Here is a 57,671-nt window from a genome sequence, read left to right on the forward strand (position 1 = left end):
TTGTTGATGTTGGCGTAAAAACTCACATCTGAGCCATACACAGGCTCTGCTAATGTATAACTCAGTGAAAGGTCTAAACGGGTTTGTGCAGCCCAATATTCACCCATGCTGTCGTTTTCTGTGGTTGATAACCAATCATCACGATACTGATAATTTAATCGCGCAGAGAATAGGTCGTTTTCATAGTAAACAGAGCTGTTGAAAATCATGTCTGATGTGCCCGGTAAACTAAAGCTACTACCTGAAAGCGTGGTAAATTCACTGTCTAAGAGGGTTAGATTGGCAGAGAAACCAAAACCATCCCAACTTTCAGAAATAAAATCTCCGGCTTGGCCAATGAAGTTAAGCTCGATACCTTGGAAGTGACCTTCGTCACCATTAATAAACCCTGTGTATTTCCATTGTTCACCGGCAAATTCACTTCTGTAGTTACCTGCATCTACATAGGTCGTATCCGCGTAAATGACATCATCAATGTGTCGGTAGAAAGCGCCTACTGCAACAAGACTTGCATCGCCTGCATACCACTCTAATGTCATATCAGCACCATATGAAGACTCTGCCTCTAAGAACGGATTACCCCCCGAGATGGTTTGCTCTGTGGTATCAATCGATGCTGATGCGCGCCATTCATTGTAAGTAGGGCGGCTCATACCCGTTGAAAGTGCGGCTCTGAATTTAACTTGATCAGATAAATCAATATTTAAATTCACACTCGGTAATACTTCGGTGAAGGTATCAGAATGTTCTCCTTCTGGACCACTGCTGGTGTAGTCAGTACTTTCGATACGTACCCCACTGACTAAAGAACCCCATTTGAATTGGTTGGTCACCATGGCATAGGCGGTAGTGATGTTTTCATCAATATTAATTTTGCTGGCGTTATCGGGGGTGACCGTAAGACCACCTGATGCGCTTTCTAAATCTGCTCTAAGCTGTTTATTGTCGAAGTAAGTGCCGTTAATACTGTTTGTGAAATCCGTATGCCACGCTTGATTAGTTACATAGTTACTTGGGTCAATACCATAAAGTGATCCCATGCCACCATTTGTACCATAACCCTGTGCTTCACGCTGGTCATGGCCGAGGCCCATTTTAAAGGTGTTATTAAGCCCTGCGAAAGCAAAGTCAATTTCTGCGTCTAGTTTAAATTGCAGGCTATCAATCGATAACGCACTGCCGTAAACCAGCAGCATTTCGTAGCCATAGTCTATATCGTTAAGTGAAGTGCCTGGTGCAAGTGTGACAAGAGGGTCGTTAATATCTGTTACATCATAGCTTGCGACCGCCGTGCCATATAAACTGTAAGGTAGGGGTAAAAACACATCGTTTTCGGTTTTTGTGAAGTTTGTACGCGCTTCTAAAAACCAATCACCTAACTGGAGATCAGCACCGAGTGTGTTGGTCCATGTTGAGTTCTCATACAAACCATACTCTAAAGATCGGCTTACCATAGCAAGGCCTGTGCCTGTTTCACCAGCAGCTAGGTTGCTGCCCGCAGCTTCTGCTCCGCCTGCAAAATCAAATACATATTGGTTGCGCTCTTCATGATCTTGGAATTTACTGTATAGTGTGCTGAAGAAAAAACGGTTCATTGAATCGCTCGGACGATATTCAAATCGGCCACCATAGGCTTCGTCTTCACGTTTTACTTTATAGCTACGCATATCAAGTTCGTTAACAAGTAGCTCTGAATCCACTTGTTCTAAGTCGAATTCCCGGTTATCCGTGATTTGTTCTCGGCTGTTTTGTGATGCGAATAAACTAATGCCTACATTTTCGCCTGACCATGACGTTCGCACTGAAAACTTACTAATATCACCATCCCCTAATGCTTGATTACCTAAACCTACATCAGTGGCTAGTGAGAAACCTTCAACATCAAACGGGTTAAAAGTTTCGATATTAATAAAACCAGCAATCGATTCGCCTGGCATATCAGGCATAATTGCTTTATTGGCAGATAAACGACTAGTAATAACAGACGGGAAGCTATCAAAACGCGGAATACGGCCATTTTCAGCGCCAGGAATGGTCATGCCATCTATGGCAATTGTGGTGTAACGAAATGGTGCACCGCGAAAGTTTATATAGCGTGCTTGGCCTTGATCGCGTTCAATAGCAAGGCCTGGAACGCGACCTAATGAATCCGCTAAGTTTTGGTCAGGAAAGCGGCCAATGGTATCAGCAGCAACAATATCAACAAAGTTAGAGGCAGATTGCTTTGCCATAATAGCTGCTTTTTGGCTGTCTTTGATAGGGGATGCAACAGCAACGACTTCTTCTATTTCGTTATAGTCGTTTGTTTGTGCTGCATAGCTATACGACGATGAACAGGCAAGTACTACGCAAGCCGCTAATCGATTTCGAGCAAATGGTGTCACTTGAATACTCCGGGTTATTTTGGATGTTTTAAAAAGTTGGGCAAAGAATGGAATAGAAATATTGCAGTTTGGTTAAACCAGCTGCGATATAAAAAACAGGGATATCTTTTAAATTTTTGTATTTATTAAACAATGGGTTGGTAATTTTTAGAGATGTCTTTTTGGTTAATTTACTTAACCAAATAAGGGGACATGAAAAGTTAAATTTGATGTTTTTATGACAAATAAACTAACCTAATCGCTTTTCATAAGTTTGTAATACAAATGCTATAAATTAGTCATTTAAAAGACGCCTTTAACAATAAAAAATGCCACGTAATTTTGTTTTCACTATTTTAAGATTGCTTATTGCCTCACTGGTTTTACTGCCTGCCATGGTGTTTTTAAGCCAGCAAACAATTGAGCCTGTGGTTTTAAAAGAGCAATACAGTTACAGCTGCAAAGTAAAAAATACGAGTGGTAAAAAGCATTTTCATATTTATATGCCTACTAATTGGCAGGTTGAAGAGTTTGCGCAGACTTTATGCGACTCATTGCTAGCAAAGCAGAGTTTTGAAATAGTCACTGTGTCTTGGCAGCCTAGAGAAATGCTCAGTACAGAACAGTTACTCAGTGACAATTATGCGCTTTTTCTAAATCGTGATTATGCCTTAAGTGGTCTTCTGCCAAATTGGGATGATTTTTATACAGCAATATTAAGCTTGCCAAGTTATCAGATTTCGTGGTTTTCACATCAAGACAATATGCAGCTTTCAGCAAATTCATTAAAGAATAAACGAATAGGTTTACTCGAAGACAAGCGCAGTGAGTCTGGTTATTTAGCACCAATGAGTGAATTAAAACAGTTTGGTCATGGGCTTGATAATGCACAATTGGTTTTTTACCCCAATAGAGAAAGTTTGGTTAATGATTTCTTGGCAGAAAAACTCGATATTATTCCCAGTGTCGGTCACCATGGGCAATTAAAGCGTTGGCCAGCTTCAAAAACACAGCCTTTAAAGCATGTTTCATCAACCTTATCTTGGTACCTTAATGATCAATATGCTGATTTAGCGCCGCCCCTTGTAACCTACTTACAGCAATATCAGTCAAGGTTGTTAAAGGTTCATACCACGCATCCTTATAGTCTCGATAAGGGGCTAAGATGAATTACTTAAAAGTCCTTGTATTATTTTTAATTATTTTTGTTGGGCTGATTTATTTATCTGGGCAAAATGCTAAGCAGCAACTAATGATGACACTTGCAGAGCAGCTTCCTCAGGTTGTTAACCCTTCACTCAATAATGCCATAGATGAAAACCAAGAACTTTCGCGCATGAGTCACTCACTATTAGATGATTTGCATGACATTACTTTTGTATCAAAGCTACCGGGTGATTTAGTTGCTTCTTTGACTGTGACTGAATTAAACCTAAGTAAAATACAGCTCTCAGGAAGTAACACACTTAACTGGCAATTTGGTAATCACGCACTCTATGCAAGCATTGATAGCTCAGTTAACTTTAACTATTGGCTGGTGGCTTTTTGGGCAGGCGCATTTACTGCAGTAGGTCTACTTATTGATTATATGTTCAAGCTTATATTTATGCTCCAGACTAACAGGCAAAAAGTACCTATACCCGATCAAGTAATGACTGCGGAATATAAGTTAAGCACAGCTATTGAAGAGTCGCGCTGGTTTGATGCTTTAGAGCAACAGGGTTTAATAAAGGGTTTAACGGCACAGCAAGAATTACAATTGGCATCGCTTAAAGAGCAGCAACAATGTTGGTTTAGCATAGCGCTAAAGCAAGGTTTAAACATTAAACAAGCACTACAAGCAGCAGAGGCTGATGATGCGTTATGCTTTGACTTAGCAAATCAACAAGTGATTATCCATGGAGTACCTATCCGGCTTTCAAAGACACCTTTACTTTATTATTTTTGGTATGCAAAAAGAAAGTTTGAAGCCGAGCTAGCTTATTTAAATCCGCCACAGGGTAAGCCTGATCATAAAAATGGCCAGCAGCTAGCCAAATTAATGCGGCAGTATGGTGGTCACCAAAAAGCGATACGTGATCTTGATGAAGGCTTAAAAGGCAAAACCTTAGATCAAAACCGCAATAAAATTAAAACTGAGCTGCAACGCGTGCTTGAAGGATTGGCATGTGATTATCTTTTTGATAGTGAAAGGGACGAGCGAACTGCTCGCTATCGTTATAGCTTGAAGTTACCAGCGTCTAAATTAAAGCTTGGCCCGTAGTTTTAACCTAGTAATTTGTTTTCTAACTCATAACTATTGCGCGAAATGAAATATTAGTTAGCCTTTAATGATTCATTGAAGGAGTGAAACTATGTTTAAGCGTAAAATAATAACAACAACGGGTGCTTTGTTTAGCTCATCGCTGTTATTGATCTCGGCAGCTCATGCCACAACACCTCAACATAAAGATCAACAAGCTTTGCATGATATTGCAAATGCCGTTTCTAAAAAACGTATAGAGCAAGATATTCAAACGCTGGTTGATTTTGGCACTCGCCATACTCTATCTGAGACGAAATCAAATACGCGTGGTATTGGTGCTGCAAGACGTTGGATCAAGTCTGAGTTTGAGGCGATTTCTAAAGCCTGCGGTAACTGCCTAGAAATCATTGAAGTAAAAGACACTATTTCCGGTGAAAAGCGTATTCCAAACCCTGTTGAAGTTGTCAATATTGTGGCTATTCAGCGCGGTCAAGTTGATGCGGATCGTATGGTTATGATGTCGGGTGATATTGACTCGAGAGTGTCTGATGTAATGGACTTTACCTCAGATGCGCCAGGGGCTAACGATAATGCATCTGGTGTGGCTGGCGTGCTGGAATCGGCGCGAGTTTTATCGAAGTATAAATTTAATGGCTCAATTGTTTATGCAGCTTTATCTGGTGAAGAGCAAGGCTTGTTTGGCGGTAAAATATTAGCTAAATATGCACAAGAGCATAACTGGCGTGTTCATGGTGTTTTAAACAACGACATGATTGGTAATACAACCGGCATTAATGGGGTCACAGATAACACAACTGCACGTATCTTTTCTGAAGGTACACGCGTTATTGAAACCAAAGAGCAAGCCCATAAACGCCGTTTTACAGGTGGTGAAGTTGACTCTGCAAGTCGTAACCTAGCGCGTTACATAGATACAATTGCAGATCGCTACATTGAGAATCTGGATACCATGTTGGTATATCGACTCGATCGTTTTGGTCGAGGAGGGCATCACCGTCCATTTAACGATGTTGGCTTTGCAGCTGTGCGTATAATGGAAACCAACGAAAACTATAATCAACAGCATCAAGACTTGCGTACTGAAAATGGTATTACCTACGGTGACACCATTGACCATGTAGATTTTGCCTATGCGGCAAAGTTAACGTCACTTAATGCAGTGACAATGGCTTCAATGGCATGGGCTCCAGCGCCACCAACGGGCGTTAGTATTTCAGGTGCAGTAAAGCCAAGTACAACATTAGCGTGGCATAAAAGTGATGATCCGACGGTGGTCAGTTATAAAGTCTATTGGTGTTACACGAGTGAACCACAATGGCAATTTAGCCGCGATGTTGGTACTGTAACCGAAGCAACCCTAAAAAATGTTGTTATCGATAACTACTATTTTGGTGTTGCCGCTGTAAACAAAGACGGTATTGAATCACCGGTTGTATTTCCTGGTGATGTTGGCGCGTTTGAATGGCCAGACAAATCAACTAAATAGGAATTGTAAGGTCATAGCGGACACCACCCAGTTCGCTATGAGCTGCAGTAATATGCCAGTTATGGGCTTCGACAATTTGTTTTACTATCGCAAGCCCAATTCCTGAACCTGACTGTTTCACTGTTTTTAAGTCTGGCACTCTATAAAGGTGGTCAAAAATTTTTGCTAAGCCCTCATCGCTGACGCCAGGGGCTGAATCTTTATAGCAGATTAAGAGCTGAGTTTGGTTTTGGCTAATCCTCAAATTAATCTTACCAGGGTGATTTGTGTACTTAAGCGAATTACTGATTAAGTTTGCAAATAACTGTGAAAGCCGTGTTGCATCGCACTCAAAGTTTAATTCATCAGCCACATTTTGTGTAAACCCCACTTCAAATTTATCAAGCTGGATTGCCATATCTGCGTGTAAGCTTTGGAAGTACTCCGCCGCATTAATTGTTGTTACGTTGAGCTGAAAGCTGCTTTGTTCTAAAAGTGAAATTTTATTTAAATCAGTCACTAAAGTTGCCATATCAGTGATTTTTTGGTTGAGCTTTTCGTATGTAAGCTCATTAAATTGAGTTAAGCCTGCTTGGAGCGTTTCAAGGTTTAAGCGCAACCCGGTTAATGGACCACTTAACTCGTGAGCAACTTGTGATAATAACTTACTACGTTGGCTGATTTGTTTATCCAGATAATTTCGGCGCTGTTCAATAAGCTGTTTTCTTTGTCTTATTCGCAATAAAGCAATGCCCATTACAGCTAAAAGCAGGCTAAATAATAAAATGCTGTATAAGATAGTTTGGCGTTGTGAGGCAATTGCTTGGCTTTTTTCATTGTCTTGGAGTTTTAAATCTTGAATGGCCAAATCGCGGTCGCGCATCGCAATGGAATTTTGCAGCTCCGCTAAACGCTGGTTGTAGTTGTTGCGGGCAAAGCCTTTTTCAAGCTGTGTAATAGCACGTTGATACGACAATGCTTGTTTGTAATCACCTTGTTGTTCTGCCACAGTGATCAAATGTTCTAGGGCTGTGATTTGCTTTTGCAGTTTATTTTTTTGGTTGCTTAACTTGTAGGCTTGCTCAGCATAATGTTTAGCTTGTTCGTGCTCAGTAGAGCCAATGTATAGCTTTGCTAATGTGAGTAATACATCAATATATAAGTGATCGTCTTGCTTGAGTTCAGTGATCACTTGTTTTTCAATGGTTAATGCTTGAGTTGCTTTATCTATTTCGAGCAAATTTATCGCAATATTATGGTTTGCCCAGGCAGTATTTCGTGTGCTGTTATAACTTGCGAACACCTGTTGAGCCTCTTGTGCGTATTCAAGTGCTGCATTATATTTTTTTAGGCCATATTCGCATTGGGAAAGCTTAACTAAACTATGTCCGATATCAGAAAGTGAACCCGTTTGCCTATCAAAACTAAGGGCAGTAATAAACTCGCTCTTTGCTTTTTTGTATTGTTCTAAATCTAAATAACTTTGAGCAATTGAATAACTTATGCCTGCTTGTAATGAGATAGACGGCGACATCTGTTGAATAACTTCACGGCGTTTTAGCTTATATTCGAGTGCAAGCGTTAAGCGGTCTAACTGTTCAAGGTTACGCGAATAACCATGATAGAGCATTTCTTTTTGTTTTAAGGTTAATTCGCGATTGTTGTCGTGAATATACACTTCAAGCAAGTTTAGGGCTGCTTGATACTCGCCAGCATTATGATAAGCACTGACAAGACTCGCCACGGCATCAATTTCATAATGGGTAAGTTGTAAGCGCTGAAATAGGGCGACATTTTGTTGCGATAAATAAATTGCGGTTTCTAAGTCACTTTTTCTATATGCCAACCGCGCTTTCGCTAGATACAACTCGCTGTAAGTGGGGGAGTCATTTTTGTATTTTGAGCCCGCTTCAAGTTCATCAATGATAGTTTGCGCTTGTTGAAATTGGCCGAGGTGTATATGAACGTGAATTAATCTAACGTTAAAACTTACTTGTTCTATAAGGCTTGCAGACTCAATAAGCTTTTTATCGATGGCTTTTAAATAGTCATATCGTTTTTGGTAGTCACTGATTGTTCTGGCTTCATCAATGTTTTGTTGCAGTGTTGATGCAAAAGCACTGTTCATTGATAAGGCAAAGTACAGAATTACAGAGGCTTTAAGTTTCATAGTGGGGTTTATTATTATTTTTATTCCTAACTAGTCTAGCATGCCATTCTTTTAAGTGGGAATGATTTGCTTTTATAGCTAAAAAGAATTGCATTATGCAACTATGCCTCTTGCATCTTGCAAATACTCAGTCTGATTTTTCATAACACCTTGTTATAGCGTGAGTTATATTTTGGAATGGTTACTGCTTTGAGTAATAACACATCCACAGGAGAGTGTAATTATGAAAAGTAACATACCCGCTTATCTAATAACCGCACTTGCAACAGGCTTTGTAAGTGCTGCACCATTTGAACAGTGCCCAAGTAAAGCATTTTTGATTCAAGGTTCGCCTGCGCAAATGTTTGGCGTTGACCTAGTTTCTGCCAAAACCACCGTGCTTGCAGCGTCAATGGATTTTACAACAGAGGCGAATAACGACAGCGTAAATGCGGTTGGCTTTAATTATCAAGACCAGTACATGTATGGCTTTAGCAAACAAGCCCCGAGAAGTGTTGTACGTATTGGTGACGATTATGTTTTACAACGTTTAATTGTAAATGGTCTACCAGATACCAATTTTTATGTTGGTGATATTCATGTGAATAGTGAAACTAATCAGGCGGTTTACTATTTATACCACCCTAAATTTGGTTTATATGGCATTGATTTAACTGAAGAGGCCGACGAGTACCAGGCTCAATTAGTTGCAGGCTCAGCAAGCTGGAATTTAGCTATTTATGATTTTGCTTTTCATCCACATAGCAATCTTTTGTATGCGGTTGAGTCAAACGGCGACCTGTATGAAATCAACTTAGATAATCAGACACCCACTTTTATAGCAAACCTCGACATAGCCGGCGATACTGGCGCTAATGGTGCTGGTTATTTTGATGTACAAGGTCAGTTTTATTTTAGTAATAACCGCAGCGGTAAAATCCATAAAGTAGATTTAAGCACCAGCCCTGTGGTTGGTTATACACCTACCGCAGCAGTTTTCACCTTAGGGCCAACATCGAATCAAAATGATGGTGCACGCTGTGCTATTGCGGAAGTAAAAGTAACTGATAACTCAATCGACTTTGGCGATGCACCTATGCCATATAAAACAGCGCTTGCTGATAGTGGTGCCCGCCATCTGTTTGACCCTAATGAAGACCAATCAAATTTAGTTTATTTAGGGGCCGTTGTTGATGGTGAAAATATTAACACTCCGGCAGATTTACAGGCTTCACCCGTCGATAGCTCAGATGATGGTGTTAAATTTGTAACTGATTTTGTTGCAGGCTCTACCAGCCAGATAATTGTGACCGCTCCTAATGATAATGGTTATTTATATGCTTGGTTCGATTGGGATCAAAATTTTCAGTTTGATCCAGACGAAATCACAGTGAGCAAATACCGCTTAAATCAAGGTGATAACAGTGTGCTGGTTGATGTACCGAGTGATGCAGTGATGGGAGCAACATGGGCACGCTTTCGTGTCACAGATGGCAGCGAGTCTAACCCAATTACCGCAAGTGGTGGGGTAACAGGCGGCGAAGTCGAGGATTACCCGGTAACAACATATGGCAGCTTGGCATATCCAAGTGAGAACGGCTGGGTAACCCTTGCCTATGAAGATCAATGGCCTTTTGCTGGTGATTATGACTTTAACGATTTAGTTGTAAATTACCGTACTACATTGATTGATAAAGAAGGCCAGGCCATTGGCTACAAAATAGAAGGTGAGTTGGTTGGAATTGGTGCTGATTTTCATAATGGCTTTGCAGTTCGGTTGTATCAAACGATAGCCGATGATGTTGATAAAAGAATATTAAGAAGTCAGATAGATACAAATTCAATTAATTTAACGATAAATGGCGAAACACAATCACATTCTATATTAGAACAAGGGGTTGAAGATGCTATTTTCATTATCATGCCAGACACTTGGGATTATGCAGATAAGCAGTCAAGTTGTAGTTATTTTAGAACTGAAACAGGCTGTGATACCAACAGCAAAGTTTCGTTTAGTTTAACCGTTTCACTTCAAAGTGGAGTGACCACAATTGAAGCGCCAAAATATACTTTAGACCCATTTATTTTCGCGGCTCAAGATCACTACCATGGTGAGTTTTTAGTTGGACAAAACCCACGTGGTTGGGAAGTTCATATTAAGAATCAACAACCAACCGAAAAATTTAATTCACAGTTATTTTCAATCACTGACTCTGATGATGCCAGTAATAGTGCTCAAAGTTATTATTTCCAAACTGAAACTGGTCTACCTTGGGCAATGGAGATTGGCAGTGCATGGGCGCATCCAAAAGAGAGTGTTGATATAACACATGCGTATAGTGACTTTAGAGCATTTGCTGAATCAGAGGGACGGGAAAAGCCGCTTTGGTTTAATAATGCAAAACTTGCAAATGTTATTCTACGAGGAGAATAGTCATGAAACATTATACTTTATTAATCATTAGCTTAATGTTAACTGCGTGTGGTGGCGGTGGAGAAGGTAGCTCTTCAACTGAAGCGGTAAGCACAACTGCTACACAGACACCCACCACAAGCACGCCGCCACCAGAAACAACACCTCCTGACACGAGTGTGGAAACAGAGACAATGGCTGACCTAACGATTGCTCCTCAATTTGATTTAAGTAGTAAGATAGAACTAAACATAGATGTTGATTTGAACATGGGTGATAGCAGAGCGTATTTAAATATCTGCTTGAAAGGCGATGATAATAAGGCTGATTACAATCAATGCTTATTGCGGGCACCTCTAAAACAAAGCAAATTAACGTCGACTGTGATGCTGGCAAATAGTGCCTTAGAGCTTGTGGCAGAAGTTTGGTTTTATGATTCTCAAAATGAACCACTGCGTTTTGAGTGGCAATATGATGGGGAGCAATCAGCGGTGTTCACTATTCGTTAAACATGAGTGATCGATATTATGTCTTAGTCAGTTTAATTCTAATAGACTGAATATTTTCAACAGCTTGAAAGAGGATTTTGTAATGCAATATATCGAAGAGGTACTGCAATCAGTTAAAGAGTCTAATCCAAATGAGCCTGAGTTTTATCAAGCTGTTGAAGAAGTGCTTTCATCAATAAATCAGGTAGTAGAAGGGAATAATGAATATCAACAGCAGGCAATTCTAGAGCGGTTAGTTGAGCCTGAAAGGCAAGCAATATTCAGGGTTCCTTGGCTTGATGATGACGGCAAAGTGCAAGTTAACCGTGGTTTTAGAATCGAATTCAGCTCGGCGCTTGGCCCTTATAAGGGGGGCTTGAGGTTCCATCCGAGTGTCAATCAAAGTGTGGTGAAGTTCTTAGGCTTTGAGCAAGTTTTGAAAAATGCACTCACAGGTTTGCCATTAGGAGGCGCTAAAGGCGGTGCTGACTTTAATCCTAAAGGAAAAAGTGACAATGAAATTATGCGTTTCTGTCAGTCATATATGACTGAACTCTATCGTCACATAGGTGCTAACACAGATGTTCCTGCTGGTGATATTGGCGTTGGGGCGAGAGAAATTGGTTATTTATTTGGTCAATATAAACGGATAACTAATCAATTTGAAGGGGTGTTAACTGGCAAGCCTGAGATTATGGGGGGGTCTTCACTGAGAACCGAAGCTACTGGCTATGGTGTTGCATATTTTTTAAGTGCCATGCTAGATGCTGAAGGCGATTCTTTAAGAGGTAAGCGATGCCTAGTTTCTGGTGCTGGTAACGTAGCATTGTATTTGATGGAAAAGCTTGACCAATACGATGCTGTTATTCTTAGCTGTAGTGATTCAAAAGGGACCTTGTATTGTAAAGATGGGCTTGATGTGGCTCTCGTAAAACACTTAAAAAATGAACAAGGTGCTGAGCTTAGGGATTATTTGAATGAGCACAAAGATGCTGAGTTTACGCCAGTGAATCAATATCCTAACGAAGGACATCAAGTGTGGCGATATGAGGCAGATATTGCACTTCCTTGTGCAACTCAAAATGAAATTACCGAAAAAGATGCTGAAGCTTTGGTTGAAAATGGCTGCTCTGTTGTATGCGAGGGTGCAAACATGCCGACCACAGCTGATGCGTTAAAAGTGTTTAAAGACAACGATGTATTTTTAGGGCCAAGTAAGGCTGCAAATGCTGGTGGAGTTGCTACCAGTCAATTTGAAATGGCTCAAAATGCCAGTATGCAAAAGTGGCGAGCTGAGCAAGTTGATGAGAAACTTCAACAAGTTATGAAGTCTATTTTCGATACAATTTCAGTTACTGCCAAGCAGTACTCTCATGAACACGACTTGGTACTTGGTGCGAATATAGCGGGGTTTGAACGAGTTGCAGATGCTATGTTAAAACAGGGTGTAGTGTAACGTTTCGAATTAAAGAGACATCCATTTTTATAAAAAGACACCCAATTTAGTAGTTAAAAGCTAGATAGCCACAGCTTTTGGTTGAGTTCATTTTGTATTTAAATGATGTTTGGTTCTTTTACATTACTTAGATTTAAAGGTAGGTTATTTAGTTTTAGATAAAGTTATTTTCAGAACGTAGACGTTTTCTATTTATTTAAAATAGATAAATAAAAGTAGTAAATGAAATGTTTAAGTGTTTAGCAAAACAGAGCTTGGCATTTAGTTATTGAGCTTCTTCTCTTTCGTTTCAGGTGTTTTGCATACTCAGTTATAGCTTGCTCTTTACCCGCTGTATTTTTAAACGAGCGGGTAAAGGAAGTGGTGAGTGTGAGCCAGTTTTCAGTACAGATGTTTAATCTTTCAAGTATTGGTAATGCCTCTTTTGGGATTTTCCCAGGTTTATCTATTCGCATAGAGCGCCCAGTCCAATCTACAAGTTGCAGGTATGTTTTAAGCTCAAATGGTAGTCCCTTAGGCATATGTTTTCGTGGTTTACCTGCAAAGCGCATAAGTGATTTCGGTTGCTTATTATTTTGAGTTAACTGAATTCGGGCTTTAATACTGGTGTAGTCAGATTCTTCTGGTAAATCAGCCGCTTTTGCTCTAACAGGATTTAAATCTACATAAGCGAGGCAAGCTGCAAGTGCTGCTTCATCAAGTAAAGCCTGTGATTTAAAGCGACCTTCCCAAAATCGACCTTTACATTCATCCTCTAGATTCGCTTTTCGTGCAATACTTTCATTAAGCACGCGCATAAACCAACTAATGCTGCTGAGCCGTTCTCGATATAAATTTACTCTGGTATTAACCGCAGCGTGTTCAGGTTGTGTTAGCAATTCGCCATTTAAGAACCGTTGGCAAAGGAATGTACTTTTAAATAACTTGTGCCACCTAATCAGAATCGCTTTATTATTTAGACGCTTAGCTTTTGCTATATCAATGTGCAGGACTAAATGAGTGTGATTACTCATTACAGCGTAGGCACAAATATCAATACAAAATATCCTGCCAAGTTGAAGTAGTTTCTTTTCAACCCAATCCCGCCGGTGTTCATACGAACGACCCGTCAGTGGGTCTTGCCCGCACAAATAAGCGCGACGAACGCAGCGTGAAATACAATGATAGTAAGGCGTGTTTGAAACGCTAATCAAGTTTCTACGTGGGGTTGCCATGCTCTTCTCCTCCATGAGTTGAACAATTTAAGTTTAGTCATAATTTTGTGAAGTGAGAAATATTAAGTTGGGTGTCTAGTTAAATTTATTCTTAATATATGAAGCTCGGTTAACTCCTTAAATAAATATGGGCGTCTTAATTTAAAATGGGTGTCTTAATATCTTTTCATAATATGGGTGTCTGAATAATTTCAACCAAGCTCCGCGGTGCTGAGCTTGGTTGAAATTTGGGTGTATTTTTGCAAGTAAATGATTACGAGAAGGCTTTTTCGCTTAGGAGTTCTTGCATTTGTTCGCGCATTTTAAATTTTTGAAGTTTGCCTGTCACTGTCATAGGGTATTCTTCAACAAAGCGGATGTGCTTTGGTACTTTGAAGTAGGCTAGTTTATCTTTTAAGAAATCACGAATGTCATTTTCATCAAGCACTGCATCATCTTTAGGTTGGATCCAGGCACATACTTCTTCGCCGTATTTGTCATCGCTAATACCAAATATAGCCGCATCTTGAATACCAGAGTAGGTGTAGAGAACTTCTTCTATTTCTCTTGGGTAGATGTTTTCACCACCGCGGATGATCATGTCTTTTATTCGACCAACAATAGCAACAAAGCCATCTTCGTCCATCACACCTAAGTCACCAGAATGTAACCAACCGTCTTGATCAATTGTTGCTTTCGTTTTCTCTTCATCATTCCAATAGCAGCGCATAATTCCAGCACCACGACTACATACTTCACCCGGTATGCCAACTTTTTGAATATTACCCAGCTCGTCGATAATTTTCACTTCAGTATGGGCTAATGCACGGCCCACTGTGGTAACTTGTTTTTCGAGAGGCGAGTCTGTTTCGGTCACGTTATTGATAGGGCTACACTCAGTTTGGCCATAACCAATTACAACTTCTTTCATATGCATTAATGAGTGAACTTTACGCATAACTTGCTCAGGGCAGGTTGAGCCGGCCATTACGCCTGTTCGTAGGCTAGATAAGTCATAGTTTGCAAAATCTTTAAGCTCTAACTCGGCGATAAACATCGTTGGAACACCATGTAGGCCTGTACAGCGTTCTTTTTCAACAACTTCAAGGGTTGTTTTTGGGTCGAATGAATCACTCGGGAAAACTGCGGTAGCACCTTTACTTATACATACTAAATTGCCAAGCACCATACCAAAGCAGTGATATAGCGGTACCGGTATACAGAGTTTATCTTCATGTGTCAGCTTCATCGCTTGCGCCATCAAAAATCCGTTATTGAGAATGTTTTTATGGGATAAGGTGGCACCTTTTGGGTTACCCGTAGTACCAGAAGTAAATTGAATATTGATATCTTGGTCACAGCTTAAAGTAGCAGCAATTGCATCAAGTTCGAGTTTATGGGCATCTGTAGCGCGCTGCATGATATCGCTAAAGCTAAACATGCCAGCAGCAGGCTCATCTCCAATACGAATTATATTTTTTAGGTGTGGCAGGGCGTTTAAATTTAATTTACCTGCATGTGAATCTTTAAGTTCCGGTGCGAGCTCATTGAGCATGCTTATATAATTACTAGCTTTAAATTCACTTGCTGTGATAAGTGTTGAACACTCAACACTATTGAGGGCGTATTTCAATTCGCTTGGTCGATATGCAGGGTTAATGCACACCATGATTGCACCAATTTTAGCTGTAGCAAATTGAGTTAAACACCATTCGATATTATTAGGTGACCAAATACCAACCCGATCGCCAGGTTTTACGCCAAGTGATAATAACCCCATTGCTAACTGGTTAATCTGCTGCTGGTATTGTCTATAGGTTAATCGGATCTGTTGATGATGAACCACAATTGCGGGGTGATCAGGGTGATTGTCGACAATGTTATCAAGGTATTGTCCAATTGTTTGTTCTATCAATGGAATGTCTGTACGGCCTTGATAATAGCTTTGAGTAAGTGGAAGCGCATTACAGTGTGTGTTCTTTGTCTGCATTGTATTCTCCGTGTCCGGTTAATTTGTTGTCATGGACTTGATGCAAAAGAATTGAAACAATCATTTAGGATGATTTCAAAACATGCGTACCTGATTAACTAAACATAGATTGTCGACAAAGAAAAGCTTTATAAGACTAATGTACAGAGTGTAATTTTAATAAAGCAGAATAAAGAATGGGTTTTGAGGTATAAAAAAACGTGCCGTAGCACGTTCTTTTAAGAATAAGCAGCAATTAAGCTTTTGGCTCATCTTGCTTATAAGTTTTACGCATGATGTACACGTAAGCACTAATGAATGCGTTTTCTTGGAATTTTTTCAGGCCTGTGTCTTCAAAATCAATAGGTACTGGGTTGCGCTTAAGCTGCTCTTTGATTTCAGTTGCAGATAAAACTTGCACATCTAAGCGCTCAATTAACTGAATAGCCGTTTCCATTTTGAAACCTTTCGCACTACCAGCGAACTTACCTTTAGCTTGGCGCTCTTTGATTGCTACAGAGTCAATTTGGTAATCTTCCATTAATTTTTTGAAATCAAATTGGAATTTACGCATTACTTCTGTGTCATTACCGTTACCTAAGGTAAAACGTGTTTGTCTGACATCACGGATATCAAATACGTCATTGTCTTTGGTTAAAATACACAGTAGTACGTCGCTACCTGTAATTTCTACACCGCATGTTCTCATGGTCATTCTCTAAATAACTTAATTTGCGCAATTATAGCAAGTAACGTTATGAAAAACAGTTGCTTTAAAAATGAATTTTTATAGCGATAACACTATGGTCACTTACACTAATGTCTTCGGTCAGTTGTGTAGGGGAAATATGCTTGTCATAACTTTCATAGTCGAGCGCTTTCACCTTTGAAACTTGGCAATCGGGATTAAAATGTGCAGAAGCTAGAATATAATCTAGTACATTACCTTTACCTTGGTAATAATGGCTAAAGGGTTTGTTTTTCTTATCATAAAACGATCGGCTAAACTCGTAGCTGTCGGTTAAGCCAACAACGGGTTCGTTATGTTCTATGCACGGCTCACAGCGAGTAGGATGAAACCCTTGAGTCATAAACGATAAAGTAGGGCTAGTAAGTACATCGTTAAAGTCACCCATAACGAGCGTTGCACATTGCTTTTCGCGTTGGGTTTTTAGTGCATCATAATAAACAATAGATGCTTCCAATGAACGCGATATTTGAGACTGCATGGTACCCACAGTCTGGTGCAATAACTGCAGCAACGGATCTTCAAGGTTATGAATATTAAGAATATGCGCCATTGATTGCACACGTTGTGACTTAAAGTGAACAACATAAAAGCAGACTTCACCAAAATCAGGTAAATCAATCATGCATTTAATTGGGGTGCGGTTAAATTTGAATTCATTTTGATTGTTTAAGTACTCAAGTAATTCAGGGCATGGTGTCAATGCATCGGCCGATTTAAACGGGTATTTACTGGCAATGGCAACCACAGGATTGAATAACACTTGCGGATAAAGGCTATCATGGGACGGGCTATCGACCGTTTTAAAATAATCATAGCCTGCTTCTTTGCATTGCACTTCTAGAGCATGCTGACTAAACACTTCTTGAAACGCCACCACATCAGGGTTTGCCTCATTTAAGAAATTAGCTACAAACAATTGTTTTTGCTGCCATTGCGTATTGTTATAGCGTTCATGTAATTGGTAAAACGAATAGGGTGGCGCGGTATAATTTAATAAGTTAAACGTTGCAAATTTGAACGTACGCGTGTTTGGCATCTTCATCACCCTAAAAGTACTGACTCACTAAGTATGAAATGACTTAACTAATTGTCAATTTAGTCTTCTAACTACTTGTATTTGAGAACGTGAGCGGCGACAATGGTCGCTTGTATTTGCGAAGACTCAGTAAATACAAGCTTAAATAGCAATGCTTATTCGTAAAAGCGTTGCAGAGTTACATAAAATTTTTTTAAAAATATTACATGTGATGCATTGTAGGCATCACCACTGTATTAAGGATTTATAATGCCAGTTATTACCCTCCCTGACGGCAGTCAGCGTAGTTTTGAAAACCCAGTAAGCACATATGACGTAGCAAGCGATATCGGTCCAGGCCTTGCCAAGGCAACGATTGCAGGCCGTGTTAATGGTACCCGTGTTGATGCATGTGACTTAATCACTGAAGATGCGCGTTTAGAAATTATCACAGCAAAAGATGATGATGGTTTAGAGATTATCCGTCACTCATGTGCGCACCTTATTGGTCATGCAGTTAAGCAGCTTTTCCCTGAAGCAAAAATGGCAATCGGTCCGACCATCGATAACGGTTTCTATTACGATATCGATATGGAACACTCTTTAAGCCAAGATGATTTAGATGCTATCGAAAAGCGCATGCTTGAGCTTGCAAAAACAAACTACGACGTTGTTAAAAAGACCGTAAGCTGGCAAGAAGCACGCGATACTTTTGAAGCGCGTGGTGAAACATATAAAATGGAAATCCTAGACGAGAACATCGCGAAAGATGATCGTCCAGGCTTATACCATCACGAAGAATACATCGACATGTGTCGTGGTCCACACGTTCCAAACATGAAATTCTGCCAACATTTCAAAATCATGAAAGTGGCAGGTGCTTATTGGCGTGGTGATTCTGAAAACAAAATGCTGCAACGTATCTACGGCACAGCATGGGCAGATAAAAAGCAACTTAAAGCGTATTTAAAACGCTTAGAAGAAGCTGAAAAACGTGATCACCGTCGTATTGGTAAAGCGCTTGATTTATGGCACTGGCAAGAAGAAGCACCAGGCATGGTGTTTTGGCACAACGATGGTTGGAGCATTTACCGTGAACTAGAAGACTTCGTTCGTGAAAAACTACGTGAGTACGATTACGAAGAAGTTAAAGGCCCATTAATGATGGACCGTGGGTTATGGGAAAAATCAGGTCACTGGGACAAATACGCAGATGCGATGTTCACAACTGAATCTGAAAAGCGTGAATACGCAATCAAACCAATGAACTGCCCAGGTCACGTACAAATCTTTAACCAAGGTTTAAAATCATACCGTGATCTTCCATTACGTATGGCAGAGTTTGGTTGTTGTCACCGTAACGAACCATCAGGTGCATTACACGGCTTAATGCGTGTACGTGGCTTTACTCAAGATGATGCGCATATCTTCTGTACTGAAGAGCAAATCATGGATGAAGTTTCTGCATGTATCAAAATGGTTTACGACACATACGAAACGTTTGGCTTTGAGAAGATCGTTGTAAAACTATCTACTCGTCCAGAAAAACGTATCGGTGAAGACGAAATGTGGGATAAAGCTGAGCTTGCACTAGCTGATGCATTAAAATCAAACGACATTGAGTTTGATTACCTACCAGGTGAAGGTGCATTCTACGGTCCTAAGATTGAGTTTACACTTTATGACTGTTTAGACCGTGCATGGCAATGTGGTACTGTACAGCTAGACTTCGCATTACCAGGTCGTTTAGGTGCAACTTATGTTGCTGAAAATAACGAACGTCGTACACCGGTTATGATCCACCGCGCAATTTTAGGTTCAATTGAGCGTTTCATCGGTATTTTAACTGAAGAATACGCTGGCTTGTTCCCAACGTGGCTTGCTCCTAAGCAAGTCGTGATCATGAACATCACGGATAAACAAGCAGATTATGTGCAAGAAATTGTACAAAAATTAAATAAACTTGGAATTAGAGCCGCTGCTGACTTGAGAAATGAGAAGATTGGCTTTAAAATCCGTGAACATACGTTAAAACGTATTCCATATTTACTTGTTGTTGGCGATAAAGAAGTTGAACAACAAGAAGTGGCAGTACGCACTCGCACAGGTGAAGACCTAGGCAAATTTAGTGTTGATGATTTCGTTGCAAAAGTAAGCGATGAAATTAAAAATCGACAATAAATCATGAGCGTGTAGGGCAAAACAAACAGCCAACTACACGCTTTTTATTTTATATTCTTGGAGGATCGTACCATTAGAGGCGGCAAGAAAGGGCAACAAACAGCTCAAAAAAATCGTATCAACGAAGATATTACAGCTAAAGAAGTTCGTTTAATTGGCATCGACGGCGAGCAAGCTGGCATCGTGTCATTAAAAGAGGCGCAAGCTATCGCTGATGATGCGGGTGTAGATCTTGTAGAAATCAGTCCTAATGCTGAGCCACCTGTTTGTAAGGTTATGGACTACGGTAAGTTCATCTTTGAAAAAAGCAAAGAACTAAAAGAACAAAAGAAAAAGCAAAAGCAAATCCAGGTTAAAGAAATCAAATTCCGTCCAGGTACGGATGAAGGTGACTACCAGGTTAAGCTACGCAACTTACGCAAGTTCTTAGAAGCGGGTGATAAAGCTAAAATCACTATCCGTTTCCGTGGTCGTGAAATGGCTCACCAAGAAATTGGTATCGAATTATTAAACCGTGTTAAAACTGATTTGGAAGATGTTTCACAAGTTGAATCATTCCCTAATCGTGTTGAAGGTCGCCAGATGGTTATGATGATGGCACCTATTGCTAAAAAGCAATAAACAGGGTATATTACGCACCGATTTTATTTCAGGTCTGCAAGTAACAGTTTACTGTTCACCTGAAATAACCGGTTATAAGTAAGGTTGCACTGCTTTTGTAGTGAGCCTTCACCGGATTATGGCAGTAAGTTAGGCCTTAAAAGTAGAGCTATTTTTATATCTCTCGCCTGCTTGCTAATTTTTAAGCAATACATTTGGAGTTATTGCAATGGCTTACAAGCTAAAAACTCACAGAGGCGCGGCTAAGCGTTTCAAGAAAACTGCTTCTGGCGGTTTCAAGCGTAAACAAGCGCATCTTCGTCACATTCTGACTAAGAAAACTTCTAAGCGTAAATTACACTTACGTCCTAAGATGATGGTTCATAAGAATGACCATGGTCTAGTTTCACGTATGTTACCATTCGCTTAATAGGAGTCTTCAGAAATGGCAAGAGTTAAACGCGGTGTTATCGCACGTGCACGTCACAAAAAAGTTTTAAAGCAAGCTAAAGGTTACTACGGAGCACGTTCACGTGTTTACCGCGTAGCTTTCCAGGCAGTTACTAAAGCGGGTCAATACGCTTACCGTGACCGTCGTGCTAAGAAACGTACTTTCCGTCAACTTTGGATTGCACGTATCAATGCAGCAGCTCGTCAAAACGGTCTTTCATACAGCCGTTTTATCAATGGTCTTAAAAAGACTTCTGTAGAAATCGATCGTAAGATCCTTGCAGATATCGCTGTTTATGACCAAGTTGCATTCGCAGCGCTTGTTGCAAAAGCAAAAGAAGGCCTAGCGGCTTAATTTCGCTTTTCATAAAGTTTAAAAAGGAGCCTAGTGCTCCTTTTTTTGATCTTAGTTAATATTCATTACTAACAACGATTTTGCATAGCGTATGTCGTTTGCTCCATTTTTTTGTTGAATCACCGCAGTTTACGCAATCCATTCAGATTAGTTGTTATAATTTCCCCAATATAGAATAAGTACCGCACTTGAGAGTGATATGTTTGCGAGTTTAGTGTTTTTATCTGCTGCAGTAACTTTAGACAGCCACTTACCCCCATTGTTGCCATGGCAAGGCGATAGTGTGTCTTTAATGCAAGAAAAAGGACCTTTAACCACAGATTTTGAATTAAGCGAAGGCACTTTATCGCCTGATTATGCAGACACTATGGCGTTCGTAGATCGCCTTGTTGCCGCAAACCCAACACAATTCAAAGTAACGACAATTTCAACAAGCAGTGCGGGTCGTGCGGTTAAGATGTTAGTGGCGAATGAGCAAGGTTTGTTTGATGCCAAACAACTTGTTGCTGATACAAAACCAACCATCTTTATTCAAGCAGGCATTCACAGTGGTGAAATTGATGGCAAAGACGCCATGTTTATGTTGCTACGCGACATTGCAACAGGTAAACGCCGCGATATTCTTAGCAAAGTCAATATTCTGTTTATTCCTATTTTAAACGTTGATGGTCACGAGCGTAGTAGCCAGTACAACCGTATTAATCAGCGTGGCCCAGTAGAAATGGGCTTTCGAACGAATGGTCTAAATTTAAATTTAAATCGAGATTACACTAAGCTGGATACACCCGAAGTACGTGGTGTAATGCAGGTTATTAATCAATTTAAGCCAGATTTATACGTGGATGTCCATGTAACCGATGGCGCTGATTACCAATATGATGTGACCTACGGTTATAATCCGGTTTTTTCGAGTGAATCACCAAGTGTGTCACAAGCGTTAGATAATCTGTTTAAACCTGTTATTGATGCCAAACTTGAAAAAGCAGGGCATATTCCTGGTCCATTGGTGTTTGTAATGGACAAGCGCGAATTTAAAAAAGGTTTAGCGGGTTGGGTGGCAACACCACGTTTTTCAAATGGCTGGGGTGATTTACGTTCATTACCAACAATATTAGTTGAGAACCACTCTTTAAAACCTTATAAGCAGCGCGTATTAGGTACTTATGTATTTATTGATGGTGCCATTGACGCTTTAGCTGCAAACGATAAAGCCCTTAATGAAGCGGTTCAAAAAGAGCTCGATTTCAAACCGACGCAATTAGTTGTTGAACGTGGTTATGCAAAAGAGCCAGACACCATCGAATTTAAAGGGATCGCCTATTCAAGAACTGAAAGTGCATTGTCAGGGCAACCTGAAGTTAAATATTTAGGTGAAGCTAAAAACTATGACGCATTACCGGTTTTTTGGCAAAAAGAGGTTAAAAAGACCGTTAACGTTCCTGCAGCGTTTTATATTCCGCCGGCGTACAGCCAATTGGTAAGTAAGCTTAAATTACATGGCGTAGAGGTTACGACTTTGAATGGCTCTGTATCTGAGCCATTAACGCAAGCAAGCGTTGCTGATTACTCATTTGCAAAAGCACCTTTTGAAGGACGTTTTCGTGTAGAGGCGACATTTGATTACAACACCGTAGAAAATGTCGATATGACAGGCTGGTATAAAGTCTCAACTGAGCAGCCATACTCAGAACTGGCTACACACTTACTACACCCAGAAGCGCCAGATTCATTCTTTGCTTGGGGCGAGTTTAATACTATTTTTCAGCGCACTGAATACGTTGAGAATTACGCTTTAATGCCTTATGCACGACAAATGCTTAAAGAAAAACCTGCATTGGCTTTAGAGTTTGATAAAAAAATTCGTGAAGATAAAAACTTTGCAAAAGATGCTGATGCTCGCTTGCATTGGCTCTATGAGCGTACACCGTTTTATGATCAAGGCTATTTAAAATACCCAATTTTAATGGCGTTTGAGCAGTTACAAAAAGGACAATAACATGAAAGTGATTGCTGTTCCTGTTACTGGCTTTGCGCAAAATTGCCGAATTATTATTTGTGAGCAAACGAATAAAGCGGCCTTGGTTGACCCAGGTGGCGATGCAGACAAACTTCAAGCAGAACTTGCTGCTTTAAATTGCCAATTAGAGGCAATTTATTTAACACATGGCCACTTAGACCACGTGGGCGCTGCAAAGCAACTCGCAGAGCATTTTAGTGTTGATATCATTGGCCCACATTTAGATGATAAATTTTGGTTTGATGCCTTGCCAATGCAAGCGCAAATGTTTGGTTTTGCACCAATTACACCATTTTATCCAACGAAGTGGCTAAATCATGGCGATACAATCGTAGTGGGTGAACTTGAATTATCTGTACGGCATTGCCCTGGGCATACGCCTGGTCATGTTGTTTTTTACCACCAAGGTTCAGAACAGGTGATAGTGGGTGACGTGATTTTCCAAGGCTCTGTTGGTCGTACTGACTTCCCGAAAGGGGATAGTGCGCAATTACTCGAATCAATTAAGTCTGAGATTTTATCATTCTCTGATGAAGTTGCTATTTTGCCAGGCCACGGTCCGAATACCACCGTAGGGCATGAGCGAAAAACCAATCCATTTATTAGCGGACGTTTTGGTTAATGCCAACGCGTAACAATAGTTAAGTAGTTTGTAAGTGGATCGGTATAAAATTGCAATTTTTTTGCATAAATAGTAGAAAATAGGCAGACTGATTTTTAAATCAGTTATATAATTTAACCAGTATTTTTACAGAAAAAGAAATAAAATGTCTCTGAACCAAGTAGATCGCCAAATTTTGGCATTATTACAGCAGGATGCTAGCTTATCTACGGCAGAAATTGCCGATAAAGTTGGTTTATCTCAATCTCCATGTTGGCGTCGTATTGCTAAGCTTGAGCAAGATGGCTATATCAAAGGTAAAGTTGCTTTGCTTGATGAGAAAAAGCTTGGCTTTGATATGTTGGTCTATGCCCATGTTCGTCTTTCTAACCACGGTAGAACGAACCTAGCTGAGTTTGAGCGTTTAATTATGAGCTATGATGAAGTAACCGAGTGTTACAGCATGGCGGGTACCATGGACTTCATGCTTCGAATTATTTCTAAAGGTATTGAAGGTTATGAGCAGTTTGTTCGTGATAACCTACTAAACCTTGAGTTTGTTCAAGAAGTTCACTCAAACGTGACCATGACATGCGTTAAGCGTAGTACGTCTTTACCTCTTTAATCTTTTTCTACTACGTTTTATTTTTTCGAAAACGGTTAGTGCTTTTAGGTACTAGCCGTTTTGTTGTTAATAATTGTTAACTTTTGCGGATTTTGCTAGAATTCTGCGCCTTGCCGAAATGCATTCACTATAAAGAGGATCTTAATGTTTAACTTACTCAGCAAAGCGCCAAGCTCTGCTAAAAACGATATTCTATCAGGCTTGACCGTTGCGTTGGCATTGGTACCAGAAGCGGTTGCGTTTGCTTTTGTTGCTAATGTTGAGCCTTTGGTTGGTTTATATGCCGCATTTATTGTTGGCTTAATTACGGCTATTTTTGGTGGTCGTCCAGGTATGATTTCTGGTGCTACCGGTGCACTAGCCGTTGTAATGGTAAGTTTAGTTTTAGATCATGGTGTAGAGTATTTATTTGCTACCGTCTTATTGATGGGGATACTGCAAGTACTCGCAGGTATCTTCAAGCTCGGCAAGTTTATTCGCATGGTTCCGCACCCGGTAATGTTGGGCTTTGTAAATGGTCTTGCGATTGTTATTTTCTTAGCTCAACTTGGGCAATTTAAAGTACCAGACGGTATGGGCGGCCAACAGTGGATGGAAGGGCAAGCACTATATATTATGCTTGGCTTAGTAGCGTTAACTATGGCTATTATTCATTTCTTACCTAAGCTAACCACTGCTGTACCTTCATCGTTAGCTGCCATTGTTACTGTAACAGCGATTGTGATTGGTTTTGATTTAGAAGCTCGCACTGTACTTGATTTCTTAAAAGGAATGACAGGCAATGAGCAAGCGACCATTGCCGGTGGCTTGCCGGAGTTCCATATTCCTATGGTGCCATTTAATCTTGAAACATTAAAAATTATCTTCCCTTACGCTTTAGTTTTAGCGGCGATTGGTTTAATTGAATCGCTATTAACACTGACCTTAATTGACGAAATTACTGAAACCCGTGGTCACAGTAACAAAGAATGTATTGGTCAAGGCGCTGCAAATATTACCTGTGGTTTCTTCGGTGCAATGGGTGGCTGTGCGATGATTGGTCAATCTATGATCAATATTAATTCAGGTGGTCGCTCACGTTTATCTGGTATTAGTGCAGCATTAATACTGCTAGCATTCATTATTTTTGCAGCCAGCCTCATTGAGATGATCCCACTTGCTGCCTTAGTTGGCGTTATGTTCATGGTTGTACTTGGTACATTCGAGTGGGCAAGCTTCAAAATGATGAAGCGTGTGCCTAAGTCTGATGCTTTTGTTATCGTGCTTGTTTCAGGCGTAACCGTAGCAACAGATCTTGCGATCGCGGTATGTGTGGGTGTGATTGTTTCGGCTTTAGTTTTTGCTTGGCAGCATGCGAAACACATTTACACAAGCAATTACATCGATGAGCAAGGCTCTAAAGTGTATGAGCTTCATGGTCCTTTATTCTTTGGTTCGGTTAAGAACTTTGCCGAGTTATTTGATGTTAAAAATGACCCAGAAGACGTGATCATTGAATTCAAACATAGCCGTGTTGCTGATCACAGTGCGATTGAAGCGATTGACAGTCTCGCAGAAAAATACGCAAAAGTGGGTAAGAAACTGCATTTGCGTCATTTAAGCCCTGATTGTATTCAACTATTACACAATGCGCGTGATTTAGTTGAAGTGAACGTAATTGAAGATCCAAATTATAAAGTGGCTTCAGATAAACTAGCTTAAAAATAAAGCAGAGAAAAAGCGGAGGCTGTTGTGGCCTTCGCTTTTTTAATGTCTGAAGAATGCGGTAAGGCTATAAAAAATTAAGATAGGCGGCAGTGCTTTGTTCTCGTGACTATCGGTATAATAAAAATAATTATGAAAGGTAATCTGATATTTTGAATTGGCAATCATTAGTTGATAATCGACAACGCTTTTTCTGGGTTTTGCAAATTGCAGGCTGGATAGGTTATGCGTTAGTTAATTATATCGGCTCAAAAGTCTTTGAAATGCGTGATATTTACGTATTTGTTATTGTATTAAACGCTTATGCAGGCTGTTTAATGACAGTACCTTTACGTTATATGTATCGTAAAGTTTGGAATGCCTCACCTTGGGTATTAATGCTTGTCGTTTTTGGTGCTTCCTATGTCACAGGCACATTATGGGCCGTTGTACAAAAATTCAATTTATGGGAAATCTACCGTCACGGTTACCGTCCAAATGAATGGTTTTATTACTTTCAACAAGGTTTAGATTCGGTTTATATCATTCTTTGTTGGAGTGGTTTGTATTTTGGTATTAAGTATTACCAGCTATTGCAAAGTGAGCGACAAAAGGCTCTAAAAGCAACCACTATGGCTCACGAAGCTCAGTTGAAAATGCTGCGCTATCAACTTAATCCTCACTTTTTGTTTAATACCTTAAATGCAATCTCGACCTTAATTTTGGTAAAAGAGAACAAAGATGCAAATTTAATGGTGTCAAAATTGAGTGACTTCTTACGATACACACTCAATACCGACCCAATAAAAAAGGTGCCATTAGAGCAAGAAATTCATGCCCTCATGCTGTACTTAGAAATTGAAAAAGTACGCTTTGATGAACGTTTACAAGTTAATGTAGATGTAAGCGAGCAGGCAAAAGAAGCCTTGGTACCAAGCTTGATCCTCCAACCCATTATCGAAAACTCGATAAAGTATGCGATAGCGCAACTAAATGAAGGTGGTGTGATTGATATTAAAGCACAAGTTTTTGCAAATGAACTATTATTGGAAGTAGGCGATAATGGTCCTGGCACTGAGCTTAAAAATGGCCAACTGGTTAATTCTCAAGGCGTTGGCATAGCTAATACACAGGACCGCTTAAAAACACTTTATGAGAACAACTACTCGTTTGTTCTCTCTGACAATACGCCAAGTGGATTAAAAGTTAATCTGCGCGTTCCGTTTGAAAAGGCTGTTAAGAAATGAGCAAAATTAGAACTTTGATCGTTGATGATGAACCGCTAGCAAGAAAAGGCTTAGCAGTTCGACTTTCTGAGTTTGACGATTTAGAAGTCATTCGTTTATGTAGCAATGGTCAAGAGGCAATTGATGAATGCTTATCGGGCAATATTCAATTGGTTTTCTTAGATATTCAAATGCCAAATATGAACGGTTTTGAAGTTGCAAGAGCACTTAGTGAGAGCGTAAATCCATTACCCGCTATTGTGTTTGTAACGGCTTTTGACCAGTTTGCAGTTAAAGCATTCGAGATTCATGCGTTGGATTATATTCTTAAACCAGTCGATGACAACAGACTAAAACAGGCGGTAGAAAAAGTGCATACCTATTTAAAAACGCAACAAGATAACGCCCATAAGAAAAAACTAGCGAGCTTTGTTGCAGGTATTACAGGCAATAATTGCGAAGAAATTTTAAAGAAGTTAGCAACGGGCGATAGCCTTGCTGACCGTCGTTATCCAGAATCATTAGCTGTAAAAGAGCAGGGCGAGATTGTTCGTGTGCCTGTTATTACAATTCAATGGGTTGATGCGGCTGGTGATTATATGTGCCTTCATTGCCAAGATGGGCAAACGCATATCCTTCGTAAAACAATGAAAGAGCTTGAACAAGAGCTTGATCCACAACTATTTGTGCGAGTTCATCGCAGTGCCATTGTGAATACTAAGCAAATTAGCAAACTTGTAACTCAAGTAAGCGGTGAGTATCTTTTAGTGCTAGATAACGGCCAAGAACTAAAAGTAAGCCGTAGCTATCGCGATAAAGTGAAAGCAGCGCTCGCGAGCTAATACCAACCCGCAATAATACTTAATCATTTTGAGGGATCAAACCTGTCGCTAACTGCGTTAAAAATTTCTCATTTAGAACAACTAAATAACGAAATTTTTGCCTTGTAATCAACGAGGTTTTATTGCCTCAAAATAGACTACTTAATTAAGCGGATTGGTATAATAGCTGTTCAAAATTTAATAAGTTAAAAAAAGGCGCAATTATTAATTGCGCCTTTTTTAATGAAAATTTGTAACAGATTAAACAGTTACAATCTTCATAGTGTTTGTTGCACCAATAGTTTCCATTGCATCACCGTGAGTTAAAATCACAGTATCACCTGCTACTAGTGAGCCTTGCTCAACAAGTGTGTTTAATGCATCACGTACCATGCTTTCGTCTTCACACTTCGTTGAATCGAAAAATACAGGATAAACACCACGGTAAAGTGCTGTTTGACCCAGCGTGCTTGGATGACGTGATAATGAATAAATTGGTAAACCAGAGCTGATGCGCGACATCAATTTAGCTGTACTACCTGATTCAGTCAGAGTCACAATAGCTTTAACAGAATCTAAGTGGTTAGCTGCATACATCGCAGATAATGCAATTGATTCAGCATTTGATGAAAAACGGCTGTCTAAACGGTGCTTAGAAACGTGAGTTTCTTTTTGTGATTCAGCGCCTAAACAAACGCGAGCCATAGTCGCTACTGTTTCTTCAGGGTAATCACCAGCGGCTGTTTCTGCAGATAACATAACTGCATCAGTACCATCTAATACGGCGTTTGCTACGTCCATAACCTCTGCACGTGTTGGCATAGGGTTATCGATCATAGACTCCATCATTTGTGTTGCAGTAACAACAGTACGGTTAAGTGAACGAGCACGGCTAATGATAAGCTTTTGCTTACCAACTAGGGCTGCATCACCAATTTCAACACCTAAGTCACCACGCGCAACCATTACAGCGTCAGAAGCAAGTACGATATCGTCAATTGCTTCAACGTTCTCAACTGCTTCTGCACGTTCGATTTTTGCTAATAGTTGTGCGTTTGAGCCAGCAGCTTCTGCTAAAGAGCGAACATAACGCATGTCATCACCACTGCGTGGGAATGAAACAGCAATATAATCAACACCAATCTCAGTAGCAGTGATTAAATCTTCTTTATCTTTATCAGTGAAAGCAGGGGCTGTTAAACCACCGCCTAAACGGTTGATACCTTTGTTATTTGAAAGTACGCCACCAACAGTAACAGTCGTGTGAACTAGGTCACCGTCAACGCTATCTACCGTTAATTGAATTAAACCGTCGTTTAATAACAGTAAGTCGCCTGTTTTAACGTCGTTAGGTAGCTCTTTATAGTCGATACCTACTGCATTAACGTCGCCTTGGCCTTTTTCCATTTTTGCATCAAGGGTAAATTTTGCGCCAACTTCTAGGTTTACTTTACCGTCTTTAAACGTTGATACACGAATTTTAGGACCTTGTAAGTCTGCAAGGATAGCAACGTGTTTGCCTAAACGCTTAGCAATGCTGCGTACCGCTTCAGCGCGGTCTTTGTGATCTTGTGCTACGCCATGTGAGAAGTTCAAACGAACCACATTTGCACCTGCACGAATAATTTTTTCTAGGTTGTTATCGCGATCGGTTGCCGGTCCAAGGGTCGCAACAATTTTTGTGCGTCTTAGCATCAAATTCTCCTGTGCGCTCAAATATATTAAGCGAATTGATGGTTATCTATTAAAATGTCGTGCTATAAACCTTTAATATAGGCTTATACATAAGCACAATGTAGAACTCATAAGTAAAAAATGATTGTTTTTACTTATGAGAATCTGGCTCTTTGTATTAATTATAGAGTATACAAAGGGTGAATGACGTTATTATGACACCGGTGTCAGGTAGCGTCAATACACATACCTTTTTAAAGGGTATTATAAAAATCTGGTCCGATGCCTTGGTTATTTTGATATACTGGGGGCAACGTCGCTTCATGATTTCGATGATTTATCTCAAGTTGGCTGTCAAGCTCGCATTTTTGGGCTGCTTGGGTATAATGCGCGCGTAATTATTTTGATTAACTAACCAATAGTTGTTACCGAGGAGGACACTAAATGCAAGTTGCATTAGTAGGGTTAGGCGTTATGGGTAAAAATCTTGCCCTCAACCTGATTGAAAAAGGGCTGACATTAGTAGCTTATGATAAAAACCCAGATGCGGGTGCCGAGTTACTAAGCTGTGCGAAAGCACTAGGTTTGGCAGACCGTTTACATATTGTGTCTGATTTAAATGATATGGTTAGACGCTTAGAGCCGCCTCGTTCGATTCTTCTTTTAGTTCCTGCTGGTGAATTGGTTGATAAAGTATGTACAGAGCTTGCAGAAGCTGGTGTTGACTGTGATGACATTATCGTAGATTGCGGCAACAGTAACTACAAAGATGGCATTAGCCGTAAACTTAAATATCAAAACAAATTTGAATTTGCCACTATGGGGATTTCTGGCGGTGCAGAAGGCGCACGTCACGGTCCTGCAATGATGGCAAGTGGTTCAGAAGGCGGCTGGGAGCGTGTTGAGCCGTGGTTTGAAAAAGTAGCGGCAAGCTACAAAGGTGAGTCGTGTTTTGCACGTGTAGGCCAATCTGCAAGTGGTCACTTTGTGAAAATGGTTCACAACGGTATTGAATATGCGTTAATGCAATTAATTGCAGAAATGTATCAATTATTACGTTTAGGTACTAATCGTTCACCAAAAGAAGTGGCTGACATTTTCAATGAATGGTCTGAAGGCACTTTAAATAGCTACTTATTGTCAATTTCAAGCCATATCTTAAGCCTTGAAACGACAGAAGGTGAGCCGCTAGTTGATTTAATCGACAATAAAGTTGGCGCGAAAGGCACGGGTTTATGGACTGCACAAAATGCCTTAGAGCTTGGTATTGCAGTGCCATCACTAGTTGCAGCTGTTCAAGCACGTCACTTAACAAATACTTGTGATACGCATGCTGCTAAAGAAATGACTTATGCTGCTAAAGCAACTGATACCGTTGATTTAGACTTAGCAGAGCTAAAAGACGCGTTCACATTGGCAAGTTTACTTGCTTACCGTCAAGGTTTAGCCCTTATCAAAGGTGCGTCTCGTGCGCATCAGTGGAAAGTAGATCTTTCTAAAACGCTACAAACGTGGCGCGCAGGTTGTATCATCCGTGCTGATTACTTAGACAATGTAGCTGAAGGTGTAGAATTTATTGATTCTATGCAGCGTGAATCAGCAGCATTACGTAAGGTAACGGGTGCAGCAGTTTCATCTGGTCTTGCATTCCCAGTGTTAACAGCAACGCAAACTTACATTGCGACGTTAACAACACCAAGTAATGGTCACCTTGTTCAAGCACAACGTGACTACTTCGGTGAGCATGGTATTAAAACTCACAGTGGTGAGATTTGCCATTTAACTGACTTAGTTGAGATTGACGAAAAAGTTCGTTAATTATCAAAAAGCATAAAAAAGGCACCAATTGGTGCCTTTTTTGTATTTGCTGTATTAACGACTTAGCTCACCGCGCAGGTTGTCTTGCATCAAATGACGAATTGTTTCTACTTCAAGCTTTTGACTAAATAAGTAGTGTAACTTGGTCAAACACGCTTCTAATGTCATATCGTAGCCACTGATCACACCACAATTTAATAAGGCATTACCGGTTGCATAACCGCCCATATTAACTTGGCCTTTTAAGCACTGTGTTAGATTAACAATCACCATACCGCGTTTACTTGCATCATTAAGAATATCTAAGAACGCCGGATCTTGCGGGGCATTACCGACGCCAAAACTTAATAAAACAAGTGCTTTGATGTCGTCATTAACTAAACTTTTAACCACTTTTGGGCTGATCCCAGGATAGAGATAAAGCACACCAATTGGCTGTGGCGTGATATTTGACACCTGTAGTTCGTTATCAACATAAGGGCTAAGTTGCCCTTTTATCAGTTGAATATTAATGCCTGATAGTGCTAATGGTTCAAGGTTCGGTGATGCAAAGGCATCAAAGCCATCAGCATGGGCTTTTGTTGCACGGTTACCGCGGAATAATTGGTTATTAAAAAACAGGCTTACTTCAGCAATTGGGTAATTAGCGGCTAAATACATGGCATTAAGTAAGTTTACTTGGCCATCAGAACGAAGTTGCGACAATGGAATTTGTGAGCCTGTCACAATCACAGGTTTTGTTAGGTTTTCGAACATGAAAGACAAAGCAGAAGCTGTGTAGGCCATAGTATCGGTACCATGCAAAACCACAAAGCCATCATAGTCTTGGTATTTACTCTTAATATCGTCAGCAATTAATTGCCAGTGGGCAGGGGACATATCTGAAGAATCAATGAGCGGGCAATATTCGTGAATATCAAACAAAGGCATTTCATCACGATTAAACTCTGCATTATTGACCACTGTTTCGGTTAAAAAACCTTCCGCTGGAACATAGCCACGGCTCGATTTTTTCATACCGATAGTACCACCCGTATAGGCGATATATATACGTTTACGTTTCATAAAAAAAGCCCAGTTAAATAACTGGGCTTAGTATACCTAAAATCGCTTAGCTAAGTAACTTATTGAATTACATTACACACTAAACAACGAGCGTAAACGCCTTGTGGATCGTTGTAATCTTTTAGGTTATCAATTTCACTACTTAACTGATTAATAAGGCTTTGTAAGTTGGCTTGTGTTGCTAGTACTGATTGTGATGAATCAGACTTAGCAAAGAAGCTCTTAACAGCCGCTGTACCAAAGATATCTTGTAGCATTTGCTCTTGTGGTGTGAGCGATTGCTTGATGGTTTTAACATCATAATGATTAAGCTTAGCAAGCTCAGCTGCCGCCTTAATTGCATCTTGCTTATCACCAAGTTTATCAACTAAACCTAGTTCTTTTGCTTGAGTTGCAATCCATACACGGCCTTGGGCAATTTTATCAACTTGCTCAGGGGTCATGTTACGCGCTTCAGCGACTACATTTAAGAAACGTTTGTATGCATTTTCAACGCTCATTTGAATGATATCAGACATCTTCTCGTCAAGTGGGCGTGCAATAGAGAAGCCAGCAAGGTCTGTTGTAGCAACGCCATCTGAGTAAATACCTAATTCAGCCATAGTATTTTCAAACGTCATGAAAGTACCGAATACACCGATTGAACCTGTAATTGTGCTAGGGGCTGCCCAAATTTCATTGGCTGCAGATGCAATCCAGTAACCACCTGATGCTGCCACTGAGCTCATTGAAGCGATAACCGGTTTACCCGCTGCTTTAAGAGCTAATACTTCAGCACGGATAACTTCAGAAGCAAACATACTACCTCCACCTGAATCGATGCGTAGTACAACGGCTTTAACTTTGTCATCAAGACGCGCTTTTCGAAGTAGGGCTGCTGTAGAGTCGCCACCAATTTCACCTGCTTTACGCTCGCCATCAACAATGGTGCCTTTTGCAACAACCACAGCTACTTTTTCAGTGATTGGGTTATCGAACTCAACAGGAGGTTTTACCAGCGATAAATACTCACGGAAGCTTACTTGCTTAAAGGTTTTGCCTGTTTCTTCTGCACCAACTAACTCAATAAGCTGTTGGCGAATTTGTTGTGAGGTTTTTAAAGAATCAACCCACTGATTATTTAACGCGTACTGGCCTGAGTTACCATCAACTGCTTGCATTTTTGCAAGGTAAACATCCATATCTTCATCGAAATTACTTTCATCGAATGGACGACTCGCAGCAACGTCAGTCTTATACTCGTTCCACAGTGCAGTTAACCAAACGCTATTCGCTTCTTTTGCCGCATCTGACATGTCATTACGAATAAAAGGCTCAACCGCTGACTTATAAGTACCAACACGGAAAATATGTTGAGTTACTTTTAATTTTTCAAGCGCATCTTTGAAGTAAAGCGGGAACATACCGTAGCCTTCAATGCTCACACCACCATAAGGGTGCATAGACACCTCATTGGCATGGGCTGCAATATAGTATTGAGCTTGTGTATAGTAATAGCCCGTTGCAATAACTTGCTTGCCTGCTTCTTTAAACGCATCAATTGCTTTAGTTATTTGTTTTAGCTTATTGATGTGTGCACTTGGCATTTTTTGTAGATCAAGAAGCATCACACTGATGCGATCATCTTTAGTTGCTTGGTTGATCACTTCAACAACATCATCAAGAAGAATTTCTGATGGTGCTTCTTTACCCATAGTTGCATCGTTGATTGCTGCTTCTACAGGATCAACATACGTTTTTTCTTCAACAATAGGGCCATTTAAGTTTAGGCGTAGCACGGTTCCGTCTGCTACTTTTACTTGGTCTTCTTCACCTGTGATGGCAACAAAGAAGAGTATTACTAGTAATAGAAATAATATGTTTAGGACCAAACGGCGGGAGAAATTAATCCCGGTCCAAATGCCTTTAAATATCTTTGCTAGCAAAATAAATCCTTAATTCAGTACAGCTTAGTAGTGATCTCATCTTAGCTTAGAATAACTTTAAAATTAACTGTTAAATAGTAACAGAGTGTTTAAAACGACAATTTGCTACATATTAATTACCAGTGAAAAGTTGATTATTCTAAGTTATTGCCGCAGAATCTATTTCAAATAGAGGTTCGACCAGTTAACGGGGCACACAATGTTAGAACAAAAATTACAATTACCGCATACCGAACTTCGTAATCGTTTGGTTATGGGCTCAATGCATACCGGCTTAGAAGAAGGCTGGCATAACCGTAAACGCTTACGTGCATTCTACGAAGCACGTGCCAAAGGCGGCACGGGTTTAATCATTACAGGTGGTTATAGCCCAAATATTCGTGGCAAGCTATCTCCGTTCGCATCAACATTTAACTCATTTTATGATGTGATCAAACACAAGGCATATACTGATGCAGTGCATCAGCATGGCGGAAAAATTTGCTTACAATTATTGCATGCAGGTCGCTATGCTTATCATCCATTCAATCAAGCGCCAAGCTCAATTCAGGCTCCAATTAATCCATATAAACCTAAAGAAATGTCGTTAGGTTCAATCAAAAAAACCATCAAAGACTTTGCTAACTCAGCAAAAATGGCTGAAAAAGCAGGTTATGACGGTGTTGAAATCATGGGCTCTGAAGGTTATTTGATTAATGAATTCATGGCTAACCACACTAATAAAAGAACGGACAACTATGGCGGTAGTTTAGAAAACCGCATGCGCTTGGCTGTTGATATTGTTAAAGCTGTACGCGCTAAAGTAAGTCAAAAGTTTATTATTGTATTTCGTTTGTCTGTTATGGATTTAATTCCTAATGGATCAACACCTGATGAAGTAAAACAACAAGCCCTAGCACTTGAACAAGCAGGCGTTGATATCTTTAACACCGGTATTGGTTGGCACGAAGCTCGTGTACCAACGATTGCCAGTATGGTACCACCAGGAGCATTTAAAGAAGCATCAAAACGCTTGAAAGAAACGGTATCAGTGCCGGTTATCGCGGTTAACCGTATTAACACTCCAGAAATTGCTAATGGAATTTTAGAAGCAGGCGAGTCTGATTTAATTTCGATGGCACGTCCTTTATTAGCAGATCCAGAGTTTTTCAATAAATACGTTAATAATAAGTCTGAACAAATAAATATTTGTATTGGTTGTAATCAGGGCTGCTTAGACCATGTGTTTAAAAACAAACGTGCCACCTGTTTGGTTAACCCACAAGCGGCTTTTGAGTTAGATTACAGCCTTGAAAAAGCACCATCGTCTCGATTAGTCCTGGTTGTGGGTGCTGGCCCTGCTGGCCTTGCTGCAAGTTGTTACTTAGCAGCGAAAGGTCACAAAGTGACTTTAATTGAACGTAAAGAACAAATGGGTGGCCAATTTAATTTAGCCATGCAAGTGCCGGGTAAAGAAGACTTTAACCATACCCTTAACTATTTTACTAATGAATTAAAGCGTTTAAATGTCGATTTACAGCTCGGTACTGAGTTTACCGACAATATGCTCAATCAATACGATGATGTGGTGTTTGCAACAGGCGTACGTCCGCGCGAAGCCAAAATAGAATGCGCTGATGGCAAACGTGTATTCGCTTACGATGAAGTAATTCGTGGTGAAGTAGAACTAGGGGATAAAATTGCAATTCTAGGTGCCGGTGGTATCGGTTTTGATATGGTTGCCTTTTTAAGTGAACACAAAGGCCAAACAATTGAGCAATTCAAAACTCAATGGGGTATTGAGTGCGAAGCTGCACCTGAAAAAGACAATCGTCAAATTTACATGCTTAAGCGAAGTGCAGGGCGCTTTGGTAGTGAACTGGGTAAAACAACGGGTTGGATCCACCGTCAAGTTGCTAAACAACACGGTGTTAAACAAATCGCTGAGTGTCAGTATCTAAGCTTTGATAAGCAAGGTTTGAAGATAACGGTAAAAGGTGAAGAGCAAATCCTCGATGTTGATACCGTGATTGCTTGTATTGGTCAGGTATCAAATACTGAAACGTTCGACAATCAAACCGAAAACGCTAAAGTACACGTTATTGGTGGCGCAAAACTAGCTGCCGCTATCGATGCTAAACGTGCAATTTTTGAAGCGTTACAAGTCGCTCGTAAAATTTAACTGAAAGTAAACTAGAAAACGTGCGGTCTATTTGATTAATCTATTTAGTCACGAGACCGCTATGTTGAACACACACCTAATACCCCTTTACCAACACACCTTAAAGAAACTACAGTTTTTAGATGGACTACCGAGTCTATTAATTCGCTTGATTTTAGCTCCAGTGATGATCATTGCCGGCTTTAATAAACTTGCTTTAAGCGGTGATGTTAATCACTTTTATCAATATTTTTTAGCATCAGATGATATTGTTGCTTGGTTTGGAAATAGTGATTGGGGTTTAGGCCTGCCCATGCCCTCTGTATTAGCCTTTTTAGCTGCATGGACTGAGTTTTTAGGGGGGATATTTATTTTATTAGGTTTATTTACCCGTTTAACAGCAATTCCTTTGATGATCACCATGTTGGTTGCAGCGACAACAGTGCATGCCAGTAATGGCTGGTTTGCCGTAACACCTACCGATGCCAGTACCAGCCCTGCGAGAGTGCTGAATTGGCTAGCAATACCAGGAAGTGAAGCCAGTTTAGTTAATTCCAATGAAGCCAGTGAAAGATTAACCAAAATGCGCGAGTTGCTAGAAACGCATGGTTATACAGAGTACCTCTATGCGAAAGGAAAACCTGTAATATTAAATAATGGTATTGAGTTTTCCGCAATATACTTTGTTATGCTCTTAAGTTTATTTTTTGCAGGGGGCGGTCGTTACGTCAGTTTAGATTATTGGTTAACTAGAAAAGCATCGAATAGCTTTATTGCTCATAAAGATAAATGATAAGCTTGGGGTTTATTGCCTCTACTTTATTGAGGCGTCGTACTTAAGCATTTACGGAATATTCATGGACGCTTTAACGCTATTACAAACTAGACAATCAGATCCACGTCTTATTGCACCTGGACCAACTGAAGAACAACTTAAAATTATTAAGCGAGCGGCCATTAAAGTGCCTGATCATGGCTGTATTGCTCCTTGGCGATTTATTGTCGTTGAAGGCGAAGCTCGTAATAAATTAGGGGATATCTATCATCAAGCCGCTGTTGCTGAAAACCAAGATGATAGAACCATTGAGCGCGCTAAAGAGCTACCGCTGCGTTCGCCTATGATGATCATTGCCATTGCTGATGTAACTGAAAACCCAAAAGTGCCACGAATTGAACAAGTACAAAGTGCAGGCTGTGCTGTCCTTGCAATGCAACAAGCGGCCTTTGCGCAAGGTTTAGGGGGCATTTGGCGCACAGGTTATTTTGCACAGAGCCCAGCTGTTAAAGCGGCACTAGGTTGTAAAGAACAAGATGAGATTGTTGGCTACTTATATTTAGGTACACCAGAAGTAGACATTAAAAAACCAATCAGACACAAGCCAGAGACGTTTTTTGAGAATTTATAAATATTAGGAACTTTTTTGCAGTTAAGTAGTCAGACACTATTAAGCTTACTTATGTTAGTTTTTTTAGATTTAGCTTAGCTGTAAGAAGCGCACGGATGCAAAAAACGAAATAATTCTTCTTCAGTGTGTTTTTTAATCGGTTGTTTTTTGTTAACGTATGGATAGTCTTAAAAAAATAACGATAAAGAAGACGAGAACGATGGGAAACTTATTTTTACGTGAAAAAGAAAATTGGTTCGCTTGGTCAATTTGGGGCTTAGTTGGCGCTGTGGTCACTTTTTTTGTTGCCATGTCTACGAAACAACCTCATTACCTCGGCTTGTCGGCTGTAGTGGTATTACTCCTACTGACTTGGTGGATGCAAAGCACTAAACGTTTCGATTTCGGCCGCGCTTTTAAAATTTGTTGCTACGTTTTAACGATCACCTGCTTACCAGCCTTTGCGTTAGTCATTATACCTAGCTATAACCTCAATAAAATTGACGTAATAGTGCAGGGTTCAGGCTTTGCAATTGTTAGTTTAATTGTTTGTTTAGTTTGCTCTTTAATCGCAAAGCGCCCTAAGCAGTACTATTAAAATTACTTTTTTAAAGTTTTTTACATTTAAGGCTTTACAACGAACGCAGTAAACACTATTATGCGCGCCGTACGGAGAGATGGCAGAGTGGTCGAATGCACCGGTCTTGAAAACCGGCAGGGGTTTGTAGCCCCTCTAGGGTTCAAATCCCTATCTCTCCACCATTATTTAGAAAAACCGCCTATAGGGCGGTTTTTTGCTATCTGGAGATAAGTAATGTCAGCAAGCGAGTCTTCTTCTACACTAATGCGCATTGTTAAACATGTTTTGCTTTGGTGTATCTTTTCTTATTTTTATCACAGCGGGATCAATGTACTTGTTGCTATGGCCCATGATGCGCAGCCTGATTACGGGCTAATATCTTCAATCGCTTATGGTATTGGCTTTAATGTGTTAGTAGGGCACCTTATTGGCAAATACGACAAGCATTGGCCTGTCATTGCTGCATGTGTGATTTCTACTGTGGGTCTTATTGCTGTGCCTTTAATTATGTTAGGCAAAGATGGTTTAATGAGCGGTTTTTTTATTGCTTCGATGATCGCTACATTACCTGTTGCGACATTTGTAATTGATAAAATAAAGCAGCGAATTAGTGCAAACACTGAGCAAACGCAGTAAAACTAGGCGATATTCGTTGTTTTTTTATGTTAGTATGAGCACGTCTTTTAACTAAATAAACGTGAATTAAAACATGTCAGATAATTTTACAACAGACGCTGAAAAAGCAAGTTACGGTATTGGTTTACAAATGGGTGAGCAATTAAAAGCGAATCCATTCGAAGGTTTAAACTTAAATTCTGTATTTGAAGGTATGAAAGACGCATACACTGGTAATGATTTCCAAGTTGAAATCCCAGCAATTCAAGCAGCTTTTGAGAAAATCAACGCTGAGATCCAAGCTCGTCGTGAAGAAGAAGCTAAAGTTCTTGCAGCTGAAGGTATTGCATTCTTAGAAGAAAATGCAAAACGCCCTGAAGTAACAGTAACTGAATCAGGTCTTCAATACGAAGTACTTACTGCAGGCGACGGTGAAAAACCAACTGCAGACTCAACAATCCGTGCACACTACCACGGTACACTAATCAACGGTACAGTATTTGATAGCTCATACGAGCGTGGTCAACCAGCTGAATTCCCAGTTGGCGGTGTAATCAAAGGTTGGACTGAAGCAGTACAAATGATGGGCACGGGTTCTAAGTGGCGCTTATATGTACCACACGAACTTGCTTACGGTGAGCGCGGTGCTGGTGCAGCAATCGCTCCTTTCTCAACGCTAATCTTTGACGTTGAGCTATTAGAAATCATCTAATACCAACCCGCAATAATACTTAATCATTTTGAGGGATAAAACCTGTCGCTAACTGCGTTAAAAATTTCTCATTTAGAACAACTAAATAACGAAATTTTTGCCTTGTTATCAACGAGGTTTTATTGCCTCAAAATAGACTACTTAATTAAGCGGATTGGTATAATCGATTTCAAATAGACATAAAAAAACCTGCTTAAAGCAGGTTTTTTTATGTCTGAAACAAATAGCTAATTAGCTATTTGATTCAGCGTATTCTTTACACGCAGCAGTGTCTTCACATTCACCATATAGGTAAAGAGAGTGGTTAGTCAGTTTAATACCATTCTCTGTTGCGATTTCTTCTTGACGACGTTCAATAGTATCGTCTTCAAACTCAACAACCTTACCACATTTTAGGCACACTAAGTGGTCATGGTGAGTGCTACCTGATAATTCAAATACTGATTTGCCGCCTTCGAAGTGGTGTCGAGATACAATACCTGCATCATCAAATTGGTTAAGAACACGGTAGACAGTTGCAAGACCAATCTCTTCGCCTTTGTCTAATAGAATTTTATAGACATCTTCAGCGCTGATGTGTTGGTTGTCTGGAGATTGCAGAATCTCTAAAATTTTAATACGCGGCAGAGTTACTTTTAACCCTGCTTTTTTTAATTCCAAGTTGTGATCAGTCATTCAATCTGTCTCAATTTTATTTAGTTATACTAGGCATCATCAAGATGCACACGACACATTAGCAACTATTAGAATAACGTGCCTAGTTACTAAGTGCAAAGAACAATTCGTCTATTTGCTGGTTTTTTGAACAAAAACGAACTGGTTGTGCATCTTTACATCAGCTAGTAAATGCGAGTAGTACTTGTTATTAATCAGCAAGTTCCGCTAAACACATTTCGTCATAAACCTGAGCACACCAGTCTTTAACACGCTTTTCAGTAAGCTCTGGTTGACGGTCTTCATCAATACCAAGACCAACAAAGTTGCTGTCATCCACTAGTGCTTTTGAAGCTTCAAAGTCATAGCCTTCAGTTGACCAATGACCCACTACGATTGCACCACGCTCAGTAACGATATCGTTGATCATGCCCATTGCATCTAAGAAGTATTCTGCATAGTCTTCTTGGTCACCGCAGCCGAAAATAGCAACAAGTTTACCTTCGAAGTCAACTTCTTCTAATTCAGGGAAGAAATCATCCCAGTCACATTGAGCTTCACCGTAGTACCAAGTTGGAATACCGAATAACAATAAATCGAATTCAGCAATCTCTTCTTTAGAACTTTTTGCAATGTCGTGAACCGCTACAAGCTTTTTACCTAATTCTTTTTGAATCATTTTAGCTACGTGTTCAGTATTGCCTGTGTCACTTCCGAAAAAAATACCTACGCTTGACATGGATTTAAAACCTTCTATCTATCAATAGCCAATCTTTCTTGTAAAATTGTTTCAATCAACGCGCTACGGCTAATATTCTGCGCATCTGCCATATCGCTTAATGCTTGATATAACTGTGATGAAACCTTAAATTCTACACGCTTTAAACCACGTGCTTTATCTCGCTTTATTTGATTACGTTTATTTACTTTTAATTGCATATCGCGAGGTAGGGGATTTGTTTTCGGCCTACCTGGACGCTTTTCGTATTCAAATAAATCGGGTGTTGTTCTATCTGTTTCTGACTTTGCCATGTCTAGCCCACACCTGCGCCTTGCCAGAAGACTTGAATAAGTCCTTTCGCTATAAACCCAGAACAGCCTAAAAATAGCACTAACCAAACGATGTATCGGCCAAATCGTGGTACATCACCTTTTTTAAGGACGTCTTGAATTGCCATTCCAATAAAAAAGAAAATACCGGCTAAGCCAAAATACAACCCTAAGGTATCAAATTCGTTAATTAACTGACTGACCATCAACGTATAAACCTTTAAATTAAACGGCGCGTACTATAGCACACAAATTTGTAATAATTTAGTGCGCACGATCAAAAACAGCGAATTTTATCAGCCCAATTAATGAGCTAAAAAATCGCTGATTGCTTTATTTACAGCAAGTGGTTTTTGGGCATGTAGCCAGTGACCAGCACCATGAATAATTTTTGCTTTTGCATTAGGGAATAACGCCATAATAGCAGGGCGGTGTTCTGCTAAAATGTAGTCAGAATCATTACCTTTAATGAATAAAGTATCACATAAACAAGAATCATTTTCACTAACTTGCGCTAAAATATTTTCATATTGCTGGTATAAAACAGCTAAATTAAAGCGCCATTGATAGTGATCTTGATCATTTTTAGCAAAGCTTTTTAATAAAAACTGACGTACGCCTATTTCATCAATGTGCTTGGCAAGTATTGCATCAGCCGCTTTTCTATCTGTGATATTAGACTGTGCAACTTCGTTTAGGCCTGCAAAAATAGCGCTGTGACGAGGGTTATTAGCAACAGGAGAAATATCTAACACTACAAGCTTATCGATAAGTGAAGAGTGATTAAGTGCTAATTGCATGGCCACTTTGCCACCCATTGAATGACCTATGATGTGCGCTTTACTAATATTTAGATGTTCAAGTAACTCACTGACATCTTTAGCCATAGCGTGATAATTCATGGTATCGCTATGGAATGATTTACCGTGGTTACGTAAATCAATATTCGTTATACGATAATTTTCAGCTAATGCTTTTGCGATTACATTGAGGTTTTCAAGTGAGCCAAACAAACCGTGGATCAATACAACGTCTGAACCTTGACCCATTTGTTGGTAGTTTAATAGCATTTTCAACTCCTAATTTTAATGGCAGTATTTTGCCTAGTGAAATTACAAAATGCAAAACATAGAGAATTGCTGCGAGCTTAGGTATAATCATTGAGAACTTTTAAAATGTGACCCGTAAAGACAGGAATAACATGAAAAAAATCGACATAGACGACGAGTTATATCAATACATTGCAAGCAACACGCAAAGTATTGGTGAAAGTGCATCAACCATTTTGCGTCGTTTATTAAACCTCTCTGATGGCGCCAATGCCCCAGTTGAAACAACTACTAAAACTGAACAAGAAACCCCAGTTGTTGAAGTACAAGAACAAGCAGAACAAGAATCAAGCCCTGAACCAAGCGACGAAAATGTTGAAGAGGCTACACAAACTGTCACAGCATCGACACAAGTGAAAGGTAATGTGTTTAATGTATTAAACAAAGAAGAGCTGGCAATGCAAAAAGGTGTTGTTGGTCGATTCTTATTTATACTAGCTGCTTTATATAGAACGCATAAAAAAGATTTTGTTAACGTGCTTGAAATTAAAGGCCGTGACCGTGTTTATTTTGCCACTAGCAAAGAAGCACTACTGGAAAGCGGTAGCAGCATGAATCCAAAAAATATCACTGATACTGAGTATTGGGTGATGACAAATTCAAATACAACCAGAAAAAAAATGATGCTTCACGAAGTTGCACTGTGCTTAGGTTACAGCGCGGATGAAGCAGAAAAAATTCGTGATTACTTATAATCCATAAGGAAATAATATGGCGATTCATCCAGATGCAGGTAAACCTGCACCGCAATCAAGCTTAGTGAATGTACCAAAACTGATCTCGGCTTATTACTTAAATGAACCTGACCTAGAACAAAACCCAGAGCATTGTGTTGCTTTTGGTACGTCTGGCCATCGTGGTTGTTCGTTCGATGTAAAATTTAATGAATCGCATATTTTAGCGATCACTCAAGCAATTTGTGATTACCGTAAAGAAAACAATATTTTTGGCCCACTTTTCTTAGGTAAAGATACACATGCATTGAGTGAAGCGGCTTTTAACTCTGCTATTGAAGTACTTGTTGCAAACGAAGTGCAAGTCATTGCACAAGAAAATGACGATTACACGCCAACGCCGGTAATCAGTCATGCTGTTGTTTGTCATAACAAAGAAAACCCAAATGAACTTGCTGATGGTATTGTGGTAACGCCTTCACATAATCCGCCAGAAGACGGTGGTTTTAAATATAACCCGCCAAATGGTGGCCCTGCAGATACTGATGTTACTAAGTGGATTGAAGACAGAGCGAATCAATTACTTTTAGAAGACTTAGTTGAAGTAGAGTTATTTCCATATGCTAAAGCATCACGTTCTGGTTTTATAAAGTACCAAGACTTAATTACCCCGTATGTTGATGACTTAGTTAATATCGTTAATCTAAAAGCAATTAGCGATGCGAAAATCAAAATTGGTGTGGATCCACTTGGTGGCTCTGGTATCAACTTTTGGCCAGTTATTGCAGAAAAATATAATTTAGACTTAACGGTCGTAAATGAGTCTGTTGACCCAACATTTTCGTTCATGCCTTTAGATAAAGACGGCAAAATCCGTATGGATTGTTCATCACCTTATGCAATGACAAACCTTATTGCATTAAAAGATGACTATGATATCGGTATTGGTAACGACCCTGATTATGATCGCCATGGTATTGTTACGCCTGACGGCTTAATGAATCCAAATCACTTTTTAGCAGTTGCAATTGACTACTTATTAAATAACCGCGAATGGTCAAAAGAGGTCGCAATTGGTAAAACGCTGGTATCAAGCGGCATGATTGATAAAGTGGTTGCACGTAATAACCGCGAAGTAAAAGAAGTACCGGTAGGCTTTAAATGGTTTGTTGATGGCTTAAGCAAAGGTACCCTTGCTTTTGGTGGTGAAGAAAGTGCAGGGGCGTCATTCTTACGCTTTGATGGTACAGTTTGGAACACTGATAAAGATGGTTTCATCTTAGGTCTACTTGCTGCAGAGATTTTAGCCGTAACGGGTAAAACACCTTCACAGCTTTATAAAGAACTTGAACAAGAGTTCGGTGCGCCTATTTATAAACGTATTGATGCGCCAGCTAGTGCAGAACAGAAATCACGTTTAAAAGCGTTATCAGCTGATGATGTAACTGCAAGTACCTTAGCGGGTGATGCCATTACGCAAAAACTAACCCATGCCCCTGGTAATAACGCTGCTATCGGCGGTTTAAAAGTTGTTACTGAAAACGGTTGGTTTGCTGCACGTCCATCGGGCACTGAAGATATTTATAAAATTTACCTTGAATCATTCAAAGGTGAAGAACATCTAGCATTATTAGAAAAAGAAGCGAAAAAGCTGGTTGATTCAGTAATTAGCTAATTCCTTTTTTACCTATTAAAACGGCTGAGATTCTCAGCCGTTTTTGTATTCTACTCTCACGCATTTTTAGGATAGAACAATGAGCTATTCAACTCCTTCATATCTCGAAGAATTAAAAAGTACCGGCGACTTTTTAACCCTGACTCGTAACAATGAATTTTCACTAGAACCTTGTGCATTTACCCTTGCAAATGGCACTGATGTCACAGTTCACGACACGGGTATCATTGAGTTTCAACCTGCACAGCAAACAAACAAAGATATTGTTCTTTCAAGTGCGGTACATGGTAACGAAACTGCGCCAATTGAAATTTGCGATCAATTAATCAAGTCAATCATTACAGAACAACTTACCTTGAAGCAGCGTGTACTGTTTATTTATGGTAATCCTAAATCTATTAATATCGGTAAGCGTTTTGTAGATGAAAACTTAAACCGTTTGTTTAATGGTAATCATACTGTAGAAGGCATTGCTTCTAACCCAGAGCGAGTTCGTGCAAAACTGCTTGAAGACGTGGTTACTGATTTCTTTGCTAGAGGCAACCAGGGTAGTGAGCGTTTTCATTATGATCTTCATACTGCAATTCGTGGCTCTAAAAATGAAAAGTTCGCAGTGTATCCTTTCTTACATGGGAAACCGTGGAAAAAATCACAACTGCAATTTTTACTTAGCTGTGGCGTAAACACGGTACTAATGATGAAATCAGCGGCAACTACCTTCAGTTACTACTCGTCGTTTGTACATGGAGCTGACTCATTTACGGTAGAACTTGGCCAAGTAAAACCATTTGGCGAAAATGACATGTCGCGATTTGAGAAAACCAAACAAACCTTAACTGCATTAATTAGTCAAGAATCTATTGAATATAAAGAATTCAATGCAGAGGATTTCGAGTTGTTTTCAGTATATAGAACAATAAACCGTACTTGCGAAGACTTTAGTTTTCCATTTGCTGATGATGTAGAAAATTTCACCGGTTTCGCAAAGGGTGAATTAATGGCAACTGATGGTCAGACCAGATATGAAGCGGAAGTAGACGGTGAAGCTATTATCTTCCCAAACGCTGATGTAGCCTTAGGTCAGCGCGCTTTGCTTACCGTTATTCCAATGCAAGTTGATAGCAACTTTATTTAAAATCTCTGCATTAACACCCATCTAAATTTAGTTAACTATATGACTCTAAAGAACTTATCTTGTTGTATAGTTAACTTTCCATGCGTTTTTAGCCATTTGTCATCTATTCGTCTATGATTAGTTGAATAACAACTTACGTTAACGTAAAGTGACGGCAGTTTAATTTAATTAGATTGAATATTGCGCAAACTTTATCCTTACAGCTCATGCTGATAAAAATATAATTAAGGGCAGTAGCGTAGGTTTCTGACAACGAAAGAAGGTAGGTTATGAGTAATCCAAATAACGTATCGCTAAACATTAATCATGAACTGTCATTTATTGATGGTCACGCATTAACGATCCCTACATTAAGTATTCTTAATGAGGAAGGCGACATCTACGAAGGTGCAACCGCACCTGATATCGACAAAGCAACGGCAATCCGTCTATATGAAACAATGCGTTTTATTAGAGCACTTGATGAGCGTATGCAAGCAGCACAGCGTCAAGGCCGTGTTAGCTTTTATATGCAATGTCTAGGTGAAGAAGCGGCTGTAACAGCATCAGCTGCAGCGCTTGATCAAAACGATATGATCATGGCCCAATACCGTGAGCAAGCAGCTTTACGTTATCGTGGTTTTAGCCTTGACCAATTCATGAATCAAATGTTCTCAAATGAAAAAGATTTGGGTAAAGGTCGCCAAATGCCAATTCACTATGGCTCACGCGAACTTAACTACATGACTATTTCATCACCGCTTGGTACACAAATTCCGCAAGCAACAGGTTATGCATACGGTCAAAAAGTTCGTCATATTGATGCCCAAACCGGTGAGTTAAACAGCACGATTGATAACATCACTATTTGTTACTTTGGTGAAGGCGCTGCATCTGAAGGTGATTTCCATGCAGGTTTAAATATGGCCGCAGTTCACGAAGCACCGGTTATTTTCTTTGCTCGTAACAATGGTTATGCGATTTCTACACCTGCGGATGAACAGTTTAAAGGTGATGGTATTGCATCACGTGGTGTTGGTTACGGCATTAAAACAATCCGTGTTGACGGTGCTGATGCACTTGCTGTTTATGCTGCAACGAAAAAAGCCCGTGAAATTGCGACTACCAAAGGTGAACCTGTTTTAATTGAATCGATTGCCTATCGTTTAGGCGCTCACTCAACCAGTGACGACCCAAGCGGTTACCGCACAAAAGATGAAGAAGCAAAACATAAAGGGTGTCCAATCGAGCGTTTCCGTAAGTGGCTATTAAAGCAAGGTTGGTTAGACGAAGCGCAAGACGCGAAAGACAAAGAAACAATTCGTGAAGAAATCTTAGCGGCCCTTAAACGCGCTGAAAAAGTTGAAAAGCCAGCATTAGAAGAGCTTATTTCTGATGTTTATGATAAGCCAATCCCATCACTGCAAAAACAATATGAAGAACTAAAAGAGCACATTTTGCAGCATCCTGATGCTTATCCAACAACTGCAGGGAGATTAAAGTAATGGCTAAAATGAACATGCTTCATGCAATTAACTCTGCCCTTGATATCACCATGGCAGAGCATCCAAATGCATGTATTTTTGGTGAAGACGTTGGTTATTTTGGTGGTGTATTCCGTGCTACATCTGGCTTACAAGAAAAATATGGTAAGCATCGTGTGTTCAATACACCGTTAACTGAACAAGGTATTTTAGGTTTTGCTAATGGTTTAGCGGCGTTTGGTGCGCCTGCATTAGCTGAAATTCAGTTTGCAGATTATATTTTCCCTGCATTTGACCAAATCGTGAATGAATCAGCTAAGTTCCGTTACCGTAGTGGTAATGAATTTAATGTTGGCAATCTAACAATCCGTACACCATACGGTGGTGGTATTGCAGGTGGTTTATATCACTCACAATCACCAGAAGCTTATTTTGCTCACACACCTGGTTTGAAGTTGGTGGTACCACGTAACCCATATCAAGCAAAAGGTTTGCTTCGTGCATCGATTAAAGATGATAACCCTGTTATTTTCTTTGAGCCGAAACGTTTGTACCGTGCATCAACAGGTGAAGTTCCAGAAGAAGATTACAGCATCGAGCTCGGTAAAGCTGAAATCGTGCAAGAAGGCACTGATGTCACTGTACTTGCTTGGGGTGCACAGATGGAAATCATCGAAGACGCCGCTAAAAAAGCTGCAGAGCAAGGTATTAGCTGTGAAGTGATCGACTTACGTACCATTTTACCATGGGATGTTGAGACAATTGCTAAATCAGTGACCAAAACAGGCCGTTTAGTGGTAAGCCACGAGGCACCAATCACTAATGGTTTTGGTGCAGAAATCGTTGCAACAATTCAACAAGAGTGTTTCTTACACCTTGAATCGCCAATTGCTCGCGTGTGTGGCTTAGATACACCATACCCATTAGCACTTGAAAAAGAATATGTGCCGGATGCACTTAAAGTGCTTGCTGCGATTAAGCAATCAGTAGAGTTTTAGGAGTCAGTATGTCTAAAGATTTTATCTTGCCAGATATCGGCGAAGGCATCGTAGAGTGTGAAATTGTTGAATGGTTAGTTGCAGAAGGCGATTCTGTAAAAGAAGACCAGCCTATTTGTGATGTTATGACCGACAAGGCTCTTGTGCAAATTCCTGCTGTTCATGATGGTGTGATCATTAAGCTTTATTATGCAAAAGGGGATATTGCGAAAGTACATGCACCATTATTTGCAATGGATGTTGATGGCGAAGTACCAACACAAAGCGAAGAAGCGCAAGCTCCTGCTACTCCAACTGAAGCATCATCTGAGGCTGGTGAGCACTTAGAAGATTTCATTTTACCAGATATCGGTGAAGGTATCGTTGAGTGTGAAATCGTTGAGTGGTTAGTGAGTGAAGGCGATGAAATCGTTGAAGACCAAGCTGTGTGTGATGTAATGACAGACAAAGCATTGGTGCAAATTCCGGCTAAGTACACAGGTAAAGTTGAAAAGCTTTATTATCAAAAAGGTGATATTGCAGCGGTTCACAGCCCATTATTCCAAATGAGCATTGCAGGCCAAAGTGCAGAGCCAGATGTAAGTTCTGCGGTAGTTAAAGCACAAACAAATGCAGCAACTAAACCTTCGCAGAAGCCTGCGACTTCGGCAAACTCTAGCAAACAACTTAATAAGAAAGCTGTTGCTTCACCAGCTGTTCGTCGTAAAGCCCGCGAACTTGATGTTGATTTAACGCAAGTACCAGGGTCTGGTAAAAATGGCCGTATTTACAAACAAGATATCGAAGATTTCTTGAATGAAACACCAAGCCAAGTAGCATCACAACAAGCTGCGCCAAAAGCGGCAGAGCCTGTATCAACTGTGGCGTCTTCTGGTGGTAGTCGCGTAGAGCCTATTAAAGGCATTAAAGCGGCAATGGCTAAGCAAATGGTTGCTTCAGTTTCGACAATTCCTCACTTTACTTTCTGTGATGAAATTGACCTAACTAAACTGATTGCAATGCGCAGTGAGCTTAAAGAGCAGTATAAGCAACAGGGCGTTAAGCTCACTATGATGCCATTCTTTATCAAAGCACTGTCGTTAGCGATTAAGCAATTCCCAGTACTAAACTCGCAAGTAAATGATGATTGCAGTGAGCTAACTTACTTTGATGATCATAACATCGGTATGGCGGTTGATTCTAAGATTGGTTTACTTGTACCAAACATTAAATCATGCCAGTCAAAGAGTATCGTAGATGTTGCAAACGAAGTGACCCGCTTAACTGAAGCAGCACGTGATGGTCGTGTTTCACCGGATGACTTGAAAGGCGGCACTATTAGCATTTCTAACATCGGTGCGATCGGTGGCACAATTGCAACCCCGATCATCAATAAGCCTGAGGTAGCGATTGTTGCTTTAGGTAAACTGCAGCATTTACCTCGCTTTGATGCACAAGGCAATGTTGTTTCAGCTGCTATTATGCAAGTAAGCTGGTCTGGAGACCACCGAGTGATTGATGGCGGAACAATTGCACGCTTCAATAACTTATGGAAGTCTTACTTAGAAGATCCTGCAAAAATGATCATGGCGATGAGCTAGCATTAGTAAGCATTAAAAAACCAGCTTCGGTTTGGGCTGATACTTTATTAGGGATCTGAATACTCAGATCCCTTTTTTATTTCAACGTGAAATCAAATGCTTAGCCATCAAGATATGTCGAAAATAACATTCGAGAGCAGGTGTATCCTCATTAAAAACAATAGGTTAGTAGGTCTACTGTAATTAATGGTGTGAGGTGTAGTACCAATTGTCTGCGTATTTTATTATTTGAGTTACATCTTCTTCATCTAAATCCGCATAGCTCCTTGGGTCGCCGCCGTCAGGGACATATAAAAAACCAGAATAGTTGTCCAATATCCCTCTAAAGGTGTAGAAGAAAACGTATTTCGAACCGTCGATATCTTGAACCACAATCTCATTTCCGCCCATTGATATTTTTGAATACTCAGAGCCTAGTGCTATTAACGATGAATTATGTTGTACATTAGAGACAAGCTCGCCAGAGTAAACCCTTGCGACGACTTCTTGACGTTGAGATTCATATAAGTGGAAATCTGCATTTATCCAGAGCTTCGTAAACGGAACAAACTCTAGTACAGCAAGGGCAACCAATTGGACTGCTAAGGGAATTGTTGCCAACCACCTAATTTCTTTGAACTTAAAAAGACATGAAATGCTAAAACCGAGTCCCGTTAAAAAGACAATAAATACCACAAGCATCAACGGCATCATCAAGAAAGGAGTTATCCAATCAATGATTGACCATTGAAATGCCATTATTAATATAGCGAATGCCGACACCCCGACAGCTAGCTTAGCTCTGTTCTCTATTCCTTTAATCATTGACTTCCTTATTGTAAGTTTTTAATTTTGCTCGCGACTGTAAAGTCTAGAATATCTTCTATTGTATATTTCTTATCTGTAATGCCAAGCTTTTGAGCTGGTGTTGTTGCTTCCTGATACAGTCCTTTGTTTTTAAGTGACTTTTCGTCGGTCAATACGTAGTTGTTGTAGACCCTCAATATCTCAATAATCATAACCGCCCATTTAGGGTTGTATGAAGCGTAGCCATTCCATCGTTTACTGTTTGTGGCTGATGTTATTGGTCGCTCGAACATATTGATTCGGCGGCGTATCATTTGAAAGTAGTTATCAACTCCATATGTAGATACATCTAACAAATTCTCAGATAGCGTTTGGCTAACAGATATAGCGCCATGAAAGCCTACTAATGGTTTTACTTGAACAGAATGTCTAGATTTAGGAAATGGATGAACTAACCACTCTGATTTAGCCGATCCTGATTCAATAGTACGTTTGTGCATCTCGGCAGCCCAATATTGTTGCGATATTTGAGCTAGTTTTTCTCTATCAACTTTGGCCCTCTTTATGTCGCTCATAGTAATCCCATGCTTAAGAAGGACTTGTTCTGACCAGGCACGCTTGTCTTGCATTTGGCTGGCATTGTTCCTTTCTGCTTTTACAAGCACAGGGTAGAGTTTGCTGGCCGCAATCTGTTCTTTCATCACTAACCCAATACCAAGTTCAAAGCCTTCGTCGGCATCTGCGAATAAACGACTGTAACGCGCCTCATTTACGTACTGTTTCATCACTTCAAGTTGTGCCATGAGAGAATAAGTTTGTTGCACTAGTAAATTTTTATTTGGTGCTTTCAGAGGCTGGGTATCATCAACGTCATCAGTTTCGACTTCTTGATTGGATAGAACGTACTGACCATACCTTCTCTTGTGTTCAGGCTTCTTAAGATCACTACATCTGCTAATGTCTCTTTTAATTACTTCCCAGTCTGAGGTGGTGTCGAAGTTAACTGTACTAGCAAATACAAATCGAGTTTTATTGTCTACCGTTGAAGTATTTACCAGTTTCGTAGGGCGACTGTCCTTCTTATCACTCCAGTTAGACAGGTAGTGCTGCCTGTCCATACTAACTTCTAGGGTTTTGCCTTTTAAAGCCTGAATGTTGTTCTGTATGTGCCAACGGTCAAACTCAACACACTGGTTAAAGAAAAACTCGATACGGTGGTAAATTAAAGTGATAGGCACATCCAAAATTTCTTCCATTCTGTTGACGATACCTTTGTTAATAAGCATTCTGAACAATATTCCATTGATATCAGCTCTCTTTTGACCATACTCAGCGTTCAACGGTACGTTGAAAGGATTGTGACAGGCATTGCATTCAATCCTTTGGGCTTCTCGATACTTCAATGACTCTACTGTTGACGGTACTGTGCCTCTTAAGGTGTAACGCTTAGGCTTATCTAACCAATTTACCACCGCATTTCGACATGGCCTAGTTCGTCGTCGTGATGTTTCAAGTTTCTTATCAGGGCAACAAATCTCTTTATTGGAAAATATTTGCTTTTGCCTATTTGACTCTTCAACGAAAGCTTTGTTGTTTATCAGTTTTGTACTTGTGCCGCAGATGATGCAAGTTAACACGCGACCTATCTTTGTTTTAGTAAACCTATAATCATTACCTAACCCTCGCATTATAGAGCCATCAGCTTTGCGTTTGGGATTAAGTGCGGCTACACCATAGTTTCGGCAGTTTGGGTTCTTACAGTAGTTAAGCTGAATAGCTTTACCAGTGATAGGATCTTTGTAGGCTCTTGGGATTGGAAAGGCTGTAGGCTCGACACGTTCATTTTGATGCGGTGTCTTCGCAAGTGGTTTGTCACTCGAATAATGAAACTTCAGGTACAGCTCCGCTGTAATAAAGGCATCTATTGCGGCACCGTGTGATTTTCTTTCAGTAATGTCTATACCATAACGTATGCAAGCATTATCTAATTTGACCCATTTCCCATAGTTTTCCCTATTGGCAAAATCCCTCATCAAGCAAGATACGTCGTAATCTCTATTGAAGACAATATCTAGTCCACATCGATCAATTTCTGATTGCAGGAAATCAACATCAAATTCTGAATTGTAAAAGGAAAGTCGTGCACCATCTATGAACTCTAGAAATTCTTCAGCTATTTGGCAGAACGTTGGCTTATCAAGCAAAAATGAATCTTCAATTTGGTGTACCGCGTGGGCTTCCGACGTACTCTTCTTACCTTCAGGGTTTAAGAAGTAGTGGAAGATGCTGCCTGTGATATCGCCATCAATTATTTCTACGGCAGCAAGGTTAACAATGCGATGCTTGCCCTTGCGTGGAGACAAGCCAGTTGTCTCTGTATCTATTATTACTACTCTGTCCATTGATCCCCCTAGCGATCAATTCTAGTAATAATTAGAAAAATTTCAATTAACTACTTAAGCTATTGAATATATAGAAAATACATCTGCTCGCGAATGTTTTTTTTGCGTAAGTTTTAATGTTAACCCTATGATTTTATGTACATAAATAAAAAGGGATCTACATATGTAGATCCCTAATAAAGTATCAGCCCAGCTTCGGCTGGTTTTTTTGATTGTAAATATTGTAATTGCTATTTACCGTAAAAATACAACCCATAACCGAGTAACAGCGCAGGCATTGTTGAATACACCGTCGCGATTAAGGCCGCTTTTGGCGCTAATGCGATAGCTGGGAATAGGGCATCGCCGTCATTTGAAATTGCATTGGCTGCCATCGCACTAAATGGAATAATACCTTGAATATAGAGTGTCATTACGACGATTTGTGGCCCGCAGCCAGGTAATAAGCCAATAGCCACAGCCACCAGCGGTGCAAGATAAGCATACTCAGAAAACCAGGCTGTTAAATCTACACCGACTAGGTTAACGAGAATTTCAAACAGCATAAAACTGGCAACAACCCAGGCAGTAACAAAGTGCGTGTCCATTAACACTTTCGTGAGTTTTGAGGGAGGTGAGCAAGGCGCTTCTTCACTGGTTAATTGCTTATAACTGCTGCCTTTAGAAGACAGAGACCACACAACCACAGTGAATAGCGCCATGATCGAGCCAAACAGGGTGACGCCAGTATTAACGCTTTGACTAAATTCGCTAAGGTCAGAATTGGTAGCAATAACAAAAGCAATAATCAAGCTTGGTACTAGGGTAAACTTCCAAATAGGGCGGCTAAATTTCAAAGCTCTTGGTTGGCATTGTGGCTGCTCGGTATATTCACTTGCTTCGTCAGGTTGAAATTTATCTGGGCTATGAAATGTATTAACTATCTGACCGCTAATAATACCTACAGCAACACCGATTAACATCATTAATAAACCATCAAGCGGGCGGGTTGCTAACAGTAAAAAGGCGGCATCGCCCATAGTTGCGGTTAAGACAGCAACAACAGAGCCAAAGCTAGCCTGCTTTTTAGTAAATTGGGTTACCACAATAATAGCACCCCCACAGCCAGGCAAAGCACCTAAAATAGACGCAAAGCTCACCTCTAGAATGCCTGATTTAGCACGTAAATAGCTAAGCTGTAATTGAGGAAGACGATCAATAAGGTAGTAATAGATTAATAAGGTGGCTGCAACAAATACAGATACTTGAAAAAAAGCATCACTCAGCGCTTGTAGGGTGAATTCTCGGCTTGCAGGTACCACTAAAGAAATCAGTAATAAAAGGGGTAAAATTAAGCGTTTATTGTCCGTAATGTAACACCTCGCTTTATTAGGAATAAACCTCGTTTGTGTTAGTGAGAGCATACAGTGCAACCTAAAAATTAATCAGGTTACACTGTATTACGATTTTAAATGAAAATCAATCTCATTTGTGTCTATTTGCGTTGGAACTCAGAAGTGGCATTCCAGCTCGGCCATTCTTTTCGTTCTGAGATATCAAAACCTACTTGATAGAATAACTGAAGGTCCTGAACGGCACCTGATAAATCCCATTCATCACGGTAACGGTCGCAAGGCTGATGATAACAACCACGAAGCACTAGGCTCATACGCTTACGGTAATTTGCCGTTTCTTCGTCAAGGGCTTCACTACCACCACCGGCATACATTGCTGGTACACCCATGTTTGCAAATGCAAAGTGATCAGAGCGGTAGTAACCACCCGAAGACGGTTTAGGATCACCAGATACTGTACGGCCTTGTGCTTTAGCAGCTGTTTCTAGCAGGTTATCCATTTCTGATTTGCCAATACCAACAACACTGATGTCTTTCACTTTACCTAATAGGTTTAAGCTATCCATATTGATGTTAGCAACCGTTTGTGATGCTGGGATCACTGGATTTGCAGCATAATATTTCGAGCCAAGTAAACCTTGTTCTTCAGCAGTAACGGCTAAGAAAGTCATTGAACGGCTAGGGTGCTCAGGTAAGGTCGCGAATGCTTCAGCAACTTCGATTAAACCAGCAGTGCCCGTTGCATTATCGTGGGCGCCATTATAGATTTGGTCGCCTTTGCGGGTTTTATCTGTACCAAGGTGATCCCAGTGAGCTGAATAAATGATGTGCTCGTCTGGCTTTTCGCTACCTGGTAACGTTGCGATAAAGTTATACGAAATTGACTTTTTGATTGTGTTATTTACTTCAACACTTGCAGTTAGGTCGCCCATATCAACATGGTAAGCGCCTTTTGCCGCATTCGCTTTCATGGTATCGAAATCTAAGCCTGCTTTTGTGAAAAGCTCTTTAGCAACATCAGTTGTTACCCAGCCTTCAACAGCAACACGGTCCATGTTGTTATTTTCTTTTTGGAAACCAAATTGCTCACCGCTCCAAGAGTTTTCAACAACTGACCATGGGTAAGAAGCCGGTGCTGTTTCGTGAATGATAATCGCACCTGCTGCACCTTGACGGCTTGCTTCTTCATATTTGTATGTCCAACGACCATAATAGGTCATGGCATCGCCGGTGAATAAATCAGGGTTTTTCGTCGCAAAACCAGGATCGTTTACCAGCATAACAACTGTTTTGCCTTTAACATCTAGGCCTTCGTAGTCGTTCCAGTTGTATTCTGGTGCATTAACACCGTAGCCAACGAATACTAATTCAGAATCTTTAATGCTTTGCTTAGCACTAATACGGCTGCTACCCATTACCATATCTTTTTTGTATTGGTAATCTTTGCCGCCAATGGTAAGTACCATGTCTGAATCTGCTTCTAGTGAAACAAGCGGTACTTCTTGTAAGAAGCTATCACCGTTACCCGGCTCAAAACCCAATGCTTTAAATTGGTCGGTTAAATAGGCAAGCGTTAGCTCTTCACCTTTAGATGATGGTGCACGGCCACCGAACTCATCAGAGGCAAGCACTTTAATATGCTCTGCTAGTTGCTCTGAATTAATGCTTTGATAGGCTTTTTCGACATCACTTGATGTGATACTTGTTGAAGCACAGCCCGCAAGAATGGCACTTGCAAGGACTGTCATTGGAAAATAGCGTTTCATAATAGCTCTTTTTTTGTTTTATGGTGGCATTAGTATATGAGGTTCTATTAATGAGAACCAGTTTTTACGGTAAACTACCCACAATACATCAAGAAGTTAAAAAATAAGCAATGAAACGATTTACTGCTCCCGAGCAATGGTCAACACAATACCTCACAACGGGTGCTTTTAGTGACCTAGCGACGCTATTTAATTTAGATAAACTGTCAGATTGGCCATCTTGCCAGTGGTTTAATCAATATCTAAATGCGAAAACTACACAGGGCAAAGCCATAACCTTTGTTGAAGATGAAAAGTTTGCTGATGAAACCCGTTATTATGAGCAAATCATATTTGAGACAGGGCAAGTACCAACAAGACAACAAAATTGGCATGACCTTTTTGGTGGCTTTATTTGGTGTTTATTCCCAAAAACCAAAGCGCTGATTAATCATCAGCATATCGAAGAAATTAAACTGCATGGTCTAAAAGAGCGTAGTAAACACCGAAATGCGCTTACTTTATTTGACGAATGCGGTGTGGTGCTGGCAATTACTGAGCAAAGCTGGCAGCAGCAATTACGCGACCACCAATGGCAGCAAGCCTTTGTAGAGCAACGTGAACATTGGGGTAAAAGCATTAGGCCATTTATGTTTGGTCATGCTAACTACGAAATGCTCACTCAGCCGTATATTGGTTTAACGGGTAAAGCAATATTTGTAATTGTTCCTGATGACATATTTTGTAAAGATTTAAGCGAGCAATATGCGTATCTAGATCAACGTCTTTATGAGATGATAAAGCTTGATGATTGTTTGCGTGATAATAAAAACTTATCACCCTTACCCTTGTTAGGCGTACCAGGATGGTGGACTGACAATGAAAATCCAGAATTTTACAGTAACACTGATTACTTTAGACCGAAACGAAGGAAACGCACATGATTGAAGTGGCAGGGCTTAAAAAGAAGTTTAAGCTAACAAAAGATCATAAAAAAAATAAAACGGACAACGTAGACCCCCGTGAAGATAAAGAGTTTTTTCATTCTGTAAGAGACGTCAGCTT

Annotated in this window: 49 protein-coding genes and 1 tRNA gene (1 of these 50 running past the window's edge); 32 read left to right on the forward strand and 18 right to left on the reverse strand. The window is 40.1% G+C overall.

What is annotated here, in order from left to right; genetic code table 11:
- Window positions 1–2,384, reverse strand: a 2,384-nt coding sequence (locus AUR67_RS08490) for a TonB-dependent receptor (RefSeq protein WP_058584941.1), incomplete at its 3' end; no start/stop codon positions are given.
- A gap of 308 nt (window positions 2,385–2,692) precedes the next feature.
- Here AUR67_RS08490 and AUR67_RS08495 point away from each other — a divergent pair.
- The 3 genes from AUR67_RS08495 to AUR67_RS08505 all read left to right on the forward strand — a co-directional run bounded on the left by AUR67_RS08495 (window position 2,693) and on the right by AUR67_RS08505 (window position 6,115).
- Window positions 2,693–3,532, forward strand: coding sequence for a hypothetical protein (locus AUR67_RS08495; protein ID WP_058584942.1), 840 nt, complete (start codon window positions 2,693–2,695; stop codon window positions 3,530–3,532).
- Window positions 3,529–4,626 (forward strand): hypothetical protein, encoded by a 1,098-nt coding sequence (locus AUR67_RS08500; RefSeq protein WP_058584943.1) that lies wholly within the window; start codon window positions 3,529–3,531, stop codon window positions 4,624–4,626. The genes AUR67_RS08495 and AUR67_RS08500 overlap by 4 nt, the downstream gene beginning before the upstream one ends.
- Window positions 4,627–4,717: 91 nt before the next feature.
- Entirely contained in the window at window positions 4,718–6,115 is a 1,398-nt protein-coding gene (locus AUR67_RS08505; protein WP_058584944.1) for a M28 family metallopeptidase, read from the forward strand.
- Here AUR67_RS08505 and AUR67_RS08510 read toward each other — a convergent pair.
- Window positions 6,108–8,264 (reverse strand): ATP-binding protein, encoded by a 2,157-nt coding sequence (locus AUR67_RS08510; protein WP_058584945.1) that lies wholly within the window; start codon window positions 8,262–8,264, stop codon window positions 6,108–6,110. The two genes, AUR67_RS08505 and AUR67_RS08510, sit on opposite strands and share 8 nt — an antisense overlap.
- A 223-nt stretch (window positions 8,265–8,487) precedes the next feature.
- Between AUR67_RS08510 and AUR67_RS08515 the strand changes: the two genes are divergently transcribed.
- The 3 genes from AUR67_RS08515 (at window position 8,488) to gdhA (ending at window position 12,600) form a co-directional block, all read left to right on the forward strand.
- Window positions 8,488–10,677, forward strand: a complete 2,190-nt coding sequence (locus AUR67_RS08515) for an LruC domain-containing protein (RefSeq protein WP_058584946.1) — start codon at window positions 8,488–8,490, stop codon at window positions 10,675–10,677.
- Between the two features lie 2 nt (window positions 10,678–10,679).
- A complete protein-coding gene (locus tag AUR67_RS08520; protein WP_058584947.1) occupies window positions 10,680–11,165 on the forward strand; it encodes a hypothetical protein in 486 nt (161 codons plus the stop codon).
- Between the two features lie 82 nt (window positions 11,166–11,247).
- Window positions 11,248–12,600 carry an NADP-specific glutamate dehydrogenase gene (gdhA, locus tag AUR67_RS08525; protein ID WP_058584948.1) on the forward strand — a complete coding sequence of 451 codons (1,353 nt, stop codon included), beginning with the start codon at window positions 11,248–11,250 and terminating at the stop codon, window positions 12,598–12,600.
- 239 nt (window positions 12,601–12,839) lie between these two features.
- Here gdhA and AUR67_RS08530 read toward each other — a convergent pair whose 3' ends face one another.
- The 4 genes from AUR67_RS08530 to AUR67_RS08545 all read right to left on the reverse strand — a co-directional run bounded on the left by AUR67_RS08530 (window position 12,840) and on the right by AUR67_RS08545 (window position 17,549).
- Window positions 12,840–13,814: a transposase gene (locus AUR67_RS08530; protein ID WP_058584949.1), complete on the reverse strand. Its 975-nt coding sequence runs from the start codon at window positions 13,812–13,814 to the stop codon at window positions 12,840–12,842.
- Between the two features lie 253 nt (window positions 13,815–14,067).
- Complete coding sequence (locus tag AUR67_RS08535) at window positions 14,068–15,783, reverse strand: AMP-binding protein (protein WP_058584950.1); 1,716 nt, start codon at window positions 15,781–15,783, stop codon at window positions 14,068–14,070.
- Between the two features lie 235 nt (window positions 15,784–16,018).
- Window positions 16,019–16,471, reverse strand: coding sequence for a DUF3010 family protein (locus AUR67_RS08540; protein WP_054561405.1), 453 nt, complete (start codon window positions 16,469–16,471; stop codon window positions 16,019–16,021).
- A gap of 64 nt (window positions 16,472–16,535) precedes the next feature.
- Complete coding sequence (locus AUR67_RS08545; RefSeq protein ID WP_058584951.1) at window positions 16,536–17,549, reverse strand: endonuclease/exonuclease/phosphatase family protein; 1,014 nt, start codon at window positions 17,547–17,549, stop codon at window positions 16,536–16,538.
- Window positions 17,550–17,798: 249 nt separating this feature from the next.
- On the opposite strand from AUR67_RS08545, the gene thrS reads away from it, so the two are divergent.
- The 10 genes from thrS (at window position 17,799) to AUR67_RS08595 (ending at window position 28,108) form a co-directional block, all read left to right on the forward strand.
- Window positions 17,799–19,709: a threonine--tRNA ligase gene (gene thrS, locus AUR67_RS08550; protein ID WP_058584952.1), complete on the forward strand. Its 1,911-nt coding sequence runs from the start codon at window positions 17,799–17,801 to the stop codon at window positions 19,707–19,709.
- Between the two features lie 57 nt (window positions 19,710–19,766).
- Entirely contained in the window at window positions 19,767–20,330 is a 564-nt protein-coding gene (gene infC, locus AUR67_RS08555; RefSeq protein ID WP_082401559.1) for a translation initiation factor IF-3, read from the forward strand.
- A gap of 208 nt (window positions 20,331–20,538) precedes the next feature.
- Window positions 20,539–20,739, forward strand: a complete 201-nt coding sequence (gene rpmI / locus AUR67_RS08560) for a 50S ribosomal protein L35 (protein WP_054554888.1) — start codon at window positions 20,539–20,541, stop codon at window positions 20,737–20,739.
- A 15-nt stretch (window positions 20,740–20,754) separates the two neighbouring features.
- Window positions 20,755–21,114 (forward strand): 50S ribosomal protein L20, encoded by a 360-nt coding sequence (gene rplT / locus AUR67_RS08565; protein WP_036968189.1) that lies wholly within the window; start codon window positions 20,755–20,757, stop codon window positions 21,112–21,114.
- A gap of 199 nt (window positions 21,115–21,313) precedes the next feature.
- Window positions 21,314–23,110, forward strand: a complete 1,797-nt coding sequence (locus AUR67_RS08570; RefSeq protein ID WP_058584953.1) for a M14 family metallopeptidase — start codon at window positions 21,314–21,316, stop codon at window positions 23,108–23,110.
- A 1-nt stretch (window position 23,111) separates the two neighbouring features.
- The gene (locus tag AUR67_RS08575) at window positions 23,112–23,753 is read left to right on the forward strand and encodes an MBL fold metallo-hydrolase (RefSeq protein WP_058584954.1); all 642 of its coding nucleotides are present in this window, start codon (window positions 23,112–23,114) and stop codon (window positions 23,751–23,753) included.
- Between the two features lie 145 nt (window positions 23,754–23,898).
- Window positions 23,899–24,357 (forward strand): Lrp/AsnC family transcriptional regulator, encoded by a 459-nt coding sequence (locus AUR67_RS08580; protein ID WP_036968198.1) that lies wholly within the window; start codon window positions 23,899–23,901, stop codon window positions 24,355–24,357.
- A 144-nt stretch (window positions 24,358–24,501) separates the two neighbouring features.
- The gene (locus AUR67_RS08585; RefSeq protein ID WP_058584955.1) at window positions 24,502–26,058 is read left to right on the forward strand and encodes a SulP family inorganic anion transporter; all 1,557 of its coding nucleotides are present in this window, start codon (window positions 24,502–24,504) and stop codon (window positions 26,056–26,058) included.
- Window positions 26,059–26,213: 155 nt separating this feature from the next.
- Window positions 26,214–27,287, forward strand: a complete 1,074-nt coding sequence (locus tag AUR67_RS08590; protein ID WP_054554884.1) for a sensor histidine kinase — start codon at window positions 26,214–26,216, stop codon at window positions 27,285–27,287.
- Window positions 27,284–28,108 carry a LytR/AlgR family response regulator transcription factor gene (locus AUR67_RS08595; RefSeq protein WP_054554883.1) on the forward strand — a complete coding sequence of 275 codons (825 nt, stop codon included), beginning with the start codon at window positions 27,284–27,286 and terminating at the stop codon, window positions 28,106–28,108. Before AUR67_RS08590 ends, AUR67_RS08595 begins: the two co-directional genes overlap by 4 nt.
- Window positions 28,109–28,348: 240 nt before the next feature.
- On the opposite strand, the gene pyk is transcribed toward AUR67_RS08595, so the two are convergent.
- Entirely contained in the window at window positions 28,349–29,782 is a 1,434-nt protein-coding gene (gene pyk / locus AUR67_RS08600) for a pyruvate kinase (RefSeq protein WP_054561412.1), read from the reverse strand.
- Between the two features lie 423 nt (window positions 29,783–30,205).
- Between pyk and gndA the strand changes: the two genes are divergently transcribed.
- Window positions 30,206–31,579 carry an NADP-dependent phosphogluconate dehydrogenase gene (gene gndA / locus AUR67_RS08605; RefSeq protein ID WP_055022232.1) on the forward strand — a complete coding sequence of 458 codons (1,374 nt, stop codon included), beginning with the start codon at window positions 30,206–30,208 and terminating at the stop codon, window positions 31,577–31,579.
- A 54-nt stretch (window positions 31,580–31,633) separates the two neighbouring features.
- On the opposite strand, the gene ansA is transcribed toward gndA, so the two are convergent.
- Window positions 31,634–32,644, reverse strand: coding sequence for an asparaginase (ansA, locus tag AUR67_RS08610; RefSeq protein WP_054561413.1), 1,011 nt, complete (start codon window positions 32,642–32,644; stop codon window positions 31,634–31,636).
- A gap of 59 nt (window positions 32,645–32,703) precedes the next feature.
- Window positions 32,704–34,569: a signal peptide peptidase SppA gene (gene sppA, locus AUR67_RS08615; protein ID WP_054561414.1), complete on the reverse strand. Its 1,866-nt coding sequence runs from the start codon at window positions 34,567–34,569 to the stop codon at window positions 32,704–32,706.
- A 199-nt stretch (window positions 34,570–34,768) separates the two neighbouring features.
- Between sppA and AUR67_RS08620 the strand changes: the two genes are divergently transcribed.
- From AUR67_RS08620 to AUR67_RS08650, 7 genes are all read left to right on the forward strand, one after another.
- Entirely contained in the window at window positions 34,769–36,730 is a 1,962-nt protein-coding gene (locus AUR67_RS08620; protein WP_058584956.1) for an FAD-dependent oxidoreductase, read from the forward strand.
- Window positions 36,731–36,791: 61 nt separating this feature from the next.
- Complete coding sequence (locus AUR67_RS08625) at window positions 36,792–37,502, forward strand: DoxX family protein (RefSeq protein WP_058584957.1); 711 nt, start codon at window positions 36,792–36,794, stop codon at window positions 37,500–37,502.
- A gap of 64 nt (window positions 37,503–37,566) precedes the next feature.
- Window positions 37,567–38,115 (forward strand): NAD(P)H nitroreductase, encoded by a 549-nt coding sequence (locus tag AUR67_RS08630; protein WP_058584958.1) that lies wholly within the window; start codon window positions 37,567–37,569, stop codon window positions 38,113–38,115.
- Between the two features lie 199 nt (window positions 38,116–38,314).
- On the forward strand, window positions 38,315–38,692 hold the full coding sequence (locus tag AUR67_RS08635) for a hypothetical protein (protein ID WP_054561417.1): 378 nt from the start codon (window positions 38,315–38,317) through the stop codon (window positions 38,690–38,692).
- A 73-nt stretch (window positions 38,693–38,765) separates the two neighbouring features.
- A tRNA-Ser gene (locus AUR67_RS08640) sits at window positions 38,766–38,856 on the forward strand.
- Between the two features lie 52 nt (window positions 38,857–38,908).
- Window positions 38,909–39,310 (forward strand): hypothetical protein, encoded by a 402-nt coding sequence (locus AUR67_RS08645; protein WP_054553931.1) that lies wholly within the window; start codon window positions 38,909–38,911, stop codon window positions 39,308–39,310.
- A 73-nt stretch (window positions 39,311–39,383) separates the two neighbouring features.
- Window positions 39,384–40,001: an FKBP-type peptidyl-prolyl cis-trans isomerase gene (locus AUR67_RS08650; protein WP_054553930.1), complete on the forward strand. Its 618-nt coding sequence runs from the start codon at window positions 39,384–39,386 to the stop codon at window positions 39,999–40,001.
- 231 nt (window positions 40,002–40,232) lie between these two features.
- Here the strand turns inward: AUR67_RS08650 and fur are convergent, their stop codons facing one another.
- From fur to AUR67_RS08675, 5 genes are all read right to left on the reverse strand, one after another.
- A complete protein-coding gene (gene fur, locus AUR67_RS08655; RefSeq protein WP_054561419.1) occupies window positions 40,233–40,676 on the reverse strand; it encodes a ferric iron uptake transcriptional regulator in 444 nt (147 codons plus the stop codon).
- Between the two features lie 190 nt (window positions 40,677–40,866).
- Window positions 40,867–41,394 (reverse strand): flavodoxin FldA, encoded by a 528-nt coding sequence (fldA, locus tag AUR67_RS08660; RefSeq protein ID WP_054553928.1) that lies wholly within the window; start codon window positions 41,392–41,394, stop codon window positions 40,867–40,869.
- A 14-nt stretch (window positions 41,395–41,408) separates the two neighbouring features.
- Window positions 41,409–41,687 carry a LexA regulated protein gene (gene ybfE / locus AUR67_RS08665; protein WP_004586673.1) on the reverse strand — a complete coding sequence of 93 codons (279 nt, stop codon included), beginning with the start codon at window positions 41,685–41,687 and terminating at the stop codon, window positions 41,409–41,411.
- A 2-nt stretch (window positions 41,688–41,689) separates the two neighbouring features.
- The gene (locus AUR67_RS08670) at window positions 41,690–41,911 is read right to left on the reverse strand and encodes a DUF2788 domain-containing protein (RefSeq protein ID WP_036968243.1); all 222 of its coding nucleotides are present in this window, start codon (window positions 41,909–41,911) and stop codon (window positions 41,690–41,692) included.
- Between the two features lie 99 nt (window positions 41,912–42,010).
- Window positions 42,011–42,775, reverse strand: a complete 765-nt coding sequence (locus tag AUR67_RS08675) for an alpha/beta fold hydrolase (protein ID WP_058584959.1) — start codon at window positions 42,773–42,775, stop codon at window positions 42,011–42,013.
- A 131-nt stretch (window positions 42,776–42,906) separates the two neighbouring features.
- On the opposite strand from AUR67_RS08675, the gene seqA reads away from it, so the two are divergent.
- From seqA to AUR67_RS08705, 6 genes are all read left to right on the forward strand, one after another.
- Window positions 42,907–43,509 (forward strand): replication initiation negative regulator SeqA, encoded by a 603-nt coding sequence (gene seqA / locus AUR67_RS08680; protein WP_058584960.1) that lies wholly within the window; start codon window positions 42,907–42,909, stop codon window positions 43,507–43,509.
- 16 nt (window positions 43,510–43,525) lie between these two features.
- Window positions 43,526–45,163, forward strand: coding sequence for a phosphoglucomutase (alpha-D-glucose-1,6-bisphosphate-dependent) (pgm, locus tag AUR67_RS08685; protein ID WP_058584961.1), 1,638 nt, complete (start codon window positions 43,526–43,528; stop codon window positions 45,161–45,163).
- Between the two features lie 79 nt (window positions 45,164–45,242).
- On the forward strand, window positions 45,243–46,298 hold the full coding sequence (gene astE / locus AUR67_RS08690; protein WP_058584962.1) for a succinylglutamate desuccinylase: 1,056 nt from the start codon (window positions 45,243–45,245) through the stop codon (window positions 46,296–46,298).
- Between the two features lie 269 nt (window positions 46,299–46,567).
- On the forward strand, window positions 46,568–47,782 hold the full coding sequence (locus tag AUR67_RS08695; protein ID WP_058584963.1) for a thiamine pyrophosphate-dependent dehydrogenase E1 component subunit alpha: 1,215 nt from the start codon (window positions 46,568–46,570) through the stop codon (window positions 47,780–47,782).
- A complete protein-coding gene (locus tag AUR67_RS08700; RefSeq protein WP_058584964.1) occupies window positions 47,782–48,759 on the forward strand; it encodes an alpha-ketoacid dehydrogenase subunit beta in 978 nt (325 codons plus the stop codon). Before AUR67_RS08695 ends, AUR67_RS08700 begins: the two co-directional genes overlap by 1 nt.
- An 8-nt stretch (window positions 48,760–48,767) precedes the next feature.
- Window positions 48,768–50,339, forward strand: coding sequence for a dihydrolipoyllysine-residue acetyltransferase (locus tag AUR67_RS08705; protein ID WP_058584965.1), 1,572 nt, complete (start codon window positions 48,768–48,770; stop codon window positions 50,337–50,339).
- Window positions 50,340–50,522: 183 nt separating this feature from the next.
- On the opposite strand, the gene AUR67_RS08710 is transcribed toward AUR67_RS08705, so the two are convergent.
- The 4 genes from AUR67_RS08710 to AUR67_RS08725 form a co-directional block, all read right to left on the reverse strand.
- Window positions 50,523–51,143, reverse strand: a complete 621-nt coding sequence (locus tag AUR67_RS08710; RefSeq protein WP_058584966.1) for a hypothetical protein — start codon at window positions 51,141–51,143, stop codon at window positions 50,523–50,525.
- Window positions 51,144–51,151: 8 nt separating this feature from the next.
- Entirely contained in the window at window positions 51,152–53,527 is a 2,376-nt protein-coding gene (locus tag AUR67_RS08715; protein WP_058584967.1) for an exonuclease domain-containing protein, read from the reverse strand.
- Window positions 53,528–53,757: 230 nt separating this feature from the next.
- Complete coding sequence (locus AUR67_RS08720) at window positions 53,758–54,930, reverse strand: putative manganese transporter (RefSeq protein ID WP_058584968.1); 1,173 nt, start codon at window positions 54,928–54,930, stop codon at window positions 53,758–53,760.
- Window positions 54,931–55,001: 71 nt separating this feature from the next.
- Window positions 55,002–56,627, reverse strand: a complete 1,626-nt coding sequence (locus tag AUR67_RS08725) for a M28 family metallopeptidase (RefSeq protein ID WP_058584969.1) — start codon at window positions 56,625–56,627, stop codon at window positions 55,002–55,004.
- A 110-nt stretch (window positions 56,628–56,737) separates the two neighbouring features.
- On the opposite strand from AUR67_RS08725, the gene AUR67_RS08730 reads away from it, so the two are divergent.
- Both AUR67_RS08730 and AUR67_RS08735 read left to right on the forward strand, forming a co-directional pair.
- Window positions 56,738–57,550: a DUF3025 domain-containing protein gene (locus AUR67_RS08730; RefSeq protein ID WP_058584970.1), complete on the forward strand. Its 813-nt coding sequence runs from the start codon at window positions 56,738–56,740 to the stop codon at window positions 57,548–57,550.
- A protein-coding gene (locus tag AUR67_RS08735) for an ABC transporter ATP-binding protein (protein ID WP_054561430.1) crosses the window boundary here: on the forward strand, window positions 57,547–57,671 show its start. The gene runs 664 nt beyond the window's last position; 125 of the gene's 789 nt are visible here — the first part of the coding sequence; the start codon lies at window positions 57,547–57,549; its stop codon lies off the right edge, out of view. The genes AUR67_RS08730 and AUR67_RS08735 overlap by 4 nt, the downstream gene beginning before the upstream one ends.

Origin of the sequence: Pseudoalteromonas sp. XI10 (assembly GCF_001469895.1) — a bacterium.
GTDB lineage: Bacteria > Pseudomonadota > Gammaproteobacteria > Enterobacterales > Alteromonadaceae > Pseudoalteromonas.

Coding starts and splice junctions, on each gene's coding strand:
- AUR67_RS08495 (WP_058584942.1), top strand. CDS start 2,693: ATGCCACGTAATTTTGTTTTCACTATTTTAAGATTGCTTATTGCCTCA.
- AUR67_RS08500 (WP_058584943.1), top strand. CDS start 3,529: ATGAATTACTTAAAAGTCCTTGTATTATTTTTAATTATTTTTGTTGGG.
- AUR67_RS08505 (WP_058584944.1), top strand. CDS start 4,718: ATGTTTAAGCGTAAAATAATAACAACAACGGGTGCTTTGTTTAGCTCA.
- AUR67_RS08510 (WP_058584945.1), bottom strand. CDS start 8,264: ATGAAACTTAAAGCCTCTGTAATTCTGTACTTTGCCTTATCAATGAAC.
- AUR67_RS08515 (WP_058584946.1), top strand. CDS start 8,488: ATGAAAAGTAACATACCCGCTTATCTAATAACCGCACTTGCAACAGGC.
- AUR67_RS08520 (WP_058584947.1), top strand. CDS start 10,680: ATGAAACATTATACTTTATTAATCATTAGCTTAATGTTAACTGCGTGT.
- gdhA (WP_058584948.1), top strand. CDS start 11,248: ATGCAATATATCGAAGAGGTACTGCAATCAGTTAAAGAGTCTAATCCA.
- AUR67_RS08530 (WP_058584949.1), bottom strand. CDS start 13,814: ATGGCAACCCCACGTAGAAACTTGATTAGCGTTTCAAACACGCCTTAC.
- AUR67_RS08535 (WP_058584950.1), bottom strand. CDS start 15,783: ATGCAGACAAAGAACACACACTGTAATGCGCTTCCACTTACTCAAAGC.
- AUR67_RS08540 (WP_054561405.1), bottom strand. CDS start 16,471: ATGAGAACATGCGGTGTAGAAATTACAGGTAGCGACGTACTACTGTGT.
- AUR67_RS08545 (WP_058584951.1), bottom strand. CDS start 17,549: ATGCCAAACACGCGTACGTTCAAATTTGCAACGTTTAACTTATTAAAT.
- thrS (WP_058584952.1), top strand. CDS start 17,799: ATGCCAGTTATTACCCTCCCTGACGGCAGTCAGCGTAGTTTTGAAAAC.
- rpmI (WP_054554888.1), top strand. CDS start 20,539: ATGGCTTACAAGCTAAAAACTCACAGAGGCGCGGCTAAGCGTTTCAAG.
- rplT (WP_036968189.1), top strand. CDS start 20,755: ATGGCAAGAGTTAAACGCGGTGTTATCGCACGTGCACGTCACAAAAAA.
- AUR67_RS08570 (WP_058584953.1), top strand. CDS start 21,314: ATGTTTGCGAGTTTAGTGTTTTTATCTGCTGCAGTAACTTTAGACAGC.
- AUR67_RS08575 (WP_058584954.1), top strand. CDS start 23,112: ATGAAAGTGATTGCTGTTCCTGTTACTGGCTTTGCGCAAAATTGCCGA.
- AUR67_RS08580 (WP_036968198.1), top strand. CDS start 23,899: ATGTCTCTGAACCAAGTAGATCGCCAAATTTTGGCATTATTACAGCAG.
- AUR67_RS08585 (WP_058584955.1), top strand. CDS start 24,502: ATGTTTAACTTACTCAGCAAAGCGCCAAGCTCTGCTAAAAACGATATT.
- AUR67_RS08595 (WP_054554883.1), top strand. CDS start 27,284: ATGAGCAAAATTAGAACTTTGATCGTTGATGATGAACCGCTAGCAAGA.
- pyk (WP_054561412.1), bottom strand. CDS start 29,782: ATGCTAAGACGCACAAAAATTGTTGCGACCCTTGGACCGGCAACCGAT.
- gndA (WP_055022232.1), top strand. CDS start 30,206: ATGCAAGTTGCATTAGTAGGGTTAGGCGTTATGGGTAAAAATCTTGCC.
- ansA (WP_054561413.1), bottom strand. CDS start 32,644: ATGAAACGTAAACGTATATATATCGCCTATACGGGTGGTACTATCGGT.
- AUR67_RS08620 (WP_058584956.1), top strand. CDS start 34,769: ATGTTAGAACAAAAATTACAATTACCGCATACCGAACTTCGTAATCGT.
- AUR67_RS08625 (WP_058584957.1), top strand. CDS start 36,792: ATGTTGAACACACACCTAATACCCCTTTACCAACACACCTTAAAGAAA.
- AUR67_RS08630 (WP_058584958.1), top strand. CDS start 37,567: ATGGACGCTTTAACGCTATTACAAACTAGACAATCAGATCCACGTCTT.
- AUR67_RS08635 (WP_054561417.1), top strand. CDS start 38,315: ATGGGAAACTTATTTTTACGTGAAAAAGAAAATTGGTTCGCTTGGTCA.
- AUR67_RS08645 (WP_054553931.1), top strand. CDS start 38,909: ATGTCAGCAAGCGAGTCTTCTTCTACACTAATGCGCATTGTTAAACAT.
- AUR67_RS08650 (WP_054553930.1), top strand. CDS start 39,384: ATGTCAGATAATTTTACAACAGACGCTGAAAAAGCAAGTTACGGTATT.
- fur (WP_054561419.1), bottom strand. CDS start 40,676: ATGACTGATCACAACTTGGAATTAAAAAAAGCAGGGTTAAAAGTAACT.
- fldA (WP_054553928.1), bottom strand. CDS start 41,394: ATGTCAAGCGTAGGTATTTTTTTCGGAAGTGACACAGGCAATACTGAA.
- ybfE (WP_004586673.1), bottom strand. CDS start 41,687: ATGGCAAAGTCAGAAACAGATAGAACAACACCCGATTTATTTGAATAC.
- AUR67_RS08670 (WP_036968243.1), bottom strand. CDS start 41,911: ATGGTCAGTCAGTTAATTAACGAATTTGATACCTTAGGGTTGTATTTT.
- AUR67_RS08675 (WP_058584959.1), bottom strand. CDS start 42,775: ATGCTATTAAACTACCAACAAATGGGTCAAGGTTCAGACGTTGTATTG.
- seqA (WP_058584960.1), top strand. CDS start 42,907: ATGAAAAAAATCGACATAGACGACGAGTTATATCAATACATTGCAAGC.
- pgm (WP_058584961.1), top strand. CDS start 43,526: ATGGCGATTCATCCAGATGCAGGTAAACCTGCACCGCAATCAAGCTTA.
- astE (WP_058584962.1), top strand. CDS start 45,243: ATGAGCTATTCAACTCCTTCATATCTCGAAGAATTAAAAAGTACCGGC.
- AUR67_RS08695 (WP_058584963.1), top strand. CDS start 46,568: ATGAGTAATCCAAATAACGTATCGCTAAACATTAATCATGAACTGTCA.
- AUR67_RS08700 (WP_058584964.1), top strand. CDS start 47,782: ATGGCTAAAATGAACATGCTTCATGCAATTAACTCTGCCCTTGATATC.
- AUR67_RS08705 (WP_058584965.1), top strand. CDS start 48,768: ATGTCTAAAGATTTTATCTTGCCAGATATCGGCGAAGGCATCGTAGAG.
- AUR67_RS08710 (WP_058584966.1), bottom strand. CDS start 51,143: ATGATTAAAGGAATAGAGAACAGAGCTAAGCTAGCTGTCGGGGTGTCG.
- AUR67_RS08715 (WP_058584967.1), bottom strand. CDS start 53,527: ATGGACAGAGTAGTAATAATAGATACAGAGACAACTGGCTTGTCTCCA.
- AUR67_RS08720 (WP_058584968.1), bottom strand. CDS start 54,930: ATGCTCTCACTAACACAAACGAGGTTTATTCCTAATAAAGCGAGGTGT.
- AUR67_RS08725 (WP_058584969.1), bottom strand. CDS start 56,627: ATGAAACGCTATTTTCCAATGACAGTCCTTGCAAGTGCCATTCTTGCG.
- AUR67_RS08730 (WP_058584970.1), top strand. CDS start 56,738: ATGAAACGATTTACTGCTCCCGAGCAATGGTCAACACAATACCTCACA.